This window comes from Bacillus tianshenii, assembly GCA_020524525.2.
GTDB lineage: Bacteria > Bacillota > Bacilli > Bacillales > Bacillaceae_N > Bacillus_AV.
Genome location: CP129018.1, coordinates 2709857 through 2767527 on the forward strand (window position 1 = coordinate 2709857; position 57671 = coordinate 2767527).

The window sequence follows — 57671 nt, forward strand, 5'->3', positions numbered from 1 at the left end:
TCTTGTCTGTGGATCATGGTTAACTTTTTCAGCAAGAGTGTTAATCAATTTAATGATTTTCTTTGCATAATAATAACCTGGCGATGCCTTAGCTCCAAAAATAAATGTTCTTGGCGTGATACGATAATTCGGGTCTGCCTTCATTTGATTATACAAATTCATAATATGAAGGATGTTTAACAATTGCCGTTTATAAGCATGAAGACGTTTCACTTGTACATCAAAGATGGAATGTTCATCAACAATAATACCGGTTTCCTCTTTAATTCGCTCTGCCAACTGTCGTTTATTTGCTTGCTTTACCTCATATATACTATCTTGAAATGGCTTATCGTTTGCATATCTTAATAATTGTTGAAGCTGTTTCGGTTCTTGAACCCACTCTTCACCAATTCTTTCGTTTATTAAGTCAGCAAGCTTCGGGTTTGCTTTTAATAACCAGCGACGATGAGTAATTCCATTTGTCTTATTGTTAAATTTAGATGGATAATATTCATAAAAAAGCCGCATTTCTCGTTTTTTCAAAATTTCTGTATGGATTCTTGCAACCCCATTGATACTATGGCTCCCAACAATAGCTAAATGGGCCATCTTCACCATATCATGAGCGATTATCGCCATTTCCTCGATTCTGCTCCAATCGTTAGGATAGTGCTCCCATAATTCACGACAGAACCGTTCATTAATTTCGTCAACAATCATATAAACGCGCGGTAATAATTTACTAAAGATATCCACTGGCCACTTTTCCAAAGCTTCAGAAAGCGTCGTATGATTTGTATAGGAAATTGTATTCGTAGTAATATGCCATGCCTCTTCCCAACCAAGCCCTTGTTCATCCATTAATAAGCGCATAAGCTCAGGAATTGCTAAGACTGGGTGAGTGTCATTCACATGAATGGCGACATTTTTATGAAAATCGCGAACATCATTCGATTTTAAATAAGACTTTAAAATACTTTGTAATCCAGCTGAAACAAGGAAATATTGTTGTTTTAAACGAAGGATCTTTCCTTCCAAGTTCGTGTCATCAGGGTATAAAAATTCTGAAATCGCTTCTGTTTCCCGCTTATATTTCATCACTTCTCGGTCAGGGCGGTATGGTGAAGGCTCTGCACTCCAAAGACGCAAAGTGTTAACTGTTTTATTCTCATAGCCGATAACAGGCATATCATGCGGCACGGCTGTAACTGTTTCTGCATCCACATGGTGAAATGCCATTCTGCCGTTTGATGAGGATACGTCTACCCTTCCACCAAACTTTACTTCTACTGCAAGACCTGCCTTACGCACTTCCCATACATTCCCGTTTCGAAGCCACTGTTCAGGAAGTTCTACTTGATAGCCATTCACAATTTTTTGATCGAATAATCCATGCTTATAACGAATTCCACAGCCGTGTCCAGGGAGGGATAGTGACGCTAATGAATCAAGAAAACAAGCAGCAAGACGGCCTAACCCGCCATTTCCAAGCCCTGCATCTACTTCTTGCTCTTCAAGCTCGTCTAGTTCAATACCTAAGTCACGTAATCCTGCTTCACAAACCTCTCTAACACCAAGGTTCATAAGGTTACTACCAAGTAATCGACCAAGCAAAAACTCAATCGAAAAATAGTAAACCTGCTTTTGCCCTTCAGCTCGGTAACGTTCATTTGTTTGAATCCAATCTTGGCTGGCATATTCTCGCACAAGCATTCCTAATGTTGCATATTGTTCTTGAGGAGTCGAATCATCAAAGCTCTTCCCATAAACACGCTCGAACTTATCCAAAAAACGCCTTTTAAATGCTTCTTTATTCGAAAACATCCAGCTTCCACTCCCTTATTATGAATGACCCTTTTTACTAATCAACCCTTTAGGCTTGTGTATAACTCATCATATTCCTGTGCCGATTTCCGCCAGCTGTAATCCTGTTCCATTGCGTTACTCACTAACTTAGCCCATTTTTCTTGTTGATGATAAAAATGAATCGCGCGTTCAATCGTAAATAACATGTCATGAGCATTGTAATTCTTAAAACTAAATCCATTTCCTTCTTCGGTATATTCATTATAAGCTGTGATTGTATCGTTTAGCCCACCTGTTTCACGGACAATCGGAATAGCACCATAACGAAGAGCAATCAACTGCCCCAAACCACACGGCTCAAACCTTGAAGGCATTAAGAACATATCTGCTCCCGCATAGATTTGGTGTGCTAACTCTTCACTAAACCCTACCCATGCCTTGACTTTCTCAGGATATTCACGCTCCATCTGTTTAAAGAACTGTTCAAACTGCCATTCACCTGTACCTAGAAGAACAAGCTGAACATCATTCTGCATTAACTCATGAAAAATACGGACAAAAAGATCGAGTCCTTTTTGTTGCGTTAACCGAGAAACGATAGCGATCACAGGTGTATTCTCTGCTTCTGGCAAGCCAGACACTCGCTGCAATGACAACTTATTTAAATTCTTATTTTCAAGTTCTTTACTTGAGTAAGGCTGAGAAAGATATGGATGATCTTTAGGATTATAGAGCTCAGAATCTATACCATTTACAATACCGTATAATTTATATTGATGAGCTCGTAAAAATCCATCAAGACCCTCCCCATAATAAGGCATCAAAATTTCATTGCGATATGTAGGGCTCACCGTTGTGACGATATCAGAAGCAGCAATACCACCTTTCATAAAGTTCAGCTGTCCGTAAAATTCTAATTGTTCCATTGTGAAATAGGACTCATCCAAATTCAGAAGCTCATGAAGCATCTGCTTCGGAAAAACACCTTGAAACTGTAAATTATGAATCGTGAAAACCGTCCTAATATCTTGATACAGACGATTTCCACGATATTGGGCTTGCAATAAGAAATTTACCATGGCAGTATGCCAATCATGAGAGTGAATAATATCAACTTCAAAGTCCAAGTATGGAATTGCTCTTAAAACAGCTTTCGAAAAGTAAGCAAAACGCTCACCGTCATCGAAATCACCATATAAAGCAGGACGTTTAAAGTAATATTCGTTGTCAATAAAGTAATACGTAATATTGTCGTGTACCAATGTTTCAAGTCCAGCATATTGCTGACGCCAACCGACCTGCACATCAAACTCCGCTACCTCTTTCATCTTTTCTGTATACTCAGAGGAAATAAGTGCATATTTCGGAAGAATCACGCGAACTTCATGTCCAAGCCGCTTTAATTCTTTCGGAAGGGCGCCGGCAACATCTGCCAGCCCCCCTGACTTAATAAATGGTACACATTCTGATACGACAAACAATATATTCACGAGTTCATCATCGCTCCTTGTGTCATTCCTTTACGTACGACAACTGGAACCTGAGCGGTACCAATAACATGTGCGCCAGATTGGATTCGTGCATCTTTGTCAATCACGGCTCCATCAATAATTGCGCCATCCTCTATCGTACATTTTTGCATAATTATGCTATTTTTAATAACAGCGCCTTTCCCAATATGTACAGCTCTAGATAAAATACTGCTATCTACAGTTCCATTTATGATACAGCCATTAGCAACTTGCGAGTTCGTAACCAATGCCTCTTTACCATAGCGTGTTGGTGGTTCGTCTTTAACTTTTGTATAAATCGGATTTGCATTCAAAAACAGATTACGCCACATATCTGGGCACAGCATTTCCATACTATGTTTATAATAACTATCCACTGAATCAATAATTGCAGTATAGCCATCATGCTCATAGGAATGTATATTCAAACGGTCACGAAATACCGCAATAAAGTCACGCATATTAATAAACGGTTCATATTTATAGGTTTGGATAAAATCAAGTAACAGTGACTTTTCTAAAATAGCAATATTTAATGGACGTCCTTGATAACAAACTTCTGTTATATCTGCATGACTTTCGATATGGCGATTTAAAACCTTTTTAAAATCAAGGTTATAAATAACATTACTATCCGCAATCACTGCATATTTCTGTTGAGTTCGATAGAAGTAGTCAATATGGTGTTGAAAGTAATCAAAGAAGCCGTTGAAATATTCCTGCCCTGATGTTGGAGGGAAAAAGAAAAGGCCACCGCGTTTACGGTTTAAATCCCAATCACGTCCAGAACCAAGATGGTCCATTAATGAGCGGAAACGATCTTTTGTAAAGATAGCTACACTATGGATGCCTGAATTCACTAAGTTTGAAAGCGTAAAATCAATTAAGCGATACCGTCCACCAAACGGCACAGCAGCTAACGACCGGACTTCTGTTAAATCTCTCATCGCCTTTGTCTCCGTCATTGCATCAATGATTCCAAGCATTGTTTTACGCAACCGATACACCCCTTTTAATTAGTAAAGAATCATTTTTTATCGGAATAGCTCTGTACCTACACCTAACAATTTTATGTTGGGACTACATCCTCTTTCGCCACTAATACGATTTGGTCAGTACCTTCTTCAGGACGAATAACTGTTCCATCCTCAACTTTCATACCATCTGCAACAATTGCTCTTTCTATTACACAATTATTCCCAATTGTTGCACCTGGCATAACAATCGTATCTTTCAAAACACTTCCCTCTCCGATACTAACTCCCGGGAACAGTACAGAGTGTTCTACAGTTCCCAACACAAAACAGCCTTCATTTACAAGTGATTCTTTAACTATAGCTTGAGGTGCGATATATTGAGGCGGCTGATTTGGGTTCACCGAATAAATGCGCCATTGATGGTCATTAAGCTGAAGCTCGGGTGTTTCTTCTAACAAGTCCATGTTTGCTTCCCATAAACTTTTTACTGTTCCAACGTCTTTCCAATAACCATTGAAAGGATACGTCGTTAACTTTAGTTTTTCTTCAAGTAATAATGGAATAACATCCTTCCCAAAGTCATGAGAGGAGTCTACATTTCGATTGTCCATCTCTAAATATTTTTTAAGTACAGGCCACCTAAAGACATAGACACCCATTGAAGCTAAATTGTTTTTTGGTTTTGCAGGTTTTTCTTCGAATTCAATAACTTCCATATTTTCATTCGTATTCATAATGCCAAAGCGACTTGCTTCGTCCCACGGCACTTCAATCACCGAGATCGTGCAATCTGCATTTTTTTCAATATGATAATCAAGAAGTAGCGAATAATCCATTTTATAAATGTGATCGCCAGAAAGGATAAGAACATGTTCCGGCTGGTACTGTTCGATGAAATTAAGGTTTTGATAGATTGCATTTGCAGTCCCTTTGTACCAACGGCCGCCATCTCGCTCCATATACGGAGGAAGAACGGTCACCCCGCCATGCTTTCTATCTAAATCCCATGCACTTCCAATACCAATATAGGCATTTAAGACAAGTGGTTGGTATTGCGTCAGGACACCAACAGTATCAATATTAGAGTTTGTGCAATTACTTAGTGGAAAATCAATAATCCGATACTTTCCTCCAAACGGCACGGCAGGCTTCGCTATGTTTCTTGTCAGCAAACTGAGCCTGCTCCCCTGTCCCCCAGCCAGTAACATCGCTACACATTTTTTCTGGTGCATCATTATCGTTACGCTCCCTTCGCTTCTTCTTAAATACGATAAAGGCAAACGGCGGAATTGAAATTTCCATCTGACACGGTTGACGGTGATAAGGTTCAGCAATACTCTTTATCTTCGGCTTATTCCTTCTACCAGTCCCACCAAACACTTCTGCATCACTTGAAAAGACTTCTTGATAGACTCCCTCTTCAGGTACGCCAATTTTGTATTTCTCAAATTCAAATGGACTAAAGTTAAATACAAATACTAAGCGCTCTTCTAACCCCTTTCCATTTCGCACAAAAAGGAGAATTCGCTGATGAGCATTATCAGGTTCGATCCATTCGAACCCTTCAGGCTGATCATCGCATTCCCAAAGCGCAGGCTCATTTCGGTAAAACTCTAACAACGCTCTACTATATTCATGTGTTGCACGATGCATGCGAAAATCTAGTAAATTCCAATCAAGGTCTTCAAGGTCTTTCCATTCATCAAACTGTCCAAATTCACTTCCCATAAAAAGCAGCTTTTTACCTGGATGAGCCGTCATAAACCCTAATAAGAGCCGTAGTTGGGCAAATTTTTCTTCGTACGTACCTGGCATTTTATTTAATAGGGAACGTTTGCCGTGAACGACTTCATCATGGGAAAAAGGCAAGATAAATTTTTCAGAATAAGCATAGACCATGGAAAAGGTCATCAAATTATGCCAGCTCTTTCGCTCGTGAACATCCTTTTCCATGTATTTCAAGATGTCATTCATCCAACCCATATTCCATTTATAAGTAAAGCCCAGCCCGCCTTCAGATGGTTCGGATGTAACCTTCGACCAATCTGTTGAATCTTCTGCAATCATTAATACACTATCATCGTAATGATTGACAGCTTGGTTCAATTTTTGCAAAAACTTAACCGCATATTCATTCTTATAATATCCACCGTCTCCGTGCATATCCCAAAAAAGCATATTCGCCACTGCATCAACGCGAAAACCATCAATATGATATTTATCCATCCAAAAAATCGCATTGGAGATTAGAAAGCTATGAATTTCACTTTTCCCAAGGTCAAAGTTAGCCGTTCCCCATACTTCATTCTCTCTTACATATCCATTCTCATATTCAAATAGTGGTTCCCCATCAAACATAAATAACCCGTGCCCATCTTTGCAGAAATGGCCAGGAACCCAATCTAAGATGACTCCAATCCCCTTTTGGTGGCATCGATCGACAAACGCCATGAATTCATGTGGTGTTCCATAACGACTCGTCGCTGAATAATAACCTGTTCCTTGATAACCCCACGAGCGATCGAATGGATGTTCGATTATCGGAAGTAGTTCAATATGGGTAAAACCTTGCTCTACAACGTAATCCACAAGCAGGTCCGCTAACTCTACATAAGAATAAAGTGAACCGTCCTCTTTCTTTCTCCATGTACCGAGATGAACTTCATAGATAAACATCGGCTTAGAAGCATCTTTATCAAATTGACGCTTAAGCATCCACTCTTCATCCTTCCATTCGTACCCTTCTAGATCATATACAATGGAAGCTGTTTTAGGTCGTAATTCTGAGAAAAATGCAAACGGATCACATTTATGCAGCACGTCGCCTGATGCTGTAGTAATTTCATATTTATAATGATCACCTATAGAAACATTGGAAAAAAAGCACGACCAAATTCCTTCATTATTTACTCTTTTTAACTCGAAGCCTTCACGATTCCAACCATTAAATTCTCCAATAACGGCTACTTTCTTCGCATGAGGTGCCCAAACAGTAAAGCGCACACCATTCAACCCATTTTCAGTTGCGATATGCGCACCGAAAGTACAATAACTTTGAAATAATCGGCCTTCATGAAATAAGAAACTCTCAAATGAAGTAGGATGAATTGCTGTCAAGATTAGATGCCTCGCTTTCTTTTCAGTCATCCAACACAAAATAATATACGAAAACTATTTAAATAGTTAATTCAATAAAAATAAAAGTATCCCTCTTTTTGAAACGTTAAAATATTATGAAAATAATTAAGAGAATATTGAGAAAAGATGTTTGATAAGTAAAAAGTCCGGGGAATAAAATCTGTGAGACGAAAGTTATAGATAGAAAAAAATAGAGAAGACAGGGTGCCTTCTCTTAATAAAATAGTACCTCAATTTGAGGATTTGTCTACCAACCAACCTCAGTATAGCAAAACCGTAAAAAGAAGGCAATTATGCTTTTAAAAGGAATTAGATATATATTTAGGCTCTATTACAACATTTTTCTATTGAACTCTCTTACGTTTAAATAGAAACCTTTCATATTTACAGCAAAAAACCCCTTTACCTAAAAAGGTAAAGGGGTTTATAGAAGTGACCCGTACGGGATTCGAACCCGTGTTACCGCCGTGAAAGGGCGGTGTCTTAACCACTTGACCAACGGGCCATGATCATTTTCTTGTAAGTGTCTGGCGGAGAAGGAGGGATTTGAACCCTCGCGCCGTTCACACGACCTACTCCCTTAGCAGGGGAGCCCCTTCAGCCACTTGGGTACTTCTCCCTTTTAGAGATGGCGGTCCGGACGGGACTCGAACCCGCGACCTCCTGCGTGACAGGCAGGCATTCTAACCAACTGAACTACCGGACCAATTATGGTGGAGGATGACGGGATCGAACCGCCGACCCCCTGCTTGTAAGGCAGGTGCTCTCCCAGCTGAGCTAATCCTCCGAGCTATATTATTTGCTTTGTCAAATCGACTTTAGTAATATACCATGCTCTTAAATAGCCTGTCAATAACTTCACAAGAAAAAAATTCCCTCTTTTGTTATAATAGATAATATGAAAACATATTATGAAGAAGTGAGGAAATTTTTTTGCTAATCGATACTGGCGAACGCGTCGTTCCAGAGTTTATGAAACCAATTAACCGCCTCCTATTAGAGCATGTTGCTCGTTATGATTTTGCCATTCATTATTCAAATGGACGTCTGTTAGATATTGCCTGCGGGGTAGGCTATGGAGCCCAAATGATTGCAAAGGCTGCAAAAAGCCGTTTAAATGAAATTGTTGCTGTTGATCTATCTGAAGAAACAATTGAATATGCACGTGGAAGATACCACCACCCACTTATTTCCTACCGAGTATACAACGCTGAAGATAAACAGCTTCCTGAACAATTAGGGTTATTCGATACAATTGTTAGCTTTGAAACACTCGAACACTTGCCAAACGATCGTCAATTCTTATCTAACCTCTATTCAATGTTGAAGCCAGGGGGACAGCTAATCCTTTCAACTCCGTTTGGGGAAGGACGTGGAAAGCCATGTGGTTCTCCCTTTCATGTTCATCAACTTAAAATCGAAGAATTCCAGAGCTTATTTGCTCAATATAAGGAAACAGAATTTTACTTTCAACGTGGTTCGCTAATTGAACCACAGCGGAAAAACATTGAATACCCAGTAGGCATTGCCGTTTGCACAAAATAACACTTTCGGCTATTTGTTTTTTTACAGCGAGATAAGGGAAAACTAAACATAACAAAATTTATTTTCAAGAAAGGAACTGAGCATTGACCGTCTTAATTATTTGCCAGCACTGCAAAGGTAGCGGAAAATTAACCAAGCTCCCCTTTCTGCCAATGCAGAAAGAATGTCCACATTGTGATGGAAGTGGCAAAGTAGATTCACTCCGAACTGTGAAATAGAAGAAAGCCCCTGCCAATTTGAAGCAGCGGGCTTTCTTTATTGAGAGATTAAATTTTAAATTGGACTGGCTGTAAGTCTTTCGTAATCGGTACCATTCTGTAGCCGCTTTTATGTAAATAGATTAATAGCTTTTCTAAATGCTGAAGGGTTGTTTTTCGTTCATGCAATAAAATAACTGGAGGCCGCTCACCCTTTGAGACAATTTGAAGTTGATTAATTACCGCTTGAATATAGCGACTGTCTTGATATTTCCAATCACGAGAGTCAATATTCCAGTCCCACATCACGTAACCCCACTCTTCTACTGTTTCACGATATGACTTTTTCATATATGGAACACTCCCATATGGCGTACGTATAAGCAATGTAGAGGTACCTGTAGTTTCCTCAAGTGTTTGTCTTGCCATATTCATTTCATTAAGAGAAGAATAGCGAGATGCATAAAATTTATCTTTACGATGCGTCATGCTATGGAGCCCAAGCCCATGACCTTGTGCAGCCATCTGCTTAACTTCACTTGGGTGTTTTTTTATATTCGGGCCCAGCATAAAGAAAGTAGCCTTTGCATTATATTTATCTAACAATGTAAGAATCTCCCCCGTCACCGTTGATGGGCCATCATCAAATGTTAAATAAACGACTTTCTTATTTTCTTCTGACTGAGTTTCATTTTCATTTTCCGATGGTGTTGGAAGTGGTGTTTGCTCTTTCTCTACTTGCTCTACTCCTGCCTTCACATCTGCTGTTATCGCCTTCGCCGGCTCCCTGACGCTTAAGATACTTAACACCACCAGAAGACAAATTACCCCAATCATACTTAAATATTTTTTTCTTTCAGACAAAAAAATCCCCCCTTAGACAAAACTAACCAATATCCTCATATATGAGTATACCGTGATTGATCTAAGAGGGTTACAAAAAATTAACAACCAATTAATTTTCTATACAAATACGGTGAATAACTGAAATCGTTTGATACTGATTTTTCACCCATACATTTGCGCCATCTACTCTTACAACTTCGCCTTCAATGGTTTCATTATACCGCGAGAAATATGTGCCGTTTGTTTTCACTTTTTTACCTAATTGAATCATTTAATAAATGCTCCTTTTAGTCATGTTAAGCAGAAGAATGTTCTACTTGTTCACCATTTCACTTCTTAATTTCATAAGAATCTTAACATCTCATCTTTAAAATTTATTAATAACAATGTATCAATCTTGTTACAAAAAATAATGCGTTTTCATAAAGAAAATTGCTAAGCAGAAAAAACAGTTTTAATAGAAAATCTCTTTTCAAAAGCAACTTTTTTTAGGTTCACACGTCATTAAAAGAAACGTTCAACTAGGGGGTAAAGAAGTGATGTACGCGCCCGCTTCTCTATGGAAAAACGATAAATTCGTTCGCATGTTTTCAGCTTATTCGGTCTCAATCTTTGGGGATTGGTTCGATATGATCGCAGTCTTTGCAATTGCAGCCTATCAATGGAACGCCTCCCCTGTCATGATTGGCGTATTATCAATTATTTATTCTTTACCAGGCATCTTATTCGGTTCATTAGCTGGGAATATCGCGGATAGAATGAAGAAAGTAAATATCATGGTAACAGCTGATTTGCTTAGCAGCTTGCTTACATTTGGGTTATTTTTTACTAACAACCTTTATATCGCTTCTATTTTACTTTTTCTACGTTCAACTGTTGCTTTATTCAATGCTCCTGCACAACAAACCTTAACAAGATATGTTGTACATGAAGACCACCTTTTGAAAGCTACGTCACTAAATGGCATTGTCCTACAGCTAGGCAAGGTTGCCGGCCCACTGGCTGGAGGTGCAATTCTAGCTATGTTCAGTGCTAAGTTATGTATTCTTATAAATGCAATAAGCAGCATTATTTCAGCATCTATCTTATTTACACTGTTAACCATTGAAGAGAATAAGCCTTCCGAATCAACTGACATAAAAGAAAGTAAAATGGACCAATTTCTCGGAGGCTGGAAAATCGTCTTTCAATATAAGATTCTTCTTCATAGCTTTTTGTTCGCTATGATTGGTCTCTTTGCATTACAGCTTGTTGATTTACAATTTGCAACCTTACTTCGTAACTTTGCGGCTGATTCCCCAGAGCTTCTTGGTTATCTTATTGCCGCTAGTGGCTTTGGAGCAATTGTTACCATTACATTCATGAACCGCAAGAAAAGTATTCGCTATGGAGTAAATTTCGGGCTTGGATTCTTACTTGTCGGAACAGGGTACGCAAGCCTTGGGTTCCTTCAATCAGGGATGCCACATTTATATCCAGTTATTGCAGGATTTTTTATTGGTGCTGGCAATGGGTTATTCTTAGTAGCTTTTAATTTTCTTCTGCAAAAAGAAACCCCAAAGAATGCTGTTGGTCGAGTGTTTGGCATTCAGAATACACTTTCTAGCTTTATTATGATTACTGCCCCCTTAATTGGCGGCTATGTTGTTGATCTTATTGGTGTGCAGCTTGTCCTGCTTACAATCGGAGTCTTACTCTGCGCCTTTGGTATAGCCGGCTTTGCCTTTCAACATCTGATTTGGCCAAGAACCTCTTCTTCTACGAAAGCAAAGCCTCAGCTTCCTTTAGAACAACAAAGGTGACTCCTCTATGTAGGGTCACCTTTGTTCATAAAGCCTGCTTTTCATTTTTCTTTGTAATATAAACAACATGTTCACGATCAAACTTCGTCGGGGAATCAACTCCACAGGAGGCTGCTAAAGTAAACAACCCCTCTCTTAATGAAACAACATAATTACAAACACGATACTTCTTCTCCTCAATAATAAGTGCCTTTTGCAGATGTTCGTCTGTAGTCGCTACACCTACTGGGCAATTATTCGTATGACAAACCTGAGCCATAATACAACCTACATTAATCATAAAACCACGTGCGATATTGATAAGATCAGCGCCAAGGCTAAGCGCAATGGCAGCCTTATCAGGAGTAACGAGCTTTCCAGATGCAATCAATTTGACACGATTACGCAATCCATATTTTTTCAATGTATCATCTACGATCGGTAAAGCTTCAAAGAGGGGTAGACCTACACCATCAGCAAGCTCTTGGAACGAAGCACCCGTGCCACCTTCCGAGCCGTCCACTGTTATGAAGTCAGGTGTTTCATTTTTTTCTTTCATTTCATGGATGAGATTTTCTACCTGTCTAATATCGCCAACTACAATTTTTATACCTATAGGCTTTCCACCTGCTTCACGTAACTTTTGAATAAAGGAGAGCATCTCTTCATGGTTTGAAAATTGATGAAAACGATTCGGACTATCAATGGATTTCCATGGTTCAACATTTCTGATTTCTGCAATTTCTGGGGTCACTTTTCCACCATCAACATGTCCCCCTCTAAGTTTGGCACCTTGAGCAAGCTTTAGCTCAAACGCTTTCACTTCTTTCATCGCAGCTTTCTTCTCAAATTCCTCCCATGAAAAATCCCCGTTCTTCGAGCGGACCCCAAATAATCCAGGGCCAATTTGATGAATAATATCTACATTGCCTTTCAAATGATGTGGTGATAAGCCTCCTTCACCTGTGTTCATCCATGTGCCTCCCGCCAAACCAAGACCCTTCGAAAGTGTTTCAATTGCCCGCTCTCCAAGTGCTCCATAACTCATCCCAGACTGACCAACTAGTCCCTTTAACTCGAAAGGAAAACGGCATGTACCTTCTCCAAGCACAATTCGGTCATCTTTTTCTAAGTAAAAGGGGACAATTGTTTGTTCTTTTTGGCTTTCTTTTCTTTTAAATAGGTTTTCTTCTTTAATATCATAAATTTTCGTTTGTATTTCTGGTTCTTGCTCCACCTTCATTTCTTCTCTTTGGGTAGGAAAAAATGAATTCGATAAATAATAACCATCCTTTTCAAAGTCGCGTTGAGAACCAAACCCAATCTTCCTATTTTCGTATTTACCGGATTTAACAATGTATTCAAATTGAAGTCTAGAAAATGGTTTCCCCTCTCGATCGCCATTATAAAGATACTGTCTTAGCTCCGGACCCATTTTTTCGATAATATAACGCGCCTTTCCAAGTACTGGGTAATTCCTTAATATCGAATGTTCAGCTTGTTTCTCATCGTGAATATAAATCCATAAACTGATGATAATAGGAATTAAAAACATAGCTCCAAGCAAAAAAAGTAAAAGAATAAGTAAAATTGTATTTAACTCCACTGTAATCCCTCCATTTGTGGCCTTACTATTTACATGCCACTACCACAAGAAAATAAAACGAATAGACATTGGAAGCTATTGATGCGTTAAAATGTTATAATGGAAGAAACACCTTTTTATTGAAAGAAAGGAGCTCTATATTGGTTCACACTCATCCATTTTCAAAGGGAGAAGAAATTGCCAATGCTATTACACATGGGATTGGTGTACTTCTTAGCATCGCGGCTCTCGTTTTGTTGATTGTCTTTTCAGCTTTGCAGGGCACTGTTTGGCACATTGTTAGTTTTTCAATCTATGGCGTAACAATGCTTCTACTATATGTCTCTTCTACATTGCTTCATAGCTTTCAGTCTGGGAAAATCAAAGATATTTTTGAAATCTTTGATCATGCTTCGATTTACTTGTTCATAGCAGGAACCTATACACCAATCATGCTAATTGTCGTAAAAGGCGGATTGGGATGGACACTGCTAAGCACTGTATGGGCACTAGCTGTCGGCGGTGTTGTATTTAAAATTTTCTTTGTTAAGAAATTTAATACAGTATCTACTATTCTCTACGTGGCGATGGGGTGGCTTGTTGTATTTGCTTTTAATAAGGTATTGACTACCTTGCCTGCAATGGGAATCGGATTACTTGTAGCTGGAGGGCTTTTCTATACAGTTGGAACAGTTTTTTACCTTTGGAGAGCATTTCCTTACCACCATGCAGTTTGGCACCTTTTCGTTCTCGGGGGAAGCGTGTTCCATTTCCTAACAGTTCTGCTCTATATTCTACCTTTAAGTGCATAAGTATGATTAACCAAGCTGAAAACAATCAGCTTGGTTTTTTTGTACCATATTTGCTTTGTTTTCTTCTTGTATAAATTTTCTTATTTTTCATTTTATTCAGTCTTTTTATTGTAAATATTTTTCTTACATGGTATCTTTACTTTAAATTGAAAACAGTAGAGTAGCTCCCAAAGTGCTCAGCCTTAGAGGACAAAATTAGAAAGGTGGAATTTATTTGAACCTAATTGCTTACCGTGAAGAAGGAAAAATCGGCACTGTTACATTAACAAATGATGCGCAACGCAATGCTCTTTCTCTACCACTCATTAAAGAATTTCAAGAGCTTTTAAATAAAATTGAAGAAAAGCGTTCAATCAATGTCTTGATTATTGAAGCTGAAGGAAAAGTATTTAGCTCTGGGCATAACTTACGTGAAGTAGATGGAAAGAGCGAGGAAGAAGTCGGTCTTTTATTCAGAGAATGCTATGACTTCATGAACCAATTGCGCAACCTACCACAAGTAGTCATTGCAAAGGTGCACAGCATCGCCACAGCGGCAGGGTGTCAGCTTGTAGCAGCATGCGACCTTGCTGTAGCAAGCGAGAATGCTCAATTCGGAGCACCAGGAGTACATATCGGCCTCTTCTGTAGCACGCCAGCAGTTTTTATCAGCCGCAACCTTGGACGAAAAAAGGCAGCCGAGCTTTTATTTACAGGGGATTTCATGCCTGCGGAGGATGCCCTTACTCACGGTCTTGTCAATAAGGTTGTTCCGCTTGAAGTATTAGATGAAGAAACGCAAAAGCTTGCGGAATCTGTTGCTCGTCATAGCCTCACTACCTTAGAGCTTGGCAAAAAGCAATTTTACTCTCAACTGAACATGGAGGATTTCGATGCCCTTTCGTTTAGCTCAGATATCATTACGAAAAACAGTCAAAGCATTGATGCAGTTGAAGGAATTGACGCCTTCCTAAACAAACGAAAGCCACAATGGAGCGACCGAAAGAAACAACAGGAAGTATAACTTCAGTAAAAAAATGGCTGTCGAGCATGTCGACAGCCATTTTTTTATTTTGGTATACGAATTTGTTGACCAATATTGATAAGTGTTGGGTCTTTTAAATTGTTGTAGTGAGCGATCTTTTTCCAATCAACCTCATATTTTAAACCGATGCGATAAAGGTTATCTCCTTTTTTCACTGTATAGACCATTTTCTTTTGTTTATTTTTGTTTTTTTCTTTTTCTACACCTTTATCTTGCTTCTCTTTCTTCGGTTGTTCGTTTTCTTTTTTACCTTTTTCTTTGTCAATTTCGATACGGTACTTACCAAAGCCATTCTCCAATGTTGTAATGTACTGAATATCTGACATTTCTTTTGCATATTTCTGTGCTTGAGGTGATGATTGGAAGGTTACATTTGCATTCCCTTTAATTGGCGCAAAGCTCCAATTTTGATCGGCAGTCGGGTTAATGGTGCCTTGCTTACGGATATAATCAATGATGATTTGGCGATTTTCATCAGCAGAATCTACCACAATATTTGCATCTTCAAACCCTGGGAAGTTCCCGCCTCCTCCTGCACGGTAATTGTTCGTCGCTACAATAAATTCCTGTTCATCCTTCACCGGCTTCCCGTTATACGTTACATTGACAATTCGATTGGCATCTTCCTGAATGATATTTCCATCTCCGTCATATTTAGCTGGCTCTGTCACATCAATTTGATAAGAGATCCCGTCAATAATATCGAAATTATACGTACGGAACTGCTGATTAATCAATTGCTGTTCCTCTTCACTGTTAGGGTCAATTTGATTGAACTGACCTGCAGACATTTCGAGCCATTCCTTCACCTGAGCACCATTCATTTCAACTGCTTTTAATGTATTTGGATAAAGATAAAGATCTGCAACGTTTTTAATGGCAATCGTACCTTTTGGAACATCCGTATAATAGGACGGGTCCCCACGTGTTCCAGCTTTAAAAGGCGCACCAGCTGACAAGATAGGAGTTCCCTCATATTCCGTTCCTTTAAGGTAATTTTCCACGTACCACTTTTGCGCATTCGTAACAATCTGCACAGAAGGATCATCCTTCACTAAAGCAAAGTAACTATTAATTGGCGCTGTTGTTTCACCTACTGGCGAACGTACGTATTCAACAGTTTCTTGATGTAAATCTTGAACAGCCTCTTCAACTTGCTTGTCCCCTTTCACAGTTGGATTACCGTCTTGATCAACAATGCTGCGGGCTTCAGATTTACTATCTAGAATTGTCCAGTTCTCACCTTCTTTTTCAAGCTGCAGATCAACAACACCTAAGTGACTTCCCCAAGAACCTGGCATCACTGTAACTGTTCCGTTAATTGTTCCTTTATTAATATCAACACCCTGCATATCTTTATATTTCACGCTCGGAAATACAGAATGTTCATGTCCAGATAATACCGCATCGATACCTTCTACTTTGGTTAAGTCATATGTAGCATTTTCTTCACGTCGTTCTTGTGTAACGGAGCCAATACCAGAGTGTGAAAGGGCTACAACGATATCTGCACCTTCATTTTTCATTTGTGGAACAAACTTATTTGCTGTCTCAATGATGCCTTTTGTCTTTACTTTTCCTTGAAGATGAGCCTTGTCCCATTGCATAATTTGTGGTGGTGTAAACCCAATAACTCCTACTTTCAACTGATGCTCTTCTCCGTCTTCATCAACGACAGTACGGTCTAATATTACATATGGCTTGAAATAGTTTTCATCGTTAGAGGGGTCTTCATCTCCATCATCAACGTAAACATTTGCGTTAATAAGTGGAAACTCTGTATGTTGCATATTTTGTTGAAGAAAGTCCAATCCATAATTGAACTCATGATTTCCTAGCGTTCCAACATCATAACCTAATAAGTTCAACACCTCATAGGCTGGATGAACTTGATTTGCTTCAAGAGGCTTCACTTGTGCTACATAATCGCCAAGTGGATTACCTTGTAAAATATCTCCATTATCCAAAAGCATGGAATTTTGTGATTCCTGTCGGGCCTCTTTAATTAACGTTGCTGTTTTGTTAAGGCCGAATTTGTCAGTTGGTGCATCCTTATAGTAATCATAATTCAGTAGGTTAACATGAATATCCGTCGTTTCTAACAACCTAAGATTAACTTGGTCTTCCTCTGCAGCATTCCCTGTCAATGGAGCCGCAAATAAGCCAATTGCCAAAGCAGTTCCTGCCAGCACATTCCTCGGAAATTTACTCATCACCTAAAACCTCCTCGTAAAATTGTCTGACTATTCTATTTCATCATAACATAGTAAACTACATAAATAATGTAACAATATCCTTAATTTACTTTTTCAGAATGTAAAAGAGCACCAACAAATGCTGGTGCTCTTCGCTTAATCTAGTTTATAGATTGCCTCATATTTCTCTTTCAAATACGTAATTAAATGTGCGGCATTTAATCCTTCTCCTGTTACATCCCACAAAATTTCAAGCGGCTTTTTCAGCTTACCGTATTGATGAATGTTTTCAGACAACCAATCCTTAATTGGTTTCAGGTCACCAAGTTCTAGCAGCTCTGTGAAATTAGCAATTTCCTTTTGCATTGCGTGACGGAATTGTGCAGCATAAATATAACCTAATGCATAGCTTGGGAAGTAACCGAAATCACCACCTGACCAGTGAACATCCTGTAAGATACCTTGCGCATCATTTTCAGGACGGATTCCTAAGTACTCCTCCATCTTATCATTCCACAACCGCGGAAGGTCCTTTACTTCAATTTCATCATTAAATAAGGCTTTTTCAAGCTCATAACGTACCATAATATGTAGTGGATATGTTAATTCATCTGCTTCGATCCGAATAAAAGATGGCTTCGATTCATTAATTGCCCGATAGTAATCAGCTACAGGCACATCATCAAATTGCCCGTCCGCATACTCCTTCAATGCTGCATAATTTTTCGTCCAAAACGCTGCATCTCGACCAACGAAATTCTCCCAGAATAAAGATTGCGACTCATGGATACCCATTGATGTTCCATCACACAACGGTGTACCGACAAGCTTTTCTGAAATGTTTTGTTCATATAGAGCATGGCCTCCTTCATGAATCGTTCCGAAGACGGCTGTTCGAAAATCATTCTCATCATAACGAGTTGTAATTCGCACATCTCCAGGATTCAATGTAATCGCAAATGGATGAACCGTTTCATCGAGACGTCCTGCTTTAAAGTCATAGTCCACCTGCTCTAATACACGCATACAGAATGCTCGCTGCTTCTCTTTCGTAAACGGCTGAAATAAGAAAGAAGTTTCTGGTTTGTTTGTACTGTCTGAAATTCGTTTCACTAGTGGGACGATTTCATCTCGAAGCTGGCCAAACACCTTATCAATTTGTTCAACCGTTACCCCTGGTTCGTACATATCAAGCAGTGTATTATATTTATTTCCTTCATATCCCCAATAATTGATGAATTTCTTCTTAAACGCGACAAGCTTCTCTAAGTATGGACGGAACATTTCAAAGTCTGATTGTTCGCGAGCTTCCTCCCAAACAGACTCCGCTTTCGACTGAAGCATAACGAATTCTTTATACTCTGCTTCAGGGATTTTTTCGTTACGGTCGTAGTCTTTTTTCACATCTTCAAGCGTTTTTAAGGTCACATCTGATAAGCTTTGTTTTGCTTCAGGTGTAGAAAGTGCATCAATGTATTGCTTCATCTGTTCTGAAGTTGACATGTTAAAAACATCTGTTGAAAGTGTTCCGATCACTTCAGAGCGTTGGTCAACACCCTTCTTCGGGGCACCTGTTCGCAAATCCCAAAACATTAGCGCCAGCGCTTCGTTGTAATCCATCATTTTCTTCACATATTGTAGGAACGCTTGCTCCATTTCTTGTATCGATGACATAATCTCATCTCCTTTTAATGTCCTAATTTGAATATATCATAAATTATTTTAAGTATTCGAAACCCCTTTTATAATCTTGCTGCCTAATTGCTTCGGGCACTAGACTTCCGCCTGTGGCCCAAACTAAGTGTGTTCCAGCTTTTAAGTTTTTCATTTTTAATGGTCCATACATACCTGCTAATGCTGATGGCTCTAATGAAATTTGTTCGCTATCATACAGCATTGCTAACATTTTATAAAGCTCTTCATCTTGCACTGTATAGATACCGCTTAATAAAGGTTCCATTGCTTTACCGACAAAGCTTGAAGGTCTTCCAACAGCTAAGCCATCTGCATCTGTACGATTATCTAGTCCAAAATCTTGTACAGAAAGTGCTTCATGCCTCCCCGTCATCATTCCAATTAGCATACAAGGCGAATGAGTAGGCTCAGCAAAGAAGCAACGGACATGATCGCCGAACACATGCTTGAGTCCATAAGTAACCCCGCCTGGTCCGCCGCCAACACCACAAGGCAGATACACATTCAACGGGTGGTCCGCATCCACTGTTATATTCATTTCAGTTAGTTGTTGTTTTAACCGATATGCTGCTACAGAATAGCCGAGAAACAGGTCTTTCGAATTTTCATCATCAATAAAATGACAATACTTATCCTGCTGACACTGCTTTCTACCTTCTTCTACAGCTTTGCTATAATCTGTTTCATACTCAATTACTTGAACACCTTTGCTTCTTAGTAAGTCTTTCTTCCATTGCTTTGCATCACTGGACATATGGACAGTTACACGAAAGCCTAGTTTCGCACTTATGATTCCAATACTGAGCCCTAAGTTGCCTGTTGAACCAACCGAAATTGCATATTTGGAGTAGAAGGCTCTGAATTCATTGCTATGAAGCTTCATATAATCGTCTTCGATATGTAACAGGTCATTTTCAATTGCTAATGATTCGGCATGCTTCAATACTTCATAAATACCGCCCCGCGCTTTAATAGAGCCGGCGATGGGTAACTCATTATCACATTTTAATAGGAGAGAACCATCTATTTCTTTTTTATAGCTCTTTTCAAGTTGTTTTTTCATTTCAGGAATTTCAATAAGAGGAGATTCAATCATTCCTTTTGTAGCTGACGTTTCTGGAAATGCAGCCTGTAGAAATGGGCCAAAACGTTTCCAACGTTCTTCTGCCTCCAACATTTCTTCTGTTTGAATTGCCAAATCAGCAATTGCTTCATTAAAGGGCTGAAGTTTTGGGTTTTCCCACGTTGTTTCAGTTGTTTGTACAATTTCTCGCAAAAGCGGAAAGTATTGAAACCATTCTTCCTCAGTTAAACCATTTATGAATCTCATCCTTCTCCCCTTCCTAAATAATAATTTTGCATCTCTCTCCATATTGATACACGGTTTATTCTTATTCTAGCAAAATTATTTACTAATATTAGAGTTTTGTAATAATTTGTTCAGGGAATACCACAGATAGTATTTCCTTTGTATTTAAAGGGATCTCACAAAAATAAGAGCTGAAGCAAAATAGCCAATTCTTTTAAGATTATTATTTTTCCATACTTCATTGTTTATTAATTTTTCGTAAATTATAATTAAGCACAGCTTGATTTTTCAGAATTCGGGAGGGTTATTGTGGATACAACAATACAACAAGAACAACAACCTAGGAAGCATCCTAAGGGATTATATTTGTTGTTCGTGACAGAATTATGGGAAAGGTATAGTTATTATGGAATGCGTGCATTGCTTGTTCTATACCTGACAACAGCTTTTGTTAGTGGGGGTCTTGGGGTTGATCCAGCTAAAGCCTTAACTATATATGGTTTGTACACTGGTTTTGTTTATTTTACTCCAATTATCGGTGGTTATCTAACTGACCGCTTCATGAGTCTTCGAACAGCGATTACAATCGGCGGTATTACGATGGCCTTGGGTGATTTTACAGTATTTTTAACACATTCCCAATGGGGACTTTACTTAGGGTTAGCATTTCTGATTATGGGAAATGGTTTCTTCAAGCCAAACATTTCGACACTTGTTGGTGAATTGTATCCGAAAAATGATAAGCGAAAAGATGCTGCATTTACGATTTTCTATATGGGGATTAATATTGGTGCATTTATTGCTCCACTAGTTGCAGGTTTCTTAGCTGAAGATTTATTCTTAACAACGTTAGAAGATGGCACGATGCATTATGGCTTTAAATATGCTTTCTTAGCATCATCAATCGGCATGATTATCGGACAAGTTATCTTTAATACATTTAGTAAAAAAATGCTTGGAAATATCGGAACAGTGCCTTTACGTGAAGGCGGAGATTTCGACCACGAACAACATAAAAAACCTATGAGCAAAGGCGAAAAGCTTCGTACAGCGTCAATCTTAATTTTAGCTTGCTTTGTTGTATTTTTCTGGGCAGGCTTTGAGCAAGCTGGTAGCTCATTCACACTTTATACGAAAGAATTTGTTGATCGCGAAATTTTCGGTTATACGGTTCCAGTTTCTTGGTTCCAATCATTAAACCCTTTATTTATCATTATTTTAGCACCAATTATTTCAGCATTATGGCTAAAGCTTTCTAAATCTAAACGCGGTGACATCAGCATTCCTACAAAGATGGCACTCGGGATGATTTTACTTGGAATAGGGTTTATGATTCTACTTCCTGCTGTTATGCAAACAGGAAGTGACGAAACAAGTATCACTGTAAAAGCAAATATGGCATTCATCGTCTTAACATATCTTTTCCATACACTTGGTGAGCTATTCTTATCACCAGTAGGCTTATCAATGGTCAGCCAGGTAGCACCTGTAAAGCTTGCATCACTCTTAATGGGGGCTTGGTTATCAGCCATTGGTGTAGCAAATATTATTGCCGGTCAACTTGCTTCATTAACAGCATCGCTAGGTTACCTTGAAATCTTTGCTGTTATCGGTGGAGCTGCTATTGTACTTGGCTTTATTCTTCTGCTTCTTGCAAAGCCACTTACAAAGATGATGTACCGCGAAGATTAGCATTAAGCACCAAAAAGAAAAGAGGCGCTCCCAAAAGAGTGCCTCTTTTCTTTTTTTCACTCAGAGATATTTACAAAAATCTCATCAAGATTCGGTATTTCTGTAACAAGACCTGTTTCTTTAAGCCATTGTGCTGTTTCTTCCCAAGACTTTTTAGTTTGGGTGCCGAATGCTTCATCCTCTGTCTCCATTTTTGGAAGCAAGATTTGTAAGCTTTCTTCTTCAATTTCTTTATCAAGCGGGAAGTTTGCTTCGTCTTGGTTCTCAAGTAATGTTTCAAGGCTTTCGTTCGGCTCAGCTTTCATCTCATTGAATGCCTTGCGTGAAGCATCCATAAATGAACGAATGGCTTCTTCATCCTTACTCCATGTATCATCACTTGTTACCATCACAAGCTCGTAATAATTCGGAACCCCATATTTACTTGGATCAAAATAACGAACAGGATGTCCTTTACTTTCAAGAATCGGAACTTCATGGTTAATATATGCGCCAGAAACAGCATCGACTCGCTCTGTGGCAATAGCTGAAACAAGCTCAAATCCGATATCTGTCATCTTTGCCTTTTCTGGGTCGCCGCCATCATTTTTAATCATTGTCTGTATGATTGGTTCATTAATTGGAATGCCAGGATAACCGATTGTTTTCCCTTCTAAGTCTTTCGGAGATTGAATGTCACTGCCTTCCGGAAAAACAACATGATTCAACGGAGAACGAACAATTGCTGCTACTGATTTGACTGGCAAGCCTTTCTCACGTGCCATAATGACATCTGGTTGATAAGTAAGACCGAGCGTTATTTCACCCGCAGCTGTCATATTCAACGGATCAGTTGGATTTGCAGGAAACTTGAAATCAACATCAAGCCCTTCATCAGCAAAATACCCTTTCTCTTTCGCTGTGTACAAAAAGCTATGAACAGCGTTTGGATACCAATCTAGCATCACTGTCATTTTTGTTTTCTCTTCGGATTGCTTCTCTTCCTCAGGTGCTGAACCTGTTTCTGTTTGTCCACTACACGCGGAAAGAAGTAATAACACCCCTAGCATAATACTCCATAACTTCTTCATCCAATTCCCCTCCATTTTAATGCAATTTTTTCGCAAAGGTTCACAAATAGAAATAAAAATATACCAAGTAATGATAGCAAGACAATCGGCGCAAACACGCCTGGTCCATCAAACTGTGTCATCATCCGCCGACTAAAGTAGCCTAAACCAGCATCAGCTCCTAACCATTCGCCAATTGCCGCTCCAATCACACTTAATGTCACGGCAACCTTCATGCCGCTAAAAAAAGAAGGCATTGCAGCAGGTACCTCTAGCTTCAGAAAAATATCTTTCTTTGTCGCACCCATTGTTATCATTAATTCCTTCCACTCTTTATCAGTCGCCTTCAGTCCATCAAATAAACCGACTGTAATGGGAAAAAAGGTAATTAAAACGGTAACCGCTACCTTACTCCAAATGGAATAGCCAAACCATAAAACAAATATTGGGGCAAGCGCAATTATCGGTATGGTTTGTGATGAAATCAATAGAGGGTATATGGCTTTCTCCACTGACACATACTGACTCATCGCGACCGACAGAGCAATTCCGAAGAGCAATGACAGCAATAAACCAACGACAATTACTGTGAATGTTGCAGGCAGATGTTCCAGCAACAGCGGCTCACGAAGCTCCCAGCATTTCGTAATGATAGCTGTAGGAGAAGGAAACAAATAGGGCTTATTATAATTTGTGGAAGCAACTTCCCATCCGACAAAGAAAAAGGTAAGTAAGAGTATGGAACTGAACTGAATTTTCCTCATTTTATTCTCCCCTTAATTGCCGAATCAGCTGTTGTTTCAACTCAAAAATACCCTCGTTATTCATCTCTTGAAAGTTTCGTGGCCGCTTTAATGGAACCCGATACTCAATTACTTCATTAACAGGTGATCCTTGTAGCAAAAGAATACGGTCAGATAGAAAGATCGCTTCCTCCACATCGTGCGTAATAAATAAGACACTCCCAGTCTCTCTCTCCCATTGTTCAAGTAACCATTCCTGCATAGACAGCCGCGATATCGCATCTAATGCACTGAACGGCTCATCAAGCAACAATAGGTTTGCACCCGAAATCGTTGCACGTAAAAATGAAACACGTTGGCGCATTCCACCTGAAAGCTGATGAGGGTATTTATCCTCAGTCCCCTCTAACCCAAATTGTTTGAGACGCTGTCTTGCAAGCTGCTCTGCCTCTCTTTTGTTAATACGCTGCAACTCTAAAGGAAGAAGAGCATTTTGCAGGACAGTCCTCCAAGGAAACAGCATATCCTTTTGCGGCATGTAACCGATTTTCACGCTTTGCTGTTGAAAATGAATCTGTCCATCCTTAGGTTTTTCTAAGTTCGTTAACAAACGAAAAATCGTTGTCTTGCCCGAACCGCTTGGCCCAATAAGGCTTACAAACTCTCCTTTTTCAACTTTAAAAGATAAGCTATCTATAATACTTTCATTTAGATGAGAATAACTAAATGAAACATTCGAAAACTCAAGCATCAAGCGGCCACATCTCTTCGTTATAAACCATGTCCCAAAACATATACTCAAAGCGACTTGTATTCAAAAAGATCTCTTCCAGACGGTCCTTTTCTTGCTGAGCCATTCCATCAGTCAATTCATCAAGCTTGTCTTTAAGCCAAACAGACAGCTCGTCAAATTCCTCAGAAGCATACATTTTGACCCATTCACCATAATCTTCATTGTCTGCAGCACCTGGAATTTGATTTAACTTCTGACCAATTTCTGCATAGCTCCATACACAAGGCAAAAGCGCTGCAATCAAATCTGCGATTGAACCAGACTGAGAAACGGACAGCATGTAATGAGAGTAAGCAAGCATAATCGGCGAAGGTTTCGCATTCTCTAATTCACTTGCCGTAATACCAAATTGAGCGGCATATTTACGGTGAAGTTCCATCTCCCCATTCAAGATAGCATCTTGCAGCTTCGTGAATTCCTGCATTGTTTGAATATCTTTTGCTTTCAGCGTCCCTACTGCAAACAACTTGGCATATTCAATCAAATACAAATAATCTTGGACCATAAAGAATCGAAATTTTTCCTGTTGAAGTGTCCCATTACCAATTCCTTTTACAAATGGATGCTCATGATATTGCCTCCAAATCGGCCTAGCCTTCTCATGTAGATAAGTTGTAAAATTCATTTCTCCCTCTCCTTTCTCCAGATCAAAAAAGGACCACTCACGTAGAGTGGTCCTGTTCTAAGCATATGTACAATTGAACATTACAAAATAGATGCCAACAGTCACTTCCCTACGCTGATATTAATCAGATCAGGTTCAAAGGGTCGAAGAGATAACTCTTCTCTCAGCCAACTATAGCTCCCCTAGTGAAAAATTCGAATATTCAATTTGCGTTTAATTGTAACATAGATTTACGTCACAGCAAGATTTTTTTGTAGAAAATCGTTGATCACTTGTACTGCTTGCGATATTCAGAAATATTATCAAGCATAATCAAATCAATATACAACTGACACTTTAAATTAAAATCATCAAAATCAATTGGAATCAACTGGCGAATTTGTTTTATACGATAATTTAATGTATTTGGATGAATAAATAACTGTTGTGCTGTTTGCTTCACTTTGCAATTATTTGCAAGATATAACTTCAATGTTTTCAGCAGTTCACTTTGGTTTGCATCATCATGCTTTTTTAAGACGAGTAAGTCTTTATTAATAAAGCCTTCAGACATATTTTTTTCGTAAATTGTTGATACATAACGATAGATTCCAAGTTTTCCGTATTCGACTGGTATAATATTACGATCATGCTCCATGAAATCAGTCGTATTAATCACTTCAAGTGCTTCTAAATAGCTTTTCCGTAACAACCCAAGTTCCTCATATTCATTTCCAACTCCAATTAGAAAGTCCGTTCCTAGTTCGTTCGTCACCTGCTGTTGCAGATCCTTTACGAACTCATTAGCTGTTTCAAAAGCTGGATATCTCTCAGAATATGTTTTGCCGATAATAACTGTAATTTTTGTTTCTTCCTCAAGCCAATATGTTGCTTTTCCGAGCCGGCCAATTAAAAAATGCACCGTCTTCTTTAACTCATCAACAGCAGCCTGCTTGAGAGAAGGAGGCCATGAAATGACAACGACAGAAAAAGATAAAGGAAGCACTAAGTTTACAGACTCTGCTTCACGCTTTAGAAACTTTTCATTTTGATACTCATGATTAATAATCCGCCATAATAAGCTATCCTTCTGATGCGTGCGTGCTTTTTTCTTTTCACTTACTTCATAGATCAATCTGCCAATATGTTCTGAAACATCTTTCAAAAATTCTAGCTCATCTTCTGATAATCGGCCGTCCGATTCTTGCACCCATACATATCCCACTATTTCAGTCTGGTATTGCGCACTAATGACGACCCGCTGATAGAGACCGATTTCTTCAATAGGTGAAACCCGAATAGGGTCCGGAGTAGTTTGTAATTGCTTCACAATCCCTTCTTTTTTCAAGCAATCCACAATAAACAATGGGCACTTCTTTGCGAGGATCGTTTTTTCATTCGTAGGATCAAAGTCATAATTATACCTCGAGCTATAAGCAATTAGTTCAAAGTTCTTATTTTCGATAATAACAGGCTTTTGCAAGAAAACACTAATAATTTCAGCTACTTCATTAATATCATGCGTGTCTAAAACACGTGCAACTGACTTACTCACCATCTCACCCCTCCTTCCTCGGTTAAAACAAACTTTCTTTCCGAACTATTATTTTAGGTTATATCAAAAATACTACTATTTTTTTACGAAAAACACAAAAAAAGCCCTCTCTTTGAAAGAGAGGACTTTTTGGTGATGATTGTTTTATAGCATTTCACTAACTGTCTTCGGAAGCATATGCTGAACAAGATAATCTGGACCGCCTGCTTTTGAATCCGTACCTGACATGTTAAAGCCACCGAATGGATGATAACCAACGATTGCTCCTGTGCAATTACGGTTGAAGTATAAGTTCCCAACATGGAAATTATATTTCGCGTATTCTAGGTGTTCACGATTATTTGAAATAACAGCACCAGTTAAGCCGTATTCTGTATTATTTGCAATTTCAATTGCTTCTTCATAGCTTTTTGCTTTTGTAAAGGCAACAACTGGTCCGAAAATTTCTTCTTGCATAATACGTGCATCGGGAGCAAGGTCTGCAAAGATGGTTGGCTCAATAAAGAAACCTTCTGAATCGTCGCCATTACCACCGCATACAAGTTTACCTTCTTCTTTACCAATTTCAATGTAGCTCATAATTTTGTCGAAAGAAGCTTGGTCAACGACTGGTCCCATGTATACTTCACCAGTTGTTGGGTCGCCAACTTTTTTCGTTTTTGTAATTTCAATTGCACGCTCTAATACTTCATCATATACATCCTCATGGATAACTGCACGAGAACCTGCAGAGCACTTTTGACCAGAGAAGCCAAATGCGGAAACAACGATTGATTCTGCAGCAAGTTCAAGATCAGCGTCCTTATCTACAACTACTGTATCTTTACCGCCCATTTCAATGATTGTTCGCTTAAGCCATTTTTGATTTTCTTGGATTTCTGCGGCACGTTTGAAAATGCGCGTACCAACTTCACGAGAGCCTGTAAAGCTAATTAAGTGTGTAAGTGGATGGTCCACAAGGTAGTCACCAATCTCTGAACCGCTTCCTGGACAGTAATTTACGACACCTTTTGGCATACCAGCCTCTTCAAGCACCTCAACAAACTTACGAGCAATAACTGCTGCATTACTAGCAGGCTTTAGAACCACTGTGTTTCCTGTTACCATCGGAGCAACTGTTGTTCCGCACATAATTGCAAATGCGAAGTTCCATGGTGGAATAACAACCGAAACGCCCATTGGTGTATAGATATATTTATTCTTTTCACCTTCACGGCTGTTTACTGGTGCACCGTCTTTGATACGGAGCATTTCACGTGCATAGTATTCCATGAAGTCAATTGCTTCAGCTGTATCCGCATCTGCTTCATTCCACGGCTTCCCAACTTCTTTTACAAGAATAGCAGTGTAATAGTGTTTGCGTCGGCGTACGATCGCTGCTGCTCTGAATAAAATATCCGCTCGTGCTTCTGGATCCCATTTTCTCCAACTTTTGAATGCTTCATCAGCTGATTGAACTGCTTTTTCTGCTAATTCTTTGCTTGCCTTTGATACCGTTCCGACAACTTCGTTCTTCTTTGATGGATTAATCGACTTAATTTTGTCTTCAGTCGTAATATGTTCACCATTTATAATAAGGCCGTAGTCTTGGCCAAGCTCTTGTTCTACTTGCTTAATTGCCTCTTGCAGCTCCTTGCGATTCTCTTCTACTGTAAAGTCTGTGAATGGTTCATGTTTGTATGGTCTAACCATTGTTTCATCTCTCCTTCTTCTTATATGTTGTATAAGCAGGAGTGCTTACCAGGAGACTTACATTTCCCTGATATAACCCTTCTGGTAAGCACTCACTTTCTTGTAAACGTCATCACTACTGTTTCAACATTCCCTTCAGTACGAACGCTACGTTTGCAGGACGTTCTGCCAACCTTCTCATGAAATAGCCATACCAGTCATTACCATATGGTACATACACCCGCATTTTGTATCCTTCTTTGACGAGAGCTAATTGTGTTTGCGTACGCATGCCATAGAGCATTTGAAATTCAAACTGGCTTTTCGGAATATCGTGCTGTTTCACCAATTCCTTTGTAAAATTAATGATTGCATCATCATGGCTTGCAACTGCTGTGTAGTTTCCATTTAACATATGCTTTTTGATAATTTTCTTTAAGTTTTCATCCACATCTTTTTTTTCCTCGAATGCGACTTTTGGTGATTCTTTATAAGCTCCTTTCACTAGACGCAAGTTAGGGTTGTATTTGTTCAAATCATCAATATCATCACTTGTTCGATATAAATAAGATTGAATAACTGTTCCGACATTGTCATAGCGTTCTTTTAATTCTTTGAAAAGATCTAATGTCGCTTGACAGCGCGATTCATCCTCCATATCAATCGTCACAAATACACCACAACGTTCTGCCTCAGAAAGTATCTTATGCATATTGTTCGTTACAAGCTGTTGATCAAGATCTAAGCCGAGAGAGGTTAACTTAACAGATACTTGCGAATCTAGCTTTTCTCTCGCAATCATCTGTACCGTCTCTACACACTCTTCTGTTCTAGCGATTGCTTCTTCTTTTGAAGTAACAAATTCACCAAGATGATCGACCGTTACATCTAATCCTTGTTCATTCAGCTCACGAATTGTACTTACTGCATTTGGAAAGGTGTTACCTCCTACAACTTTTGCTGCTCCAAAGCTCATCCCCCATCGCTTTGCTGCTTTATTCAATAAAGTGCTTTTCGATAAGGTTAAAAAAAAGCTTTTTGAGACCTTTTCCAAACGAAATCACCTCCATCATTGGTACATTTCAGGAAAGCGTTTGCTATTTCAAAAAAATTTTTAATATTTGCAACCCTTAATTAAAATTATAGCTGTAACCTTCCTCTATCCACAATGTTCACAAGAAACAATAAATTCAAACGTTTTTGTGTGCGAGTCACAACAATGGTCACCTACAGCTAATATTACTTGTTTCATCAGTAGATAAAGGTAAATGAGCCGACACTTCAGCGTTCAAGTTCCTTAATTATGTAAAACTAACATGATAGCTTCCACTTAACTCCGAAACAAATGTGCAAGCCTTTCTTTGCCCCTCAAACGAAAGACCTAAATCAAAATCATATATTAACAAATTAGAGGCGTTAACCTCTTGAATAATATGGTTTTGACTCCAATCCCTTTCAAAATTCACAATTAGTTCATTATTATTAATTTTCTGAAATATCATTGACCAAGCAGCTTCATTCCCTTTATCCTCGAGTAACTGGACCAACCACCTAAACAGTTGCTTAGTGATGGAGGCTGATACATGAACTTAATGCCAATTAAGAAGAAGCGAGTCTATCAGGAGATCATTGCTCAAATTAAAGCTGCCATTGAAGCCAATCACTTTCATCCTGGTGACCAACTACCATCTGAGCGGAATTTATCCGAACAATTAGCAGTTTCCAGAACGTCTGTTAAGGAAGCGATAAGTGTACTTGAATCAGCTGGTATTGTTGAGATAAAACCAGGCATTGGCGTATTTCTTCGTAATCGTTCTTCTCAAGATATTGTTCATCAAATGAACAGCATTTTGAATCAAGAAGGGATTGATATTGCAGAATTAATGGAGCTACGGCAAGCAATTGAAGGAGAGTCAGCCTATTATGCTGCCATAAGGAGCGATGAGTCTGATAAAGAAGAGATTCTTCAAGCCTACGAAAAACTAGAACAAGCTGTGGCCAACCAAAAAGTAGCCGCAGTTGAAGATTATGAATTTCATATGGCTGTTAGTCGGGCAGCAAAAAACACATTAGTTACGAAGGTGATGTACTTAATTTCAGATATTTTACTTGAACATTTAGCACAATACCGAACACATTCATTGAATACACCGGGCAGAACTACAAAAGTGCTATTTGAACATAAACGAATCTATCATGCTATTAGTCAAGGAAATGCTGAAGAAGCCCGTCAAGCTATGCTCGATCATCTAAAAGGTGTTAGAGAAAAACATTTATAAGTATCCATCAAACACAGGAGGAATGAGCATGAAAAAATTTAGCTTATCTATCATCGCTTTTATTTTACTATTTGCAATGGCCGGTTGTGGGGGCGGTGAAGGCAGCGGAGGAAAAGAATTTGTAAACGTTGCTACTGCTTCAACTGGCGGTACCTATTATCCAATTGGAACTGGTATGGCAAACCTTTGGTCGAAAAAACTAGGGGAAGAAGGAATTAAAGCGTCTGCCCAAACGTCCGCAGGTTCAGTTGAAAATATTGATCTCTTACGTAATGAAGAAGCACAATTTGCTATTCTTCAAGGTCTAATCGGTGCCCAAGCCTGGACTGGTAAAGGTTCATTTGAAGGTAAAAAATACGAAGGGCTTCGTTCAGTCTCAATGCTTTGGCCAAACGTAGAACACTTCGTAGTTCAAAATGATGTCGTTAATACAGGCACCATTGAAGATATTGAAGGGTTAAATTTTTCAACAGGTCCACAAGCAAGTGGAACGGAAAAATCTACAAAAGTCATTATGGAAGGTATCGGTCTTTCATTTGATGATATTAACCAAGACCATTTAGGTTATAGTGATGCAGCCTCAGCGCTAAAAGACGGAAGAATTGAAGGGGCATCTACTCCAGCAGGTGTTCCAGTAACAGCTGTTACAGACCTCTATGCAAGCGGAGCAGATGTAACTGTTCTTGATATTACAGACGAACAGTTGAAATCAATTAACAAACAATTCAACACGTGGTATCGCTATGAGATTCCTGCTGAAACATACACTGGTCAAACAGAAGTCATTAACACAATTGCTCAGCCAAACTTCCTTGGGACAAGCAGTGAAATGAGCAAAGACCTCGTCTATAAATTAACAAAAACATTATTTGAGAACTTAGAAGAAGAAATGTATCCCGTTCATAACAGTGCAAAAAATATTAAGCTAGAGTCAGCTTTAAAAGGTCTGCCTGCTCCTCTACACCCAGGTGCGTATAAATATTATAAAGAAGAAGGATTAGAAATTCCTGAAAACCTTATTCCACCTGAAGAAAAAGAAGAATAATTCTCAGATGAATAGACAGTGTTCATGCTGTCTATTCATTTTTTAAAGAAACTCCCTTGAAGGAGGAAGAACCTATGGCGAAGCAAAAGAAAAAAGTTGTTGACCGTGAAGCAGGCGGAGCTCGCGAGGTTACTGGGACACGAGGGAAGATTATCAGTATCATTGCGATTGCTTTCTCACTAGTGCAAATTTACATGAATAGTATTGGTACGATGCAAGAAATCTATCGAAATGCCATCCATTTAACTTTCTTATTTGTGCTAGGGTTTCTCATGTTTCCGGCCACATCTAAATCTGCGAAAGATCGATTTTCAATATTTGATATCCTGTTAGCTATCTTAGGCATTGCAGGCGGTTTGTATATTGTTTTCTTCTACCAAGATATTCATGGTGTAAGAAATTCACAGGCAATTTTGCAAGATTACGTATTTGCAGTGCTTGCGATTGTGCTTACACTTGAAGCCGCCAGACGAACAATTGGTTTATTTGTGCCTTTGCTTTCAATTTTTGCAATTATTTATGCATTATATGGTCCATACTTCCCTGGTATGTTTGCACACGCTGGATTTTCAGTAGAGCGATTATTATTCCGAATGTATATGACAACAGAAGGCTTACTCGGGATGACAATTGCCATTTCATCAACATATATTTTCTTATTTATCTTATTCGGGGCTTTTTTGCAAAAAAGCGGTGCTGCTCAATTATTTAATGACTTATCTACAGCTATTGCTGGACGATATCGTGGCGGCCCTGCAAAAGTTGCCGTTGTTTCAAGTGGGATGATGGGGATGTTAAATGGTAGTGCTGTTGCGAATGTAGCAACCACAGGCTCTTTTACCATTCCATTAATGAAAAGTATCGGCTATAAACCTCGCTTTGCAGGTGCTGTCGAGGCTGCTGCTTCGACAGGTGGAATGATTATGCCGCCAATTATGGGGGCTGCGGCATTTATCATGGTCGGTTTCCTCGGTGTTCCGTATTCGACTATTTTGATTGCCGGAATTGTACCTGCTCTGCTTTATTATATTTCAATTTTAATTATGGTAGATATTGAAGCAAAGCGGTTAGGTCTTAAAGGATTGTCTAAAGAGATGATTCCTCGTGTTTTCTCTGTCTTAAAAGCACGCGGTGCTCTCCTTCTACCAATTATTATCGTAGTTTGGGCGCTAATGACAGGAAAAACACCTCTCTACGCAGGGTTTATAGGTATTATCAGTACAATTGTTGCAAGCTGGTTCAATAAGAAAACACGCATTGGTATTAAAGAGTTATTCCAAGCACTTGAATTAGGTGCCAAAGCAGCTGTTCAAGTCGGTATTGCAACTGCCTGTGGTATTATTGTCGGTGTTGTTGCGATGACAAGTGTCGGCTCTACACTTGCTTATAACATTACGCAAATTTCTGGCGGCATGCTGCCTGTTACGTTGATTCTAATTATGGTGACTTCTATTGTCTTAAGCCTTGGGGGTTACCATCAACGGCACTCTATATTATCGTTGCCGTAACAGCTGCGCCTGCCCTTGTGGAGATGGGGATTAATCCAGTTGCCGCACACTTCTTTGTCTTCTTCTTCGGTGCGATGTCGAATGTAACACCACCTGTTGCACTAGCCTCGTTCACGGCTGCTGGGGTTGCCGGTTCAGATCCGATGAAGACAGGGTGGACAGGATTGAAGCTCACATTAGCTGGGTTTATCATCCCATTCATATTCGTTTACAACCCGATTTTACTTCACCAAGGTCCGAATGCAGACGTACTATGGAAAACATTTCTTGCAATCGGAACAGCCATTATCGGTGTCTATGCGCTTGCAGTAATGCTTTCAAACTTCTTAAATATTAAATTGTTAGTCTACGAGCGTATTGCCTACGGTATTGCGGCCTTCCTATTAATTGTCCCAGGTTGGTTAACAGACCTCATTGGAATTGGTTTATTTACACTACTGACAATCACGCATATTATTCGAGCTAACAAGCACAAGGCACGAGCAGGAAATGAAATTAATGCCTATTAAATAGAGTAAAAGCAAGCGGACTTGACCGCTTGCTTTTTTTGCTAGAATACTTTGATGTTTAATGTACCAACCTGAGAAACAAGTAATTCCTCGTATTCTTTCTGTGCTAACATGTTTACTTCATTTTGTTGCGATTGAGGGTTTTCTTCCTTCACTTTATTCACAACATCCTCTTGTACCTTTCTTGTAATAAGAATGGCTTCGTATTGTTGATGTTCTTTGTTCCAAAACTTTTCTTCCCCGTACTCTTGAATCAACTGTTGAGCTACTTCACTCTTAGCATATTGTTGTTTTACTTCTTTCACTGCCGCTTCTATTTCCTTCGGTTCTGCTGTATATCCTTTCTCTTCTCCAAGTAACTTTGCAGCTTGTAAACGAATGATCTGTGATAATAATGTATTACGATTGTCTAATACCTCTCGCTGCTGTTCCCAATATCGTAATGCTTCATCTAGCTCTGCACCACTGTATTGTTTGCGATCAGCTTCTTCATACATTGCAATTTGAATTTCATTAATGACCCGGTAGAAATCAAGATCCTCTTTCGTTATCTCTTGGTCATTTACAAGCGCGACGCCGTTTGCTTTTTCTGCCTCAAATGTTAGTACCGTTTCTGTTTCTTGTTCGCCATCTTTCATCGTTACGATTGCTTCCCATTCTCCTGCCATCGGTAAAACAATTTCACCTATATAAATACCTGCGTCTTGTTCTTTTAATTGGACTTTTAAATCATCATGATCCATTTTTGTCATTTCCAGAACAGCTTCAACTTCAAGACCCTTCACTTCATTGCCCTCTTCCTTAACCGATACAACAAGTTGCGAAGCTTCTCCATCTTTAAAGTAAGGAGCTTGTTCTATTTTTGCACTCCAATTCGGTGCACTGTTACACCCAGCTACAATTATCATTAATGAAAGAAGCATGAATAACTTTTTCATATTAATTTCCTCCATTTGTCATTCGAGTTGTAAATTCTTCAGTTGTATATTTCGTTATCATTCCATTTTCTAAATACGCTACATGTGTACAAACCTTTTGAATCTCATCTAAATGGTGAGATGAAAGCAAGATTGTTTTATTTTCAAGAGACTTTAATATATTTAAAACTTCTATTCGTCCTATTGGGTCCAACCCACTTGTAGGTTCGTCTAGAATGAGGATTTCGCTGTCATAATAGAGCATTACTGCAAGCCCTAAGCGTTGAAGCATTCCTTTCGAATACTCACTAATCATCTGTTCTCGCTCTTCCCACAAACCAACTGAACGAAGAGCTTGTTCTATTTTCGTTTCTTCAATTTTTGAACGTTCAAGTGAAGCAAAGAATTTCATGTTTTCTAACCCTGTTAAATGCGTGTATAGCTGAAATTTTTCTGGTAAATAGGCTACATGTTTCTTCCAATCTTTTTTGTGAAGAGAGATGCCATTTAAATGAACACTTCCATTCTTCACTGGGAGTATGCCTAGCATCGAATGAATCAAAGTCGACTTCCCGGCTCCGTTCCGACCGACTAATGCACATAATTCATTTTTTCCAATTGTAAAATTCACATTTTCAAGTACTTTTTTCTTTCGATATGATTGAGAAAGGTTTTTCACCTGAATCATCTTTGTCCCCTCCTCGCTCCAACAAATACCGCTAATTCAAAAGGAATAACTGTCCATACGAATAAATCAACGAATAAAAACTTGCTAGGTGACATCCACACTAATTTCTCCATTAGCCTGGACATATGTTCAAGAGATAGAACACCAAGCGACGATTGTAAATGAAATGGTAATGTGTGTAACGGATCAAGAAAAAATAAGATGGAGAAACTCATAATATTTTCATAAGATACGGCTGGTAAATAATAAAGAAAAATAAGATCAATAAGGAAAACAAACAGAAACCATGTAAAAATATTGGCACCGACTAATTGCATCTTTGTTTGACAAACCGTTCCAAGTAATAACCCAATTTGATTAAAAATTACGATAAACACAAGCATTGTACCGATGAAACTAAAGAAGTGCGGAAGGGTAAATAAGTAAAATACTTTCATAGGAACAGCAAGGAGGACATACATCCCTATAATCGTTCCTGCGATGACGCTATGGATTGCGAAACCTTTCTTGATTAGAAAACTACGATAATTTTCTTTTTTTGTTGTAATAATCATTAATGTTTTTAATTCTTTCTCTTGAAGCACTGAAAATGATGCTAAGAACAAACACAGTAATGGAATGATATACACATTCATTTCGTACAAGGAAAGAAGTAAAACTTGAAAACTATTCTCAAGGGGCAATGTACGCGTTTCTAAGAAGATAAATAGAGATAGCAGAAGGACAATTCCTAATGCAAGCCATAGACCTTTCCCTCTCGATTGTTCTTTCCATTCTTTCCATATATACATCATGATCGATATCTCCTTCTACTTAATAGAAATCCTCCTCCTGTGAAAATTCCTAGCAGTATGACTACGAAAGCCGTCATTGACCGCTCGGAGGACATGATTGGATGCCGGTCCTCAAACATCACTTCTTGCTTGTTCGTCCATTCGTTCATCTTTTCATACAAATGAATGGCTGGACTTTCTAAAAACAAATACGCTAATTCATTCTCTTCAACTAACTTATATAAGGAGGATTGACCTTTAACTGAATAGTCACCGATTTCATCGTGGTCAAGATCTAGCAACGAGACCTCTGTACCCCAATCATTTCCCCGTCCATTTTCCGACCATTTGTTTGCTGCCTTACCTCCTAAAACTAATACAGAAGCCGTGTTACCCGAGAAATGATTCTCTGTAAATGTTTGGTTCTGGGAACTGGCCCATAATTCAATGCCGATTTGATTTTGAAACACGTCATTCTTTCTTATATCATTGCTTTGAGATTGGTCGATATAGATTCCTCTTTGATTTTGATAGAACTTATTGCTTTCAACACGGTTTTCATTTGCAGCTTGTAACAACAGTCCAAATGAACGCGTACCTTGATTTAGTGCAAATTCATTATTTTTCAGGATATTCCCCTTAGACTGCATAATCGCTGCCCCGCCAATATTGAAGCTGAAGCGATTGTCTGTAAATACATTTTCATTTGAGTACATATAGTGTAGCCCATAGCGTGTATGCTGAATGTCATTTCCAATTATTTCATTACTATCAGAGTAATCAAAGAACATCCCATCTCGTGTCTCTTTTATCGTATTATTTTTCAAGAGATTTTGGTTTGAATAATAAAGGTGAAGACCGTTTCCTTGACCTGCAACTTCTCCTTTATGAAGGCCTGTAACATCAACACCACTAACTTCGTTCTGATGCGCTTGACTTAAATAGACACCGTGAAAGGAATCTGTAATCGTAATATCACGCACAGTATTGTGATTATCCATTACCTTAATGCCAGCATATTCTTCCTTAGAGTTGCGGTCTTGCCCACTATGTGTCACTGTGAAATTTTCTAAAACGACGTTCTGAGCTTTGACAGTAATGACATTATGTGTTCCATCACCTTTTATAACAGTGCCTTCAACGCCACGTAATGTGATAGACTTTGTGATTACGATATTTCCTTCATACACTCGAGCCTCTAACTGCAAGGTTTTGTTTTTAGGTGTACGATTGATTAGCGTTTGTAAAGATGTTTCTTTTGCATACATATGGTTCGGAGTCAGGGTGAAAACGACTACTAGCCCTAACAAGATAAACAACCGATTCATTTCTTTCGTTCCTTCCACAGCGGCAAAACTAATAAGATAAAAGCAATTCCGATTAAATAAGAACCATATGTGAAATAACTATTTGTTACAAAGTTCGCTAATGTGTTCTCCCCAAAAACTGGTGGTACAAACGGTTCGATTGTAATCGGCGCGTTAGGAGCAAGATTTGTTCCAAAGTCTGTTAACCAACGATGGATATCATAGATACCTAAAATACCGCCAATCGCAAATAGGACAATTAAAGCATATAGAAGACCTTTTCGACCAATGGCCGCTGTTGCAAATGCTAATGCCGCCATTATACCGATAATGAAAGGTAAATATTGAAGCTCTGGAAAGCTTTCCTCACTAAATGGCTTCATTCCAATGTAATGGTTCAAGCCATTAATAATCTCAATTTCTCCTTCCATCTTGTTTGGATAAACGATAATATCCAAGCCTTCTGGATATTGAGGAGCAGTGAAATTCATTCCCCACCACGGAAAAAATAGAGACATGGCAATTAAACATCCAGCAATTGCGACGAATAGACGAGAAACACTTGATAGTTTGCCAGCCATTTCCTCTCACTTCCTTTAATGGATTTAAAGGGGCATCGTAATGGATACCCCTTTATTGTTGTTAATTTTTCGGTTTAACAAGGAAGTAACCTGTCATCTCTTGATGAAGTGCTGAGCAGAAGTTTGTGCAATACAATGGGAATGTACCAGCTTTGTCAGCTGTGAATTCAATTGTATTTGTTTGTCCAGGCTGTACTTCCATATTCAAGTCATAACGGTTAATCGCAAAACCGTGTGTAATATCTTGATCCAAATCAATGTTTGTAAGGTGGATGTATACTTTATCGCCTTCATTTACTTCAATCACATCTGGGCGTTTTGCTTTTGCATCGAAGATAAACTTAGAACGCATTGCAATTCCATATACATGAACTTCATTACCTTTACGTTCAATCCGTGTATCTTCTTGCTTCCATACTGAGTTCTCACGCTTCTCTTCTTTCGGATAAATTTTCAATGGGTCAAGTTTGTCTGCTTTAATGATTTGCGCATAGTGTGGCTCAGGGTTAACTGGCGCTGACTGAATAACTTCCATCTTTTCGCCAGAAAGATCAATCAATTGCATAGATTCTGGATGAGATGGACCTACTGATAAATAACTATCTTTTGCAATCTTATTAAGAGCGACGAGATATTTACCATCTGGGTCAACAGTGTCACCTTCAGCAGCTACTGAGTGACCTGGTGAATATTGAACAGGTACACGATCTAGCGTTTCACCTGTAGACGGATCCCATTTCACGATTTCAGATGAGATGAACATCGTTGTATATGCCATACCTTTGTCATCAAATTGTGTATGAAGTGGTCCTAATGCATTTTCAGGGTCTACTTCACGCTCTACAACAGAATCATAATTCAAGACTGGAATACCATCTTTTTCGCCAGCAAAATCTTGTTGCTCAATTGCTTCGAATGCTTTTTCAAAAGAGAATACTGTCATCGCTGGTGCTAATTTACCTGAAGCAATGAATCGCTCACCATCAGGTGTTACATCTACTCCGTGTGGAGATTTTGCTACAGGAACAAGATAGATACCGCCTTTATGCTTTTCAGGGAAAATCATTTTTTGTCCTGTTACTTCATCATATTGTCCGTCTTGAACCATCTTCTCAAGCTCTTTCCAGTTGAAAAGGACGATATAGTCACGGTCTGCTTGAGATGCGTTAATTTCTAAGTTCGTTGTTGCTTCTTCTGTATTATAGGTTGTAATAACAGCCCAATCTTTTGATACTCCTTTACCAGCATCAGATAAGTCATAAGACCAAGGTGGTAAAGCAACTTGCCATTCAACATTCAGCTTTTCTTTTTGCTCGTCAAATTTTACTGCTGACATAATTCCTTTGTATGTTTCGCCATACTCATCTAACGGAGCATATTCACTAGCAATCGGAACAGCAAAACGTGTTGGCAAGAACATGTACTCTGTATTTTCAGTAACGAACATTGCACAGTGTGGGCCGCTTGTATTTGGTACATCGATAATATCTTTAACTGTAAAAGTCTTCAGATCCATCGCAGCTGCGCGGCTGTTTCCTACATCTGTAGCAAACATCCATTTTCCATCATAATCCCCATTTGTTTCAGAAAAGGCTGGATGATGAAGGTCTCCCCACGTATAATCACCCATTAATTCTTTCGTATGTTTATCAAATCCATACCCTGTTGCTGAATCTGGTGAAAAGACAGGCACTGTACGAATGTGACGCATAGAAGGCACGCCATAAATGAACATTTGACCTGAGTGACCACCTGACGCAAATAAGTAATATTCATCTTTTTCGCCAAATGGCACATATACCTTTTCTGCATTTGTATTTTTAGCATTTGCTTGACTAGTTGTAGTTGCTGGAGAGAAATTACCAAATAAAACGGTTGATAACACTACACCAGCAGCTATTCCTGATACAGCTGAAATGATTTTCTTCATTTTCAGCACCTCCGATTATTTTTCAGATGCCTCTTTTAAAACTTCTACAATCTTATCAATTTCTTCATCAGAAAGTGGATTGCCTGAGATTACGCTGGACATAACAGCAGATGTTGGTTCTTTCAAAAATTCATCGATTGGCTTTCCGTGTTTCCCTTCTACATTACCGTAAGCAGTTGAAAGGTCAGGTCCTGTGGCTCCGCCTTCAAGATCAAGACTTGAAACGGCATGGCATGAAAGACACCCTTTTTCCGCCAAAATATTATCTACTTGAGCAGTTGGTTGCTCGGCTTCACTTGCTTGTTCTTCAGGCTGCTCTTCAGCCACTTTGTCTTCTACAGCTGAATCACTGCCAGCTTGTTGAACAGGCGAGCTAAACTTGAAGAACAAGTAACCCCCACCAAATCCAATGACTGCACAAATCACAAAAATAATGATGTTTTTGTTCACTACCATATCTCCCTTCTAAAGATATTGTTGAAAATTAAATCCCTAGATGATGTAAGTACTTTACAGTTCTTATCTTAATAGAGAAAAACATCTAATAGAGTGATAAACATCACACTGAAAGTAAGAATTAAAATAATCATTATTTCGCTTCACAAAGTATTCATAAACACAATAAGGTTTTCCAATATAAAAATCATTCCTATCTAAAAATAGCTACTATACAAAAAAGCAAGCGGGTTTAACCGCTTGCTTTTCATCTATTTCATATATAATTGGCGATAAGCTTTCTGTAACTGCACGGTGGTTTTTCCCGGCTTACCATCACCGACTGCTTTTCCATCCAGTTCAATGACTGGCATAACTTCCGCTGACGTACTTGTAAAAAAGATTTCGTCACTCTCTTTGAATTCCTCAAGTGATATTTGCTTTTCAACCACTGGAATTTCTAACTTCTTAGCAAGCTCCAAAACAACCTCTCTCGTAATCCCAGCTAAGATGTGACGACTTAACGGTGGCGTTATCAATTTCCCCTCTACAACAATAAAGATGTTACTGCTTGAGCCTTCTGTTATGATTCCATCTCTGTGAAGAATAGCTTCCATTGCTTCCTGCTCAAATGCTGTTTGTTTTGCCAAAATATTAGGAAGTAAGTTCAACGATTTAATATAACAATTTGCCCACCGTTCATCCTCTAATAAAATGGCTGAAACACCATTATCTCTCTTTTCCTGAGGGATTTGACGTGCAGGACGGACTGTCATTGTGAGTGATGGTGCAACATCTGGAAACAAATGTTGACGCTGTACAATCCCTCTTGTTACCTGCAGGTAGACCTCTGCATCTAAATAACCTGATCTTTCGATTCCTTCTTCAATAATTTCCTTAATCTCTTCTATTGGATAAGGTAGGGCGATTTTTATCGCTTTCGTACTTCTTTCAAGCCGCTCTAAATGTTGCTTTGCAGCAAACATCCTTCCATGATAAACACGAATAACTTCATAGACACCATCACCAAACTGATGACCACGTTCATCAATTGGTAACACTTTTTCATCTATATCAATAAATTTCCCATTAACAAACCCAACGCTCACTTTTGTTTCCCTCCCAATGTATAAGTTTCTACTTAAATGTACCATGGATTAGATATTGCGGCATGCCCAACGTCCTTTTTCCATAAAGAGACTTTTGCCCTCGTTTATAAGAATCCAACTTCAGGGAATGAGAGGAGTAAACATTCTCCAAAGGAGGTACTTTTCATGAAAAAGAAACCGTTAATACTGGCAACCTTCCTCTCCACGGGAATTATTCTAGCAGGCTGTGGTGGTAACGACACTGAAACTGATGTAACTACGAATGAAGAAGAAACACAAACAGAACAACCGGCTGAAAATGCGGAAGAACCTGCTCAAGATGAAAATATGGAAGAACCAGCGAGCGAAGATGAAGCTTCAGGAAATGAAATGGAAGGAACAGATGACGCCGCATTAAAAGAAGACATTGACAGCGTAATGGCATCCGTTAAAGCACTAAGAGAAGCAGCACAAGGCTCGAAGAAAGATGTGGCACCAATTAATGAAAAAGGAAAAGCATTAGAAGCAAACTGGGACGGTATTGAAAAACAAGTAGAAGAACAATATCCAGATCAATACAAAAAAATCGAAGAAAGTCTTTATCCATTAATTGAAGAAGCCAAAAAAGACACTCCTGATGTTGAAAAGATCGACTCCCTTATTGCGGAAACACAAGATATGCTTGAAAGCTTTAAAGACAAGCTTTCGAATGAATCAAGCTCATAGTAAAAAAGCATTAATCAGCTATTAAAAAGATTTTATTTTCAATTTTACGTTTAGACAAGGACGTTTCTTGGAAATGGATTACCAAATCATCATGAAGGAGGACCACAATAATGGCTGTACTTCAAGACATCATGACGAAAGATTGTGCACATGCTGAGCCAAAGGATGATTTATATACGTTAGCCGCAAAGATGAAAACTCATGACGTTGGTTTTCTTCCTATCATTGAAAAAAATGAATTAAAAGGTACCCTTACTGACCGAGACCTTGTCGTTAAAGGATTAGCAAAAGAAAACTCTCAAAATGAAATTCATGCAGCAAGCATTATGACTGAGAAAGTGATTACAGGCTTTCCTAATATGGAAGTTGAAGAAGCATCACGTTTAATGCAAGAACATCAAATTCAACGTTTACCAGTCGTTGAAAACGGAGAATTAAAGGGCATTGCTTCTATTGGTGATATGGCAACATCAAAGCATGCAGATCAATCAGCAGGTAATGCTCTTAGCGAAATTAAAAAATAACTTTGAGTATGAGTGAAGATCCTTTTAACAGAAAGGAGAATGACAAATGGCAAGTCGTTTTAAGACAGGGGAAAAATCTCCTGAAAGTGGTGAATTCAAATTTGATGGTCATGTTCACGAAGATTCTGAAGGCGAAAATACAGAAACAATCAAGGTTGAAGAAGGAGAACAATTTCCTCCTTCCCCTTCAACACACAAAGCATCATATTGGGTAAAAGCATAATATGATTATAACCGAGCTCATAGAGGAAGCTTCCTCTATGAGCTTTTATGATTTCATTTACATAACCTATTATCCTGACTAGTCCGATATGTTAAACTAAAGATAAACTTAAATTCAAAAGGATGTGTGACAGCATGCGTGTTGTAAATAATATGGCTGAATTAATCGGTCATACTCCACTAGTAAAGTTAAATCGCATCACTTCTCCAGAAGGTGCAGATGTTTATATGAAGCTTGAAATGTTTAACCCGAGTGGCAGCGTAAAAGACCGTGCTGCATATAATATGATGGTTGAAGCTGAAAAAGCAGGCTTATTAAAGGAAGGGTCTACAATCATTGAGCCAACGAGCGGAAATACTGGCATCGGTTTAGCGATGAACGCCGCTGCCCGTGGCTATCAGGCTATTCTCGTTATGCCTGATACCATGACACAGGAACGCATTAACCTTCTTAAAGCATACGGAGCAAAAGTAGTTCTAACACCTGGGTCTGAAAAAATGCCAGGATCAATTAAAAAAGCAAAAGAGCTTGCAAAAGAAATCCCTAACAGCTTTGTCCCAATGCAATTTGAAAATAGCGCAAATCCTGATGCCCATCGTAATACAACAGCAACTGAAATTATTGAAGCAATGAATGAACTTAACAAGCCTCTTGCAGCATTTGTGTCTACTGCTGGAACTGGCGGAACCATTACAGGTACAGGTGAAGAGCTGAAGAAGCATTATCAAGACTTAACTGTTCATGTTGTTGAACCAGACGGCTCACCTGTTTTGTCAGGTGGAAAGCCAGGAAAGCACAAGCTTGTCGGCACAAGTCCAGGCTTCATTCCTGATATCTTAAACACAGATGTATATGATGAAATTTTTCGAATCAGAGATGAGCAGGCATATGATATTACACGACGCCTTGCTCAAGAGGAAGGTATCTTAGTCGGAACTTCTGCAGGGGCAGCTTGCTATGCAGCATTAGAAGTTGCAAAACGAAAAAGCCCTGATGAAATTGTTGTCGTTATTGCGCCAGATACAGGTGAACGTTATCTTTCCGGCGATTTATTTGATTTTGAATAAGATGTAGCGGGTAAGCGAATCACTTTCGTTTTCCCGCTTTTTTTGTTTCGTCTTTCTTTCTTCTCTCTCGAGTACGCATTTTTTCATGAAAATAACAAAAAGTAATAACGAATCGCTTGCCGAGGAGTGGAACGAACGATGAAACTTAGTGATTTTTCGATAAAGCGCCCTGTTTTCACAATTGTTACGATGCTGCTTTTTATTATATTAGGAATCGTCTCTGTCATTGGCACCCCATTAAAATTAATTCCAAATATAAATCCTCCGGCTGGAGCTGTTGTCGTTACATATCCAGGAGCTGGGCCAAAGGAAGTTGTTGAGGAAGTTACGAAACCTCTCGAAGAAAGCTTAGCTACATTGTCTGGCTTAAAAAATATGACATCAACTTCACAAGAAGGCTCAAGCTTAATCCTATTAGAGTTCACGAATAAAACAAATATTGAGGAAGTCCAAGATGATATCGAAAATGCAATGAACGAAGCTAACCTTCCTGATGAAGCTGTTAACCTTAGGTTCTTAAAGTTCGATCCATCCCAGATTCCTATTGTTCAACTAGCAATCAGTACAACTGATGGAAACAAGACGTTTGAACAAAAGGCAAAGAAGCTCCAACAACAGCTCTCACAAGTGGACGGTGTCGCTAGTGCTGACTATCAAGGCTTGCAAGTAGATGAAGTCAAAGTCCAGCTTAAGCAAAGCAAGCTTAAAGAATATGGAATAACTCAAAAAGATGTCGTTGACCTTCTTCAAGCAAATAATGTCTCCGTTCCCGGCTCAACGATCATAACAGGCGGAAAGCAACTAACGACCCGTATTATTAGGCAACTGAGTTCTGTTGAAGAAATCAAAAACCTTGTCGTCTCAAAGAAAAGTGATGGAAGTAACTTACTTCTTAATGAGCTTGGTACGATTAAGATCGCTCCTTCTAGCCAAGAAACCATTACAAGAAATAATCAACAGCCTGCCCTGCTTATGAGTGTGTTTCAACAATCTGATTCAAACACAGCAACCGTTTCTAAACAGTTCAACCGAAAGCTTAACAACCTCTTAGAGAAAGAAGAATATACTCAGCTCGATGCCGCTATTCTTTTTGATCAAGGAGAATATGTACAGAAAGCGATTAAGAGCATGGGAAGTGCTCTCGTGCTCGGTGGAACGTTCGCAATGATAGTGTTATTCTTCTTCCTGCGAAATTTCAAGACGCCGTTCATTATTGGTGTTTCCATTCCTTTTTCTGTCATCGTTACATTTGTATTAATTTATTTTGCAGGCTTTACATTAAATATTATGACCCTTGGCGGTTTGGCCCTTGGGATTGGAATGCTTGTTGATAACTCGATTGTTGTTATCGAAAACATTTATCGCCACTTAAATATGGGAAAGCACGCAAAGAAAGCTGCATCAGAAGGCACAAAAGAAGTCGGGGTCCCAATTATCGCTTCCACCCTTACGACTGTAGCCGTATTTCTTCCTGTTGTCTTTATTACTGGGATTATCGGCGACCTTTTCAAAGAGTTTTCTTTCACAATTGCTTTCAGCCTGCTTGCTTCACTGTTCGTTGCTCTTACCGTTGTTCCAATGATGGCCAGCCGTATTTTGAAGCCGACTCCTGAAAATGTTGAAGAAAAGCGTCTGAATTCCCGTGTGCTTCGTTCTCTGGAAAAGAGTATTAAATGGGCACTTGCCCACCGCATAAGTGTGCTCCTTCTTACGGGATTATTTTTAGCACTCGGTATTTTAGGGATTACACAGACTGGTACAGAGTTTTTGCCACAATCTGATCAAGGCTTCTTCTCCATTAATGTTGAAATGGAAAATGGCTCAGCGCTTACTGAAACCGATCAAACTGTTAAAAGCATTGAAAACGTACTAAGTGACGAGAAAATAGTAAAGGATTATTTCAGCCTTGTTGGAAGCACACAGGACCAAGGTCCAGCCAGCCCAACGAATGCAAGCATGGCACAAATTTTCGTTTCATTAATTGACGCAAATGAACGTGAGCAAACAACAAGTGAGTTTGTTGCAGCTGTGAAAGATGATATTGAAAGAGCTGTTACAAATGCCAAACAAATTTCCTTTAACCAACAAAGCACGGCAGGAACAAAACCGAATACACTAACATTCAATGTGCGAGATAACAATGAAAAGCGCTTAACAAATGCCGTGCAAACCATTAATAAGACATTGACCGACTTCAAAGATGTCACTGAATTAACAAATAACTTAGCGGAAACAAAAGATGAGCTTCAAGTAAAAATAGACACAGAAGCTGCTAGAAGCAATGGGTTAGCACCCGGACAAATCGCTGAAGCTGTCAGCAGTGCCATGCGCGGAACGAAAGCAACTAAGATTACAACAGAAAATAATGATGTCATTGATGTAGATGTGAGCTATGGACCTGAAGTAAAAGAAAGTAAGCAGTCACTTGCAAACCTTTTATTAAAAACGCCCGCTGGTTCATATATTCCTCTCGATGATGTTGCGATTATTGAAACAGGGGACTCGCCAGTAACCATTAACCGAAGAAATCAAGAACACGCGGTTGAGTTTACAGTTAAATTTTCAAATGAAACGACATTAGGAGAATTTAAGCAAGCCGTTCAAACAGAAATCGAATCATTGGATTTAAGTGAAGAAGTCGAAGTCAATTACACCGGAGACTTTGAGCTATTAGGGGACACGATTAAGCAGCTTGGAATGGCGTTTGTACTGGCAGTTGTGTTTGTTTACTTAGTAATGGCAGCTCAATTTGAATCATTTAAATACCCGTTTGTTATTTTATTTACAGTTCCGCTCGTTTTCATTGGTGTATCTCTCGGGTTAACAGCCACACAGACACCAATAAGTGCTACAGCGCTGATTGGACTTGTCGTTCTTGCAGGAATTGTCGTTAACAATGCGATTGTCCTTGTCGATTACATTAACCAATTGAAAGAACATGGCTACCGTTCATATGATGCGATTGTTGAGTCTGTAAAAGTGAGAACAAGGCCCATTCTGATGACCGCGATTACAACCATGCTTGGGTTATTACCGATTGCCCTCGGCTTAGGGGAAGGAACAGAGATCCAGCAGCCAATGGGGATAACCGTTATTGGAGGATTAGTCAGCAGTACATTTCTAACTTTATTCGTCATTCCTGTACTGTATAGCTATGTAGACCGTGACACCCGTAAGCATCGTGCTCCAAGTAGAAGTCTCAAAATCCCGGCCCGCTTGCTTCAAGAGCAAAAAGAAAACTCAAACAATGAGGAAGTCATTAAACTGCTCGAAAGCCTTCTCGAAACAGTTAAGAAATCGAACAAATAGCACTAAGTAAAATACAGACAAAAAAGCGAAAAGCCCACAGTCGAAAGGCTTTTCGCTTTCTTTACTTCTGTCCATATGTTTTAAACTTTTCAAGCATCCGTTCCATTTCATCGTCAGGCAAAATGACAGGCTCTCCGATTGTTTTAGCACGATAATAGATCTCCGCACAAAACTCAATTTCTTCGGCTATATTAAAAGCATTTTCAATATCATGCGCACCTGCTAATAAACCGTGATTTGCAAGGAGTACTGCCCTTCGCTCTATCATTGCATCATATGCGTTATTGGCGAGCTCCGGCGTGCCGAAAGAAGCATATTCAGCACAACGAACATTTTTCCCTGCATAAGCAACTAAATAAGATACTGCGGGTAGCTCCCAACGCAGTGAAGCAATGGTCTTTGCAAAGGTTGAATGCGTGTGGACAATCGCCTGCAAATCATCACGCTTCTGATAAAAGATCATGTGCATATCTAATTCACTTGAAGGCTTTCGGTTCCCGTCAACGATATTTCCCTTCAAGTCTGTCACGACAACATCTTCTGGCGTCATCTCGAAATAATCGATTCCACTCGGACTTATCGCCATCATATTCTTCTCTTTATTGTAAATACTTATGTTTCCGCCCGTTCCCTTTGTAAGACCTGATTCAAGCATCTTGCGGGAATAGGCAACAATATCCCGTCTTTCCTGCTCTAACAGCACGCCTCTCTCTCCCTTCTTCTAAAACAACTTCTGCAAATTCTCCGCAAATGGTGGATAGACAATTCCCTTTTCTGTCACAATTGCCGTAATATTTTCATGTGGTGTTACATCAAATGCAGGATTATAAACTTGAATGTCTTTTGGAGCAGAGTATACACCAAAGCGATTAATGACTTCTGTTATCTCCCGTTCTTCAATCGGAATTTCCTTGCCTGTTGGTGTTTTTAAGTCAATCGTTGGTGTCGGCGCCGCAACATAAAACGGAATCCCATAATGCCTTGCTAAAATCGACACACCAAGAGTTCCAATTTTATTAGCTGCATCACCGTTTGCAGCCACACGGTCACAGCCAACAATTACTGCATCAATTTTCCCTTGTGACATTACTACAGCAGCCATGCTGTCTGTAATAACTGTGACATCAATTCCAGCCCGCTGCAATTCGAGTGCAGTTAACGTGGAGCCTTGCAGCCTCGGTCTCGTTTCATCTGAATATACTTTGAAATCCCAGCCTTTTTCCTTTGCCAAATACATTGGGGCCGTTGCTGTGTTCCGTATTTTGTCGTTGCTAATGCCCCTGCATTACAATGTGTCAGAAGCCCCATTCCGTTCTCTAATAAGGTTAAAAGATTCTCGCCAATTGATCGGTTAATCTGTTCATCTTCCTCATGAATTTGAACCGCTTCTGCTAATAGCCTCTCTTTTAATTCAGGGATAGGCATCCCCTTATTGTCTTGTGCGGCCGTTTCCATTCGCTCTAACGCCCAAAACAAGTTCACTGCGGTAGGCCGGGAGGTAGCTAGATATTGAGACTTCTCTTTTAATATTTGATAAAAGGCATCAAAGGAGCTTTCTTCTACATCTTTTACTCCAAGATATAATCCATATGCTGCAGACACACCAATTGCAGGGGCACCACGCACTTTCATCTCCTTTATCGCATCCCATACGCCTTCAACTGTATGAAATGCCTCATAAACAATTTCATTCGGTAATAGCGTTTGGTCTAATAAAACAAGCTCTCCGCTACGCCACTCAATTGGTATAAGCTGTTCTGTCATCATTTTATCTCCTTTTTAAATACTAACTTGCTCAAACTCTTTCACCGCTTGTAAAAAATCTTCCCCAGTTGTAAACTCAGTACGCTTCATTATAAATTGTTTTGCAGCAGAAAGACACATCCGCTCTGCTCGAACCCGGGATGACTCGTCTTCGATTGAGGTAATATCCTTCACTTGGGCCAGTCCGACAATTCGGCGAATTAATTCTAGTCCTACAACCGCAGCTGTGTCCTCTAGAACACTCTCAAGATACCATTCCTTGAATCCTTTTTCCTTTGCCATTATGTCTTGTACGTTATCTTCCCAAGTCTTATGAAACTTTTGTTTGAAGAGGTTAATAACATCGACAATCGTCTCTTCGACCCATTTAGTAAACGCTCTGTCAGCTACAGTCACTTTTGCGTTGGCCCAAGCAAATATAAGGTTTGCTACGACATTTCCAACATCATAGCCAATCGGTCCGTAGAAGGCGAATTCAGGATCAATGACTTTCGTAGAATCTTTCTTCACAAAAATCGAACCTGTATGCAAATCACCATGCAATAACGCTTGTGCTTTTGTCATAAAGTCAAACTTCAACTTTGCCACCTCAAGACGCAGCGCTTGCTCTTCGTATATTTCACGCCTTACCCATTCTAAATTCGGAGGAAAAACAGCATTTCGATTATTGCAATCATTATAAGGTTCAGTATAAACAAGGTCCTCGGTAACTTCGCATAGCTCAGGGTTTAAATAACGGCCAACACTATCTTTCTTTTCTTTATGCTCCATGACAACGTCTGTTGTTAATAATAATGATTGAACCATAAAGGTTGTAATATCCTCGGCAAGCTGAGGGAAGGTTTTGTGGTGAATGAGGGCAGTGCGCAAGATTTCATGGTCAGACAAATCTTCCATTACACAACAGTTCATCACATTATCATAAACAAACACTTCCGGCACTAATCCTGGTGCAAACTTTCCTTGTAACTCAAGTGCACTTGATTCGATCCGAATCCGGTTTGTTGAAAGCTTGAATTCATCAGAAATGCGCGCCGTTTCTCCAGCTTGTTTGACGATCACTGATTTGGACGTTTTCTCCTCAACGACACGAAACACATAATTTAAATTACCATCACCAATTTCTTCACAACTACATTCACTATCTAATGTAAAAAGGGATGTTTTTTCTTTTAAATAAGTAATGACATCTTCTTCTTTCATTAAGAAATACGTATCAAATTTTGACACTGCTGCCACTCTCCCTCATTCTTTTAATCAGTTCAGGATAACGCTTTCAAAGAGATACAAAAATTTGCTAATGTATTTAATCGTCATTATACTTAATGGTATTTTTTCATTCAAGCTTCCTTTTTCCATAGGACACCAATAGTGCATAAGTCTTGCAGGAATTTGACGAAAATTGAGAAAGTATTGTTATAGCTCAAAATAGAAAGGAGCACCCGAATGCCTCAAATGAAAAACATTTCAATAAATGATTGGCTAGAAGGCTTTTTCGAGAAAGCGTATGATGGTGTGGTTATTGTGGATAACCAAGGCTTTATTCAATATATGTCTGAAAACTATTGTAGCTTCCTTAAAGTTTCGCAGAAAGATGTGATAGACAAGCATGTAACTGAAGTGATTGAAAATACACGTATGCATATTATCGTTCAAACACAAGAAATGGAGACTGCTGACTTACAATACTTGCGCGGTAACTATGTCATCGCAAATCGTATTCCAATCTATCAAAATAATCATGTGGTCGGCGCAATCGGTACAATTATCTTTAGAGATCTTCGAGAATGGAAGGAAATGAACAGCCATATTAAGAGCTTACTGCCTGAACTGAACTTTCTTAGAGATGAATGGAGTCACAATAATGGGGTCCGTTACTCACTATCAGATATTGTCGGTCAATCAAAGCATCTTAAAAAGTTAAAGCAGACAATCAAAAGAGTAGCTTCAAGTGACTTATCGATTTTGATTCGTGGTGAAAGCGGAACAGGAAAAGAACTGGTCGCACATAGTATTCACCAGCTTAGTGAACGTAGTCATCAACCTTTTGTCAAAATAAACTGTGGCTCAATTCCAGAACATTTACTTGAATCTGAACTATTTGGTTATGAAGATGGGTCCTTTACCGGTGCAAAAAAAGGTGGAAAGATCGGAAAGTTCCAACTCGCAGATGGAGGAACGATTTTTCTCGATGAAATTGGAGAAATGGCTCCACATATGCAAGTAAAGCTATTACGCGTTCTGCAAGAAAAGGAAGTCGAGCCAATTGGAGCGGTACGTGCAAAACCAGTAAATGTCCGAATCATTGCTGCTTCTAACCGTCCGCTTGAAGAGATGGTACAAGAAAGTAAATTTCGGAAGGATTTATTCTATCGACTAAACGGCCTGCAATTAACAATTCTTCCTCTTCGCCACCGACCAGAAGATATTGTACCGCTTTGCGAGCATTTCCTACAGAAGGTTTCATCAAAGATAAACCGTCGAATCGATACAATCGCTCCAGCTGTACTAGATCTATTTCATCATTATTCATGGCCTGGAAATTGCCGTGAGTTAGAAAATACGATCCAAGCTGCTGCTCATTTAAGCGATCATCACAACATGATCACACTTGAAAGCTTACCTGAGTATTTAAAGTTCGAAAAGCTTGAAAATAAAGGCTTGAGGGAAGCAGTTGCAGCGACAGAAGAACATTTCATTCGACAAGCACTAAGAAAATGTCATAACGATAAGCTTAAAGCTGCTAAATCATTAGGTATTAGCAAAACATCCCTTTATGACAAACTAAAAAAATATAATATTACTTAAAATTCCACATTTCTGGAATTAGCGTTCACAAACCCGGAATCTTCTTTAAACCATCTACTCACTCAAGTAATGCTTGGAAATTACTATACTCACATTCCTAATATTCGGAATAAACAAATATTTTATCCCTCTTATTTATTGTAATCATCGCCTTATAAACTTGGCATCATACTTGCATTAATAAATCGTATAAGCAAAGTTTTTGTATGCGCTTACAAACTAAAGATAAGGGGGATTTGAATTGTTTGATGTCGGTTATTTCACACGACGCGTGACCGAAAAACTGAACACACTTAATCCAGGTAAAACTGCAGTACAAATGGAAAATGAGCAAAGCTGGACATATGAAGAGCTTCATCTTCGTTCAAATGCTTATGGAAATGCTTTAGTTGAAATGGGCGTAACGAAAGGAGACCGTGTTGGCGTTCTTCTCTACAATTGTCTCGAATATTTCGCATTGTATTTTGCAATCGCAAAAATTGGAGCAATTGCTGTTCGACTTAATTTTAGGTTAACGGCGCCTGAGCTTGAATATGTCATTAATGATTCTGGTGCCAAAGTACTTTGTTTTCACTCTGAGCTAAATGAAACAATTAGCTCGATCCGTAACAAAACCTCTGTCGAACATTTCATTTGCTTCTCAAAACAACAACATCATTATCCAAATTGGGCAGAAGCGCAAGCAATATTAGACGCTGGCAGTACAAAGGAAATTGACCCTGGAGAAATCAAGCTTGAAGACCCTGTTATGCTTATGTATACCTCTGGTACCACCGGCTTGCCTAAAGGTGCTCTTTGGACACATGGCAATACATTTTGGTTTTCTTCAATGCAAGCAATGCAGTGGAACTATACAGGTAATGAGATTGCAATGACGACAGGCCCTCTTTACCATGTAGGGGCAATGGAGGATATTGCACTCCCTACCCTATTAAGTGGCGGAACTGTCCATATTACAAAAAGCGGTGGCTTTGATATTAGCCGAATTCTTCAAGTAATCGATGAATGCAACATTACTGATTGTTTCTTATTTCCATTTATGATTTATGAGATGCTGAACTCTTCAACTACCTATCAACTTAATTCACTTAAACGCATTTATACTGGCGGTGACCCAATTATGCCTTGGGCAATTGAACAATTAAATGCCAAGTTCCCACATATCGGTCTTGTACAAGTCTATGGCCTTACAGAAGGAACACCAATCGCAGCCTCTCTTTCACCAGAAGATAACCGTACAAAGAGTCACACAGTCGGCAAAGCAATGCCACTTACAGAAATAAGAATTGTGAATGACAATCACGAGTCTATAGAAGCAGGTGAAATTGGCGAAATTGCAATCAAAAGTCCATCTGTTTCAACAGAGTATTGGAACAAACCTGAAGCAACAGCAGAAACCTTTGTGAATGGTTGGTGTCATACAGGTGATCTCGGCCAAATTGATGAAGATGGCTTCTTAACGATCGCTGGTCGAAAAAAAGATATGATTCGAAGCGGCGGCGAAAATGTCTATGCAGCTGAAATTGAAGACTTGCTTTACCGTCATGAAAAGATCAAAGAAGTTTCTATTATAGGAGTCCCTCATCCAAAATACATTGAAACCGTTTGTGCCATTATCGTAAAACAACCTAATGTTTCTCTCCCAGAAGAAGAAGTCATTCATTATTGTCAAGGAAAAATAGCTAAATATAAGCATCCAAGAAAAATCATTTTTGTCGATGAACTTCCTCGAACACCATCTGGCAAAGTTCAGAAATTTAAATTAAGAGAGCGTTATCAATCTATTGCCACTTGAGTTATCTGAATTTTCATTATTTATTGGAGGGATAGACATGTTTGGATTATCACCGTTATTAACGTTTATGTTATTTATTTTCTGGCCAGGTATTATCGTCGCAGCATCACTATGGGGTGTTTTTGCATTTAAAAGTGAAGGAGGGCAAAATAGATGATTCTAACGATTGGGATTATTTATTTACTACTCATGTTCGGGATTGGATTATGGTCAACAAAACACCAAAAAGACATGGGCACATTTTATATCGGAGGAAGAAGCTTTGGGCCATGGCTTATTGCACTCGCTGTTTCTTCGACTACAATGTCTGGATTTGGATTTGTCGGATTACCAGGACTTGTCTATGAAAATGGCTATTCCATCTTCATGATTGGCATATTCGCAACTGGCGGGATATTCGTTAGCTTTCTCATCCTTGCCAAACCAATGAGACGAATTACTGAGAAATTTGGCTCCCTTACAATTCCTGACCTCCTTGAAATTCGTTATAAAAGTAAAGCTGTGAGAGGGATTACCGCTTTAGCAATTCTAGGTGGAGCAATCGGTTATCAAATGGCCCAATATAAAGCACTTGGAAATATGCTGCAAACAATCCTTGGAATTAACTATCAAATGGCTCTCCTAATAGGTGTAACAATCTTAACGGTCTACGTTGTTGGCGGCGGGATCATCAGTGCTGTTTGGACTGATTTTATTCAAATGATCATTATGGTTATTGGTTCGCTTATCGTCTTTATCGGCGGGATGAACATGGTAGGCGGGATGACGAAAATGAACACAGATTTGGCAAGTATTAATCCAGATATGGTAAACGCTTATCATAGTACAGGTTCAATTGGAATCTTTGCGTTTATCTCTTACTTCTTCATCTATATGATTGGCCACCAAGGTCAACCTCACGTTGTTTCGAAGTTTTACATGATAAAGAAAGCTTCGATGTTGAAATGGGCATGTATCATTGCAGCTTCAACATACGGGATCACCGTTCTCCTTTGGTTCGCCGGTTTATATGCTCGTGTAATGGTTAGTAATGGTTCGATGGCTGCTCCTGCATCTCCTGATCTCGTAACCCCAATGTTTATTCAAACGTTTTTCCATCCGGTTGTTGCAGGTCTTATCTTTGCAGCGGTTATGGCCGCCATTATGTCTACGAGTGAAGCATTTTTGCTTGTTGCCAGCTCTTCAATTGTCCGGGATATTTATCAACAAATTATTCGAAAGGGAGAAGAGCTTCCAAAGACAAAAGAACTTGCATACTCACGAGGTGTTACGTTAGGTGTCATTGCTCTTACATTCTTACTTTCACTTAACCCGCCTGATTTAGTCGGCTGGCTCGGGAATGCATCCTGGGGTATTTTCTCCGCCTCACTCGTACCTGTTCTTAGTATCGGGCTATTATGGAAACGTGCCACTCGAGAAGCCGCTATTTGGTCGTCAGCTCTCGGCCTGATTTGTAGTCTTGGCTTATATATTTTAAAAGTAAAAGGCATCTATGTACCAAAGCTTGATACAGGAGCACTTGCGATGATTATTTCGACGGTTTCCTTTATCGGAATCTCGCTTATAACGAAACCTCAAGATAGCGAAATTTTCGAACAAGAAAATAATCGACACTATTATGATAATGACAAAAAAGCACTGTCAGTGGACACAACTACGACAAAAGCATAAACAATGGCCTATAAAAACAAACACCATCCAATCCCGGGCGGTGTTTGTTTTAGGCTTATTGCTTACAACGAGCTGAAGAAACAGGTAAACGAATATCTACTTCTGTTCCTTTTCCTTCTTCACTCTCAAACTGAATAAAGCCTCCATGGTTTTCAATAATCTTGAAACTGACCATCAGTCCTAATCCAGTTCCTTTTTCTTTATTCGAAAAGAAAGGCTCTCCTAACTTTGAAATCCGCTCCTTCGGCATCCCTATTCCTTCATCACAAATTTTCACAGAAATAAATTCTTCATCCACTATTTCTGAAGAAATTTTTATTGTCCCTCCATCAGACATAGCCTCAATTGCATTTTTCATAATATTAATAAAGACTTGTTTCAGCTGCTTGCTTTCACAACAAATAATCGGTAAATGATCCCCTAACAACAAATCTATTCTAATACTATGAAGCAATGCTTCTGGTTCTAGAAGTACACGTACTTCATTGAGAATGTCATGAATATGAGTGTTTTGAAATTGCATTTCTTGATGAGGCTTGGCAAGTAATAAAAACTCATTAATGATCGATTCGATCCGTTCTAGTTCTCCAAGAATGATTCGAGTATACTGTCCTTTCGTCTGCTCATCAATAAGTTGAATAAACCCTTTTATTGCAGTTAAAGGGTTTCGTATTTCGTGAGCAATCCCTGCTGCTAATTCACCTACAACCCCAAGCTTATCCCATTTACTTAGCAATAACTCTTTTTCTTTTAACTCTGTAATATCTTCACAAATACTAATGACTCTTTTTTCATTATTTTGTGCTTGATAAGCAGGATGTCTACGCCAACGAACCCATTTAATTTGTTTATCTGGCCTGACAATCCGATATTCTAATTCTTGGTAAGATGTAGCATCGCTAAGGCGGAAATTTTCATACTTTTCTTGATCTTCAGGATGTACCATTTCGATATAACGTGTTGGATCATTATAAGAAATGCTGTCGACTGGCACGCCCCAAATATTTTCATAGGCTGGACTTAAATATACAACACCTGAATGATCCGCTTTATGAATACAGAAGACCTCTTTCGTATTTTCAGTAATTTGGCGGATATTCTCCTCACTCTCCTGCAACTTTTCAAGCGTAACTTGCTGTTCATGAATATCTCGAATATGGACAGCTAGCCCATCATGGAACGGAAAGGTACAAATTTCATAATGTTTTTTTAACCCTTCAGAATAAGCTTTAAAGCGTAAGGGATTCTTTGTTTTCATAGAAGAGCGATATTTTTCTTCATAGATCGTGCCGACTATACTTGGAAACAGTTCCCAAATGTTTTCTCCAACAAGCTTTTCCTTACGAATCCCCCATATTTCTTCTAATATATGGTTCACATAGATGAAGTTCCAGTCTGTATCTACTGCAAAGAAGCCATCTAAAATACTTTCAATAATTTGTTCTAACCGCTGATTGGTTTGATCGAGTAAATTTGTTTGTTTCAAAAGCTCTTCTTCAATATTTCGTTGGTATGTAATGTCCCTTGTTGTAGCAAGGAAGGCACAGATTTTGTCTTCATCATATAACGGAGAAATAGTAAGGCTGATCGGAAAATATGCCCCATCTTTTCTCTGACGAAAAGTTACATGATTCACAATCCGTTCACCTTTTAGAACCCTTCCTTTTAAAACTTGAAATTCATCCTGTAAATGAGACGGAATAATAGGAAGGTGCATCCCTTGTACTTCTTCATTTGTCCACCCGTAAAGTCTTTCAAATTCCTTATTAACTTTAAGGGCTTTCCCATCAATATCTAAAATATCAATTGCATCCTCTGCATGTTTTAAGATCGGCTCATATTTATCACTTATTAGATCTGAGCTAGATTCTTTTGGACTCATTTCCTGCAGTACAACAATCAATTTTTCAGCTTTTTTATTATAGGTCATATTCCACTTCACACGTATGCAGCTTCCTCCCTCCCCAATAATCACTGATGGAAATGAGAAAGGGGTATCTTCCCCTACTACCTTTGTTAAATTTTCTAATACTGTCTCTTTTAAAGGAGATGGAAACAGCTCATATATGAATTGACCTTCTAACTCTTCCGATGAGTACCCTAATATCTCTGTAACAGCAGGATTACACAATTGAATTTTCCCTTTATCGTCAATGATAAAAAAAGCATCTTTCGTGATTGAAAGAAACCAGCTTATCTCTTTTTGGCCTACGA

At 39.0% G+C, this 57671-nt stretch carries 46 protein-coding genes, 4 tRNA genes, 1 pseudogene and 1 riboswitch (2 of these 52 running past the window's edge); of the genes and pseudogenes, 17 read left to right on the top strand and 34 right to left on the bottom strand.

The features are described from left to right. The 9 genes from LC040_13755 to LC040_13795 all read right to left on the bottom strand — a co-directional run. Positions 1–1806, bottom strand: partial view of a glycogen/starch/alpha-glucan phosphorylase gene (locus tag LC040_13755; GenBank protein ID WLR50329.1) — the 5' portion only. It extends 600 nt beyond the left edge of the window; only the first 1806 of its 2406 coding nucleotides appear in the window; its start codon is at positions 1804–1806; the stop codon falls past the left edge of the window. A gap of 41 nt (positions 1807–1847) precedes the next feature. Continuing rightward, a complete protein-coding gene (glgA, locus tag LC040_13760) occupies positions 1848–3278 on the bottom strand; it encodes a glycogen synthase GlgA (protein ID WLR50330.1) in 1431 nt (476 codons plus the stop codon). Continuing rightward, positions 3275–4297 carry a sugar phosphate nucleotidyltransferase gene (locus tag LC040_13765; GenBank protein ID WLR50331.1) on the bottom strand — a complete coding sequence of 341 codons (1023 nt, stop codon included), beginning with the start codon at positions 4295–4297 and terminating at the stop codon, positions 3275–3277. Before LC040_13765 ends, glgA begins: the two co-directional genes overlap by 4 nt. A gap of 71 nt (positions 4298–4368) precedes the next feature. Continuing rightward, entirely contained in the window at positions 4369–5484 is a 1116-nt protein-coding gene (locus LC040_13770) for a glucose-1-phosphate adenylyltransferase (protein ID WLR53296.1), read from the bottom strand. Continuing rightward, on the bottom strand, positions 5387–7393 hold the full coding sequence (glgB, locus tag LC040_13775) for a 1,4-alpha-glucan branching protein GlgB (protein ID WLR50332.1): 2007 nt from the start codon (positions 7391–7393) through the stop codon (positions 5387–5389). Before glgB ends, LC040_13770 begins: the two co-directional genes overlap by 98 nt. Positions 7394–7847: 454 nt before the next feature. Next, positions 7848–7919: transfer RNA gene (locus LC040_13780), tRNA-Glu, on the bottom strand. Positions 7920–7942: 23 nt separating this feature from the next. Then, positions 7943–8033 (bottom strand) — tRNA-Ser (locus LC040_13785). A gap of 10 nt (positions 8034–8043) precedes the next feature. Beyond that, positions 8044–8120: transfer RNA gene (locus LC040_13790), tRNA-Asp, on the bottom strand. Between the two features lie 5 nt (positions 8121–8125). Continuing rightward, positions 8126–8201: transfer RNA gene (locus LC040_13795), tRNA-Val, on the bottom strand. A 146-nt stretch (positions 8202–8347) separates the two neighbouring features. Between LC040_13795 and LC040_13800 the strand changes: the two genes are divergently transcribed. After that, positions 8348–8959 (top strand): methyltransferase domain-containing protein, encoded by a 612-nt coding sequence (locus LC040_13800; GenBank protein WLR50333.1) that lies wholly within the window; start codon positions 8348–8350, stop codon positions 8957–8959. 266 nt (positions 8960–9225) lie between these two features. Here LC040_13800 and LC040_13805 read toward each other — a convergent pair whose 3' ends face one another. Then, a complete protein-coding gene (locus LC040_13805; GenBank protein WLR50334.1) occupies positions 9226–10020 on the bottom strand; it encodes a polysaccharide deacetylase family protein in 795 nt (264 codons plus the stop codon). A gap of 91 nt (positions 10021–10111) precedes the next feature. Next, positions 10112–10273 carry a hypothetical protein gene (locus LC040_13810; GenBank protein WLR50335.1) on the bottom strand — a complete coding sequence of 54 codons (162 nt, stop codon included), beginning with the start codon at positions 10271–10273 and terminating at the stop codon, positions 10112–10114. A gap of 268 nt (positions 10274–10541) precedes the next feature. Here LC040_13810 and LC040_13815 point away from each other — a divergent pair, with 268 nt between their 5' ends. Next, positions 10542–11804: an MFS transporter gene (locus LC040_13815; GenBank protein ID WLR53297.1), complete on the top strand. Its 1263-nt coding sequence runs from the start codon at positions 10542–10544 to the stop codon at positions 11802–11804. 25 nt (positions 11805–11829) lie between these two features. On the opposite strand, the gene LC040_13820 is transcribed toward LC040_13815, so the two are convergent. After that, complete coding sequence (locus LC040_13820; protein ID WLR53298.1) at positions 11830–13338, bottom strand: FMN-binding glutamate synthase family protein; 1509 nt, start codon at positions 13336–13338, stop codon at positions 11830–11832. A 191-nt stretch (positions 13339–13529) separates the two neighbouring features. Between LC040_13820 and LC040_13825 the strand changes: the two genes are divergently transcribed. Continuing rightward, positions 13530–14180 carry a hemolysin III family protein gene (locus tag LC040_13825; protein WLR50336.1) on the top strand — a complete coding sequence of 217 codons (651 nt, stop codon included), beginning with the start codon at positions 13530–13532 and terminating at the stop codon, positions 14178–14180. Positions 14181–14394: 214 nt separating this feature from the next. Continuing rightward, positions 14395–15183, top strand: coding sequence for an enoyl-CoA hydratase-related protein (locus LC040_13830; protein ID WLR50337.1), 789 nt, complete (start codon positions 14395–14397; stop codon positions 15181–15183). Between the two features lie 44 nt (positions 15184–15227). On the opposite strand, the gene LC040_13835 is transcribed toward LC040_13830, so the two are convergent. From LC040_13835 to LC040_13845, 3 genes are all read right to left on the bottom strand, one after another. Beyond that, a complete protein-coding gene (locus tag LC040_13835) occupies positions 15228–17417 on the bottom strand; it encodes a bifunctional 2',3'-cyclic-nucleotide 2'-phosphodiesterase/3'-nucleotidase (protein WLR50338.1) in 2190 nt (729 codons plus the stop codon). Between the two features lie 138 nt (positions 17418–17555). Continuing rightward, complete coding sequence (locus LC040_13840; GenBank protein ID WLR53299.1) at positions 17556–19076, bottom strand: carboxypeptidase M32; 1521 nt, start codon at positions 19074–19076, stop codon at positions 17556–17558. A 40-nt stretch (positions 19077–19116) separates the two neighbouring features. Beyond that, positions 19117–20424 (bottom strand): D-serine ammonia-lyase, encoded by a 1308-nt coding sequence (locus LC040_13845; protein WLR50339.1) that lies wholly within the window; start codon positions 20422–20424, stop codon positions 19117–19119. A gap of 288 nt (positions 20425–20712) precedes the next feature. Between LC040_13845 and LC040_13850 the strand changes: the two genes are divergently transcribed. Then, positions 20713–22095, top strand: a complete 1383-nt coding sequence (locus LC040_13850; GenBank protein ID WLR50340.1) for a peptide MFS transporter — start codon at positions 20713–20715, stop codon at positions 22093–22095. Positions 22096–22151: 56 nt separating this feature from the next. On the opposite strand, the gene LC040_13855 is transcribed toward LC040_13850, so the two are convergent. From LC040_13855 to LC040_13885, 7 genes are all read right to left on the bottom strand, one after another. Then, the gene (locus LC040_13855; GenBank protein WLR50341.1) at positions 22152–23165 is read right to left on the bottom strand and encodes an ABC transporter substrate-binding protein; all 1014 of its coding nucleotides are present in this window, start codon (positions 23163–23165) and stop codon (positions 22152–22154) included. Further along, positions 23162–23908 (bottom strand): ABC transporter permease, encoded by a 747-nt coding sequence (locus LC040_13860; protein ID WLR50342.1) that lies wholly within the window; start codon positions 23906–23908, stop codon positions 23162–23164. Before LC040_13860 ends, LC040_13855 begins: the two co-directional genes overlap by 4 nt. Position 23909: 1 nt before the next feature. Beyond that, positions 23910–24638, bottom strand: a complete 729-nt coding sequence (locus LC040_13865) for an ABC transporter ATP-binding protein (GenBank protein ID WLR50343.1) — start codon at positions 24636–24638, stop codon at positions 23910–23912. After that, positions 24631–25305 (bottom strand): thiaminase II, encoded by a 675-nt coding sequence (tenA, locus tag LC040_13870; protein WLR50344.1) that lies wholly within the window; start codon positions 25303–25305, stop codon positions 24631–24633. The genes LC040_13865 and tenA overlap by 8 nt, the downstream gene beginning before the upstream one ends. A gap of 89 nt (positions 25306–25394) precedes the next feature. Next, positions 25395–25499: riboswitch (TPP riboswitch) on the bottom strand. Positions 25500–25573: 74 nt separating this feature from the next. Then, positions 25574–26842, bottom strand: coding sequence for a helix-turn-helix domain-containing protein (locus LC040_13875; GenBank protein ID WLR50345.1), 1269 nt, complete (start codon positions 26840–26842; stop codon positions 25574–25576). 141 nt (positions 26843–26983) lie between these two features. Further along, positions 26984–28531, bottom strand: coding sequence for an L-glutamate gamma-semialdehyde dehydrogenase (gene pruA, locus LC040_13880; GenBank protein WLR50346.1), 1548 nt, complete (start codon positions 28529–28531; stop codon positions 26984–26986). A gap of 115 nt (positions 28532–28646) precedes the next feature. Continuing rightward, positions 28647–29564: a proline dehydrogenase gene (locus tag LC040_13885; GenBank protein WLR50347.1), complete on the bottom strand. Its 918-nt coding sequence runs from the start codon at positions 29562–29564 to the stop codon at positions 28647–28649. Positions 29565–30093: 529 nt separating this feature from the next. Here LC040_13885 and LC040_13890 point away from each other — a divergent pair. The 4 genes from LC040_13890 to LC040_13905 all read left to right on the top strand — a co-directional run bounded on the left by LC040_13890 (position 30094) and on the right by LC040_13905 (position 33851). Beyond that, complete coding sequence (locus LC040_13890; GenBank protein WLR50348.1) at positions 30094–30789, top strand: FadR/GntR family transcriptional regulator; 696 nt, start codon at positions 30094–30096, stop codon at positions 30787–30789. Between the two features lie 28 nt (positions 30790–30817). Beyond that, complete coding sequence (locus LC040_13895; GenBank protein ID WLR50349.1) at positions 30818–31834, top strand: TAXI family TRAP transporter solute-binding subunit; 1017 nt, start codon at positions 30818–30820, stop codon at positions 31832–31834. A 74-nt stretch (positions 31835–31908) separates the two neighbouring features. Next, positions 31909–33342: a TRAP transporter fused permease subunit gene (locus LC040_13900; protein WLR50350.1), complete on the top strand. Its 1434-nt coding sequence runs from the start codon at positions 31909–31911 to the stop codon at positions 33340–33342. A 17-nt stretch (positions 33343–33359) separates the two neighbouring features. Beyond that, on the top strand, positions 33360–33851 hold the full coding sequence (locus LC040_13905; GenBank protein ID WLR50351.1) for a TRAP transporter large permease subunit: 492 nt from the start codon (positions 33360–33362) through the stop codon (positions 33849–33851). Positions 33852–33892: 41 nt separating this feature from the next. On the opposite strand, the gene LC040_13910 is transcribed toward LC040_13905, so the two are convergent. From LC040_13910 to dat, 8 genes are all read right to left on the bottom strand, one after another. After that, a complete protein-coding gene (locus LC040_13910; GenBank protein WLR50352.1) occupies positions 33893–34789 on the bottom strand; it encodes a FixH family protein in 897 nt (298 codons plus the stop codon). Between the two features lies 1 nt (position 34790). After that, a complete protein-coding gene (locus LC040_13915) occupies positions 34791–35456 on the bottom strand; it encodes an ABC transporter ATP-binding protein (GenBank protein WLR50353.1) in 666 nt (221 codons plus the stop codon). After that, a complete protein-coding gene (locus tag LC040_13920) occupies positions 35453–36250 on the bottom strand; it encodes a copper ABC transporter permease (protein ID WLR50354.1) in 798 nt (265 codons plus the stop codon). The genes LC040_13915 and LC040_13920 overlap by 4 nt, the downstream gene beginning before the upstream one ends. Continuing rightward, positions 36247–37557 (bottom strand): nitrous oxide reductase family maturation protein NosD, encoded by a 1311-nt coding sequence (nosD, locus tag LC040_13925; GenBank protein WLR50355.1) that lies wholly within the window; start codon positions 37555–37557, stop codon positions 36247–36249. Before nosD ends, LC040_13920 begins: the two co-directional genes overlap by 4 nt. Beyond that, a complete protein-coding gene (locus tag LC040_13930) occupies positions 37554–38117 on the bottom strand; it encodes a hypothetical protein (GenBank protein WLR50356.1) in 564 nt (187 codons plus the stop codon). The genes nosD and LC040_13930 overlap by 4 nt, the downstream gene beginning before the upstream one ends. A gap of 61 nt (positions 38118–38178) precedes the next feature. Beyond that, positions 38179–40047, bottom strand: a complete 1869-nt coding sequence (gene nosZ / locus LC040_13935) for a Sec-dependent nitrous-oxide reductase (GenBank protein ID WLR50357.1) — start codon at positions 40045–40047, stop codon at positions 38179–38181. A 15-nt stretch (positions 40048–40062) separates the two neighbouring features. After that, positions 40063–40497 (bottom strand): cytochrome c, encoded by a 435-nt coding sequence (locus tag LC040_13940; protein WLR50358.1) that lies wholly within the window; start codon positions 40495–40497, stop codon positions 40063–40065. A gap of 257 nt (positions 40498–40754) precedes the next feature. Next, the gene (dat, locus tag LC040_13945) at positions 40755–41591 is read right to left on the bottom strand and encodes a D-amino-acid transaminase (protein WLR50359.1); all 837 of its coding nucleotides are present in this window, start codon (positions 41589–41591) and stop codon (positions 40755–40757) included. A gap of 165 nt (positions 41592–41756) precedes the next feature. On the opposite strand from dat, the gene LC040_13950 reads away from it, so the two are divergent. The 5 genes from LC040_13950 to LC040_13970 all read left to right on the top strand — a co-directional run bounded on the left by LC040_13950 (position 41757) and on the right by LC040_13970 (position 47419). Beyond that, positions 41757–42296: a hypothetical protein gene (locus tag LC040_13950; protein WLR50360.1), complete on the top strand. Its 540-nt coding sequence runs from the start codon at positions 41757–41759 to the stop codon at positions 42294–42296. 110 nt (positions 42297–42406) lie between these two features. Then, a complete protein-coding gene (locus LC040_13955; GenBank protein WLR50361.1) occupies positions 42407–42820 on the top strand; it encodes a CBS domain-containing protein in 414 nt (137 codons plus the stop codon). A 46-nt stretch (positions 42821–42866) separates the two neighbouring features. Further along, a complete protein-coding gene (locus LC040_13960; GenBank protein WLR50362.1) occupies positions 42867–43043 on the top strand; it encodes a YjzC family protein in 177 nt (58 codons plus the stop codon). Positions 43044–43177: 134 nt separating this feature from the next. Next, positions 43178–44110, top strand: coding sequence for a cysteine synthase A (gene cysK, locus LC040_13965; GenBank protein ID WLR50363.1), 933 nt, complete (start codon positions 43178–43180; stop codon positions 44108–44110). Positions 44111–44248: 138 nt separating this feature from the next. Then, complete coding sequence (locus LC040_13970) at positions 44249–47419, top strand: efflux RND transporter permease subunit (GenBank protein ID WLR50364.1); 3171 nt, start codon at positions 44249–44251, stop codon at positions 47417–47419. A gap of 61 nt (positions 47420–47480) precedes the next feature. Here LC040_13970 and LC040_13975 read toward each other — a convergent pair whose 3' ends face one another. The 3 genes and pseudogenes from LC040_13975 to mtnK form a co-directional block, all read right to left on the bottom strand. Beyond that, positions 47481–48122, bottom strand: a complete 642-nt coding sequence (locus tag LC040_13975) for an L-fuculose-phosphate aldolase (protein WLR50365.1) — start codon at positions 48120–48122, stop codon at positions 47481–47483. An 18-nt stretch (positions 48123–48140) separates the two neighbouring features. Then, positions 48141–49183 (bottom strand): annotated as a pseudogene (gene mtnA / locus LC040_13980) (S-methyl-5-thioribose-1-phosphate isomerase). Between the two features lie 15 nt (positions 49184–49198). After that, the gene (mtnK, locus tag LC040_13985) at positions 49199–50413 is read right to left on the bottom strand and encodes an S-methyl-5-thioribose kinase (GenBank protein WLR50366.1); all 1215 of its coding nucleotides are present in this window, start codon (positions 50411–50413) and stop codon (positions 49199–49201) included. Between the two features lie 225 nt (positions 50414–50638). Between mtnK and LC040_13990 the strand changes: the two genes are divergently transcribed. The 3 genes from LC040_13990 to LC040_14000 all read left to right on the top strand — a co-directional run bounded on the left by LC040_13990 (position 50639) and on the right by LC040_14000 (position 55457). Continuing rightward, positions 50639–51991, top strand: a complete 1353-nt coding sequence (locus tag LC040_13990) for a sigma 54-interacting transcriptional regulator (GenBank protein WLR53300.1) — start codon at positions 50639–50641, stop codon at positions 51989–51991. 241 nt (positions 51992–52232) lie between these two features. Further along, positions 52233–53786: a long-chain-fatty-acid--CoA ligase gene (locus tag LC040_13995; GenBank protein ID WLR50367.1), complete on the top strand. Its 1554-nt coding sequence runs from the start codon at positions 52233–52235 to the stop codon at positions 53784–53786. A 153-nt stretch (positions 53787–53939) separates the two neighbouring features. After that, the gene (locus LC040_14000) at positions 53940–55457 is read left to right on the top strand and encodes a sodium/proline symporter (protein ID WLR50368.1); all 1518 of its coding nucleotides are present in this window, start codon (positions 53940–53942) and stop codon (positions 55455–55457) included. Positions 55458–55512: 55 nt separating this feature from the next. Here the strand turns inward: LC040_14000 and LC040_14005 are convergent, their stop codons facing one another. Then, positions 55513–57671, bottom strand: the 3' portion of a protein-coding gene (locus LC040_14005) for a PAS domain S-box protein (protein ID WLR50369.1). Its footprint extends 28 nt past the window's final position; only the last 2159 of its 2187 coding nucleotides appear in the window; the start codon falls outside the window, past its right edge — the gene reads right to left on this strand; it ends in the stop codon at positions 55513–55515.

Bases quoted from the DNA above. Each gene is read 5' to 3' on its own strand.
- cysK (WLR50363.1), top strand. From the start codon at position 43,178: ATGCGTGTTGTAAATAATATGGCTGAATTAATCGGTCATACTCCACTA.
- LC040_13855 (WLR50341.1), bottom strand. From the start codon at position 23,165: ATGAAGAAGTTATGGAGTATTATGCTAGGGGTGTTATTACTTCTTTCC.
- LC040_13770 (WLR53296.1), bottom strand. From the start codon at position 5,484: ATGTTACTGGCTGGGGGACAGGGGAGCAGGCTCAGTTTGCTGACAAGA.
- LC040_13955 (WLR50361.1), top strand. From the start codon at position 42,407: ATGGCTGTACTTCAAGACATCATGACGAAAGATTGTGCACATGCTGAG.
- LC040_13875 (WLR50345.1), bottom strand. From the start codon at position 26,842: ATGGTGAGTAAGTCAGTTGCACGTGTTTTAGACACGCATGATATTAAT.
- LC040_13895 (WLR50349.1), top strand. From the start codon at position 30,818: ATGAAAAAATTTAGCTTATCTATCATCGCTTTTATTTTACTATTTGCA.
- LC040_13865 (WLR50343.1), bottom strand. From the start codon at position 24,638: ATGCTTGAGTTTTCGAATGTTTCATTTAGTTATTCTCATCTAAATGAA.
- nosZ (WLR50357.1), bottom strand. From the start codon at position 40,047: ATGAAGAAAATCATTTCAGCTGTATCAGGAATAGCTGCTGGTGTAGTG.
- LC040_14000 (WLR50368.1), top strand. From the start codon at position 53,940: ATGATTCTAACGATTGGGATTATTTATTTACTACTCATGTTCGGGATT.
- LC040_13815 (WLR53297.1), top strand. From the start codon at position 10,542: ATGTACGCGCCCGCTTCTCTATGGAAAAACGATAAATTCGTTCGCATG.
- LC040_13910 (WLR50352.1), bottom strand. From the start codon at position 34,789: ATGAAAAAGTTATTCATGCTTCTTTCATTAATGATAATTGTAGCTGGG.
- LC040_13810 (WLR50335.1), bottom strand. From the start codon at position 10,273: ATGATTCAATTAGGTAAAAAAGTGAAAACAAACGGCACATATTTCTCG.
- nosD (WLR50355.1), bottom strand. From the start codon at position 37,557: ATGAATCGGTTGTTTATCTTGTTAGGGCTAGTAGTCGTTTTCACCCTG.
- LC040_13915 (WLR50353.1), bottom strand. From the start codon at position 35,456: ATGATTCAGGTGAAAAACCTTTCTCAATCATATCGAAAGAAAAAAGTA.
- LC040_13835 (WLR50338.1), bottom strand. From the start codon at position 17,417: ATGAGTAAATTTCCGAGGAATGTGCTGGCAGGAACTGCTTTGGCAATT.
- tenA (WLR50344.1), bottom strand. From the start codon at position 25,305: ATGAATTTTACAACTTATCTACATGAGAAGGCTAGGCCGATTTGGAGG.
- LC040_13960 (WLR50362.1), top strand. From the start codon at position 42,867: ATGGCAAGTCGTTTTAAGACAGGGGAAAAATCTCCTGAAAGTGGTGAA.
- LC040_13970 (WLR50364.1), top strand. From the start codon at position 44,249: ATGAAACTTAGTGATTTTTCGATAAAGCGCCCTGTTTTCACAATTGTT.
- LC040_13845 (WLR50339.1), bottom strand. From the start codon at position 20,424: ATGAGATTCATAAATGGTTTAACTGAGGAAGAATGGTTTCAATACTTT.
- LC040_13900 (WLR50350.1), top strand. From the start codon at position 31,909: ATGGCGAAGCAAAAGAAAAAAGTTGTTGACCGTGAAGCAGGCGGAGCT.
- pruA (WLR50346.1), bottom strand. From the start codon at position 28,531: ATGGTTAGACCATACAAACATGAACCATTCACAGACTTTACAGTAGAA.
- LC040_13950 (WLR50360.1), top strand. From the start codon at position 41,757: ATGAAAAAGAAACCGTTAATACTGGCAACCTTCCTCTCCACGGGAATT.
- LC040_13860 (WLR50342.1), bottom strand. From the start codon at position 23,908: ATGAGGAAAATTCAGTTCAGTTCCATACTCTTACTTACCTTTTTCTTT.
- LC040_13890 (WLR50348.1), top strand. From the start codon at position 30,094: ATGAACTTAATGCCAATTAAGAAGAAGCGAGTCTATCAGGAGATCATT.
- LC040_13920 (WLR50354.1), bottom strand. From the start codon at position 36,250: ATGATGTATATATGGAAAGAATGGAAAGAACAATCGAGAGGGAAAGGT.
- LC040_13820 (WLR53298.1), bottom strand. From the start codon at position 13,338: ATGTTTTTAATTCCTATTATCATCAGTTTATGGATTTATATTCACGAT.
- LC040_13990 (WLR53300.1), top strand. From the start codon at position 50,639: ATGAAAAACATTTCAATAAATGATTGGCTAGAAGGCTTTTTCGAGAAA.
- LC040_13930 (WLR50356.1), bottom strand. From the start codon at position 38,117: ATGGCTGGCAAACTATCAAGTGTTTCTCGTCTATTCGTCGCAATTGCT.